General features: G+C 71.1%; 35 protein-coding genes and 1 pseudogene (1 of these 36 only partly in view). 20 read left to right on the top strand and 16 right to left on the bottom strand.

The window, feature by feature from the left end; all coding sequences use genetic code 11:
- Nucleotides 1-269: 269 nt before the first annotated feature.
- Entirely contained in the window at nucleotides 270-1,229 is a 960-nt protein-coding gene (locus IMZ11_RS19995; protein WP_228643639.1) for a quinone oxidoreductase, read from the bottom strand.
- 253 nt (nucleotides 1,230-1,482) lie between these two features.
- On the opposite strand from IMZ11_RS19995, the gene IMZ11_RS19990 reads away from it, so the two are divergent.
- A complete protein-coding gene (locus IMZ11_RS19990; RefSeq protein ID WP_228643637.1) occupies nucleotides 1,483-1,761 on the top strand; it encodes a hypothetical protein in 279 nt (92 codons plus the stop codon).
- Nucleotides 1,762-1,905: 144 nt separating this feature from the next.
- Here the strand turns inward: IMZ11_RS19990 and IMZ11_RS19985 are convergent, their stop codons facing one another.
- The 5 genes from IMZ11_RS19985 to IMZ11_RS19965 form a co-directional block, all read right to left on the bottom strand.
- Complete coding sequence (locus IMZ11_RS19985) at nucleotides 1,906-2,265, bottom strand: hypothetical protein (RefSeq protein WP_228643635.1); 360 nt, start codon at nucleotides 2,263-2,265, stop codon at nucleotides 1,906-1,908.
- A gap of 39 nt (nucleotides 2,266-2,304) precedes the next feature.
- Nucleotides 2,305-3,405, bottom strand: a complete 1,101-nt coding sequence (locus tag IMZ11_RS19980) for an ABC transporter ATP-binding protein (protein WP_228643633.1) — start codon at nucleotides 3,403-3,405, stop codon at nucleotides 2,305-2,307.
- Complete coding sequence (locus tag IMZ11_RS19975; protein WP_228643631.1) at nucleotides 3,402-4,259, bottom strand: ABC transporter permease; 858 nt, start codon at nucleotides 4,257-4,259, stop codon at nucleotides 3,402-3,404. Before IMZ11_RS19975 ends, IMZ11_RS19980 begins: the two co-directional genes overlap by 4 nt.
- A complete protein-coding gene (locus IMZ11_RS19970; protein ID WP_228643628.1) occupies nucleotides 4,247-5,032 on the bottom strand; it encodes an ABC transporter permease subunit in 786 nt (261 codons plus the stop codon). The genes IMZ11_RS19975 and IMZ11_RS19970 overlap by 13 nt, the downstream gene beginning before the upstream one ends.
- A gap of 74 nt (nucleotides 5,033-5,106) precedes the next feature.
- Nucleotides 5,107-6,252, bottom strand: a complete 1,146-nt coding sequence (locus IMZ11_RS19965) for an ABC transporter substrate-binding protein (protein WP_228643627.1) — start codon at nucleotides 6,250-6,252, stop codon at nucleotides 5,107-5,109.
- A gap of 244 nt (nucleotides 6,253-6,496) precedes the next feature.
- Between IMZ11_RS19965 and IMZ11_RS19960 the strand changes: the two genes are divergently transcribed.
- Together IMZ11_RS19960 and IMZ11_RS19955 are read left to right on the top strand one after the other, a co-directional pair.
- On the top strand, nucleotides 6,497-6,763 hold the full coding sequence (locus tag IMZ11_RS19960; RefSeq protein ID WP_061260560.1) for a DUF6504 family protein: 267 nt from the start codon (nucleotides 6,497-6,499) through the stop codon (nucleotides 6,761-6,763).
- Nucleotides 6,763-10,374, top strand: coding sequence for a DNA polymerase III subunit alpha (locus IMZ11_RS19955; protein WP_228643625.1), 3,612 nt, complete (start codon nucleotides 6,763-6,765; stop codon nucleotides 10,372-10,374). Before IMZ11_RS19960 ends, IMZ11_RS19955 begins: the two co-directional genes overlap by 1 nt.
- 56 nt (nucleotides 10,375-10,430) lie before the next feature.
- Here the strand turns inward: IMZ11_RS19955 and IMZ11_RS19950 are convergent.
- From IMZ11_RS19950 to IMZ11_RS19940, 3 genes and pseudogenes are all read right to left on the bottom strand, one after another.
- Nucleotides 10,431-10,922: pseudogene (locus tag IMZ11_RS19950) on the bottom strand (DUF4328 domain-containing protein); the annotation flags it as partial.
- 262 nt (nucleotides 10,923-11,184) lie between these two features.
- Nucleotides 11,185-12,198: an LLM class F420-dependent oxidoreductase gene (locus IMZ11_RS19945; RefSeq protein ID WP_228643623.1), complete on the bottom strand. Its 1,014-nt coding sequence runs from the start codon at nucleotides 12,196-12,198 to the stop codon at nucleotides 11,185-11,187.
- Between the two features lie 49 nt (nucleotides 12,199-12,247).
- Nucleotides 12,248-12,961: a FadR/GntR family transcriptional regulator gene (locus IMZ11_RS19940; protein ID WP_228643621.1), complete on the bottom strand. Its 714-nt coding sequence runs from the start codon at nucleotides 12,959-12,961 to the stop codon at nucleotides 12,248-12,250.
- 85 nt (nucleotides 12,962-13,046) lie between these two features.
- Here IMZ11_RS19940 and IMZ11_RS19935 point away from each other — a divergent pair, with 85 nt between their 5' ends.
- From IMZ11_RS19935 to IMZ11_RS19925, 3 genes are read left to right on the top strand one after another with little or no spacing between them, the layout of a single operon-like run.
- Entirely contained in the window at nucleotides 13,047-13,763 is a 717-nt protein-coding gene (locus IMZ11_RS19935; protein ID WP_061260595.1) for a (Fe-S)-binding protein, read from the top strand.
- Nucleotides 13,760-15,184 (top strand): lactate utilization protein B, encoded by a 1,425-nt coding sequence (locus IMZ11_RS19930; RefSeq protein WP_228643619.1) that lies wholly within the window; start codon nucleotides 13,760-13,762, stop codon nucleotides 15,182-15,184. Before IMZ11_RS19935 ends, IMZ11_RS19930 begins: the two co-directional genes overlap by 4 nt.
- A complete protein-coding gene (locus tag IMZ11_RS19925; RefSeq protein ID WP_228643617.1) occupies nucleotides 15,181-15,825 on the top strand; it encodes a lactate utilization protein C in 645 nt (214 codons plus the stop codon). Before IMZ11_RS19930 ends, IMZ11_RS19925 begins: the two co-directional genes overlap by 4 nt.
- A 44-nt stretch (nucleotides 15,826-15,869) precedes the next feature.
- Here IMZ11_RS19925 and IMZ11_RS19920 read toward each other — a convergent pair whose 3' ends face one another.
- The gene (locus IMZ11_RS19920) at nucleotides 15,870-16,937 is read right to left on the bottom strand and encodes a Vms1/Ankzf1 family peptidyl-tRNA hydrolase (protein WP_228643614.1); all 1,068 of its coding nucleotides are present in this window, start codon (nucleotides 16,935-16,937) and stop codon (nucleotides 15,870-15,872) included.
- A gap of 11 nt (nucleotides 16,938-16,948) precedes the next feature.
- Nucleotides 16,949-17,365, bottom strand: coding sequence for a DUF2795 domain-containing protein (locus tag IMZ11_RS19915; protein ID WP_228643612.1), 417 nt, complete (start codon nucleotides 17,363-17,365; stop codon nucleotides 16,949-16,951).
- A gap of 79 nt (nucleotides 17,366-17,444) precedes the next feature.
- Here IMZ11_RS19915 and IMZ11_RS19910 point away from each other — a divergent pair, with 79 nt between their 5' ends.
- The 10 genes from IMZ11_RS19910 to IMZ11_RS19865 all read left to right on the top strand — a co-directional run bounded on the left by IMZ11_RS19910 (nucleotide 17,445) and on the right by IMZ11_RS19865 (nucleotide 32,086).
- Nucleotides 17,445-18,524: a GNAT family N-acetyltransferase gene (locus tag IMZ11_RS19910; protein ID WP_228643610.1), complete on the top strand. Its 1,080-nt coding sequence runs from the start codon at nucleotides 17,445-17,447 to the stop codon at nucleotides 18,522-18,524.
- 153 nt (nucleotides 18,525-18,677) lie between these two features.
- Complete coding sequence (locus IMZ11_RS19905; RefSeq protein WP_082777533.1) at nucleotides 18,678-19,577, top strand: sirohydrochlorin chelatase; 900 nt, start codon at nucleotides 18,678-18,680, stop codon at nucleotides 19,575-19,577.
- 15 nt (nucleotides 19,578-19,592) lie between these two features.
- Entirely contained in the window at nucleotides 19,593-20,681 is a 1,089-nt protein-coding gene (gene cobT, locus IMZ11_RS19900; protein ID WP_228643608.1) for a nicotinate-nucleotide--dimethylbenzimidazole phosphoribosyltransferase, read from the top strand.
- A 143-nt stretch (nucleotides 20,682-20,824) separates the two neighbouring features.
- Nucleotides 20,825-22,057: a uroporphyrinogen-III C-methyltransferase gene (gene cobA / locus IMZ11_RS19895; protein ID WP_228643606.1), complete on the top strand. Its 1,233-nt coding sequence runs from the start codon at nucleotides 20,825-20,827 to the stop codon at nucleotides 22,055-22,057.
- The gene (locus IMZ11_RS46265) at nucleotides 22,054-25,794 is read left to right on the top strand and encodes a dynamin family protein (RefSeq protein ID WP_228643604.1); all 3,741 of its coding nucleotides are present in this window, start codon (nucleotides 22,054-22,056) and stop codon (nucleotides 25,792-25,794) included. The genes cobA and IMZ11_RS46265 overlap by 4 nt, the downstream gene beginning before the upstream one ends.
- A complete protein-coding gene (locus tag IMZ11_RS19885; protein WP_228643602.1) occupies nucleotides 25,791-27,422 on the top strand; it encodes an ABC transporter in 1,632 nt (543 codons plus the stop codon). The genes IMZ11_RS46265 and IMZ11_RS19885 overlap by 4 nt, the downstream gene beginning before the upstream one ends.
- A 135-nt stretch (nucleotides 27,423-27,557) precedes the next feature.
- Nucleotides 27,558-28,244: a single-stranded DNA-binding protein gene (gene ssb, locus IMZ11_RS19880; RefSeq protein WP_228643601.1), complete on the top strand. Its 687-nt coding sequence runs from the start codon at nucleotides 27,558-27,560 to the stop codon at nucleotides 28,242-28,244.
- A gap of 321 nt (nucleotides 28,245-28,565) precedes the next feature.
- Nucleotides 28,566-29,861, top strand: a complete 1,296-nt coding sequence (locus IMZ11_RS19875; protein ID WP_228643599.1) for a GGDEF domain-containing protein — start codon at nucleotides 28,566-28,568, stop codon at nucleotides 29,859-29,861.
- Between the two features lie 31 nt (nucleotides 29,862-29,892).
- Nucleotides 29,893-31,557, top strand: a complete 1,665-nt coding sequence (gene ettA, locus IMZ11_RS19870) for an energy-dependent translational throttle protein EttA (RefSeq protein WP_228643597.1) — start codon at nucleotides 29,893-29,895, stop codon at nucleotides 31,555-31,557.
- A 70-nt stretch (nucleotides 31,558-31,627) separates the two neighbouring features.
- Nucleotides 31,628-32,086 (top strand): thioesterase family protein, encoded by a 459-nt coding sequence (locus tag IMZ11_RS19865; protein ID WP_228643596.1) that lies wholly within the window; start codon nucleotides 31,628-31,630, stop codon nucleotides 32,084-32,086.
- A gap of 2 nt (nucleotides 32,087-32,088) precedes the next feature.
- On the opposite strand, the gene IMZ11_RS19860 is transcribed toward IMZ11_RS19865, so the two are convergent.
- The 4 genes from IMZ11_RS19860 to IMZ11_RS19845 all read right to left on the bottom strand — a co-directional run bounded on the left by IMZ11_RS19860 (nucleotide 32,089) and on the right by IMZ11_RS19845 (nucleotide 35,735).
- Complete coding sequence (locus tag IMZ11_RS19860; RefSeq protein ID WP_228643593.1) at nucleotides 32,089-33,627, bottom strand: glycoside hydrolase family 13 protein; 1,539 nt, start codon at nucleotides 33,625-33,627, stop codon at nucleotides 32,089-32,091.
- Nucleotides 33,628-33,656: 29 nt separating this feature from the next.
- Nucleotides 33,657-34,025 carry a globin gene (locus tag IMZ11_RS19855; protein WP_061260533.1) on the bottom strand — a complete coding sequence of 123 codons (369 nt, stop codon included), beginning with the start codon at nucleotides 34,023-34,025 and terminating at the stop codon, nucleotides 33,657-33,659.
- A gap of 34 nt (nucleotides 34,026-34,059) precedes the next feature.
- Complete coding sequence (locus tag IMZ11_RS19850) at nucleotides 34,060-35,070, bottom strand: mechanosensitive ion channel family protein (RefSeq protein WP_228643591.1); 1,011 nt, start codon at nucleotides 35,068-35,070, stop codon at nucleotides 34,060-34,062.
- A 404-nt stretch (nucleotides 35,071-35,474) separates the two neighbouring features.
- Complete coding sequence (locus tag IMZ11_RS19845) at nucleotides 35,475-35,735, bottom strand: hypothetical protein (protein ID WP_061260529.1); 261 nt, start codon at nucleotides 35,733-35,735, stop codon at nucleotides 35,475-35,477.
- Nucleotides 35,736-36,074: 339 nt separating this feature from the next.
- Between IMZ11_RS19845 and IMZ11_RS19840 the strand changes: the two genes are divergently transcribed.
- The 4 genes from IMZ11_RS19840 (at nucleotide 36,075) to purU (ending at nucleotide 41,222) form a co-directional block, all read left to right on the top strand.
- Entirely contained in the window at nucleotides 36,075-37,670 is a 1,596-nt protein-coding gene (locus IMZ11_RS19840) for an XRE family transcriptional regulator (RefSeq protein WP_228643589.1), read from the top strand.
- Nucleotides 37,667-38,170, top strand: coding sequence for a GNAT family N-acetyltransferase (locus tag IMZ11_RS19835; protein WP_061260526.1), 504 nt, complete (start codon nucleotides 37,667-37,669; stop codon nucleotides 38,168-38,170). Before IMZ11_RS19840 ends, IMZ11_RS19835 begins: the two co-directional genes overlap by 4 nt.
- A 244-nt stretch (nucleotides 38,171-38,414) precedes the next feature.
- Nucleotides 38,415-40,304 carry a tetratricopeptide repeat protein gene (locus tag IMZ11_RS19830; protein WP_228643587.1) on the top strand — a complete coding sequence of 630 codons (1,890 nt, stop codon included), beginning with the start codon at nucleotides 38,415-38,417 and terminating at the stop codon, nucleotides 40,302-40,304.
- Between the two features lie 69 nt (nucleotides 40,305-40,373).
- Complete coding sequence (gene purU / locus IMZ11_RS19825) at nucleotides 40,374-41,222, top strand: formyltetrahydrofolate deformylase (RefSeq protein ID WP_061260523.1); 849 nt, start codon at nucleotides 40,374-40,376, stop codon at nucleotides 41,220-41,222.
- A gap of 10 nt (nucleotides 41,223-41,232) precedes the next feature.
- Here the strand turns inward: purU and IMZ11_RS19820 are convergent, their stop codons facing one another.
- Nucleotides 41,233-41,650, bottom strand: partial view of a prolyl oligopeptidase family protein gene (locus IMZ11_RS19820; protein WP_228643584.1) — the final stretch only. Its footprint extends 1,640 nt past the window's final position; 418 of the gene's 2,058 nt are visible here — the last part of the coding sequence; its start codon lies off the right edge, out of view — the gene reads right to left on this strand; the stop codon is at nucleotides 41,233-41,235.

Raw genomic sequence — 41,650 nt, 5'->3', positions numbered from 1 at the left:
AGGGCGGCCAGCCGCTCCGCCCGCCGCGAACGATCTGGTCGGCGAGCTGGAGCGGCTGGCCGCCCTCCACCAGGCCGGTCGGCTCGACGACGCCGAGTACGCCCAAGCGAAGAAGCACCTGCTGAACGGAACCACCTCTTGAACCCCACCGCGGTGCGCGTCCTGTCGATCGTTTTGCACGTGGTCGCGATCGCGGGGGGCGTCTCCCTCGGCATCCTGATCTTCCACGCGGCGACGGGCTGACCGGCCCGCCGCCGGGGAGATCAGAGCTACGGAACGAGCAGGAGCTTGCCGGTCGTACGGCGGGCCTCCAGGTCGTCGTGCGCCCGGCGGGCCTCGGCCAGCGGGTAGCGCTCGGAGATGTGCACCTTGAGCGCGCCGGAGGCGACCCAGCCGAGCAGCTCGCCGGCCCGGCCGAGCAGCTCCTCGCGTGTCGCGATGTAGTGGGCGAGCGAGGGCCGGGTCAGGAACAGCGAGCCGCCCTGGTTCAGCCGCTGCGGGTCGAAGGGCGGGACGGGGCCGCTGGCCGCGCCGTACAACGCCATCATGCCGCGGGGGCGCAGCGCCGCCAGCGAGCCGTCGAACGTGGCGGCTCCGACGCCGTCGTAGACCACGTGGACCCCCGCTCCGGTGATCTCGCGGACCGCCTCGCTGAAGTTCGCGTAGCGGAGCACCTCGTCGGCGCCCGCCTTCCTGGCGAGCTTCTCCTTCGCCTCTGTGGAGACCGTGCCGATCACGCGGGCGCCGAGCAGCTTGGCGATCTGGACGAGGAGCAGCCCCACGCCGCCCGCCGCCGCGTGGACCAGCACGTCGTCCCCCGGTCGGATGGCGTACGTCGAGTGGGTCAGGTAGTGGGCGGTGAGCCCCTGGAGCAGTACGGCGGCCGCGAGCTCGGGCGACAGGCCGCGCGGGAGCGGCACGGCCATGCTCGCCGGGATGACCGCACGTGTGGCGTAGCTGCCGAGCACGCTCGCCCAGCCGACGGCGTCTCCCACGACCAGGTCCGTCACGCCGTCCCCGGTCGCGATGACGGTGCCCGCGCCCTCGGAGCCGGGGACGAAGGGGAGGGGAAGCGGATAGCGCCCCTGCCGGTGGTAGACGTCGATGAAGTTGACGCCGCTCGCCGCGACCTGGACCAGCACCTCACCCGGACCGGGCACCGGGTCCGGCCGCTCGGCGTACTCCAGAGCGGAGGAATCACCGGGGGTGGAGACGACTATGGCACGCATGAAAACTCCCGTTGCGAGACTTCCTTGCTCGTGCCCAACCCCCGCACGGTCACCCCTTGTTCCCGGGATGGCCGGCCGTCCCGAAGTCCGGAGCCGATTCGGCGATCTTCCGGTCCACCGCGAGCGTCGACGTCGGAGCAGGTTCAAGTGGTCTGTACCTACGGTCGCCGCTGTGATTATGATCATGATTCCCGTGCGGGCGGTCCCTCGTCCCGCCGGGAACGGCCGATTCCTACCCCCGAAAGGACCGCTCATGTCGAACAAGCTCACCAGATTGGCCGCGACGTCGTTCGCGGCGATTACCCTGGCAACGGCCGGGTCCGCGCTGGCGGCACCCGCCGAGGCCGCGGTCACCGGCTTCGGCACGTCGAGCACCCCGGCCATCGCCGCGTCCACATGGATCGAGTACGGCAACTACTCGTCCGAGGCGAAGTGCAAGGCGAAGGGCGAGGAACTGCGGAAGAAGGGGACGTACCTGTCGTACTACTGCACGTACACCGGCTTCTTCACGCTGATGGTCCTGACCAGGTGACCGGCTGAACGCCCGCGGCCCGGGAATCGGCGATCTCCGGGCCGCGTCGGCGGCCGCGGACCGGCGCACCCTGGCGTGACATCCCCGAACGGCACGGTCCCCGGCAGATTCGAACCACTGCACCGACAGGAGCGCCTGCTCCTCTCAGCGCAGCCACCGCAGAGCCGCGTCGGCACAGTCCTCGGGGCTGCTGTTGAAGGCGATGGCCGCGTCGGGCGCGTGCTGCCGGACCAGGTTGACCACTCTCTCGAAGAGTTCGAGCAACGGCTCGTGCGTGCGGATGCCGCCCCCGATCACCACGCAGACGTGGTCTTCGCGGGTCAGCGCCTCCACGATCGCCGCTTCGGGGTTCTCGTCGAGTGCCACCAGGCACCAGTCGGCCTGGATGCCATGATCGTCGAAGCGGGCCCGACCCCGTGCCAACGCCGCCTGGACCGGCTCCGGGTCCCAGCCCTGGATCTTGGCGGGATCGAGACCGACCACCAGTACTCGTGCCACTGTCACGCGTCCTCCCTCTCGCAGAACGTTTCCACGCACTAACGTTCATATCGCGTTCGCGGCGCCCGCGATGGATACCAGGACGGGGCGGTCGACGAGGGTGACGGTCACCTGTACGCCGGGCGCGAGCCGTACCGAGTCGTGGCCGGGGACGTCGGCCAGCAGTTCGGAGCCGTCGGCGAGCCGCACGCGCAGGCGGGCGGTCGAGCCCCGGAAGGAGGAGGCGACGACCGTGGCCGTGCCCTCGGAGTCCGGAGCGGGGATCACGGCCTCCGGCCTGACCAGCACGTCGACACCTCCCTGTACGGCGGGGCCGTCCACGGGCAGCGTCTGGCCGAGCACCGTGACCCGGTCGCCCGAGGCGGTGCCGGGGATGTGGTTCATCGTCCCGACGAACTCCGCGACGAACGGCGTGGCAGGCCGGTCGTACAGCGTGGCGGGGGCGGCGACCTGCTCCAGCCGGCCCGCGCGGAGCACGGCCACCCGGTCGGCGATCGACAGCGCCTCCTCCTGGTCGTGCGTCACGAAGATCGTTGTGATGCCGAGGGAGAGCTGGAGCCGCCGGATCTCCTCGCGGAGCGCGACGCGGACCTTGGCGTCCAGGGCGGACAGCGGCTCGTCGAGCAGCAGTACCCGGGGTTCGAGCGCGAGCGCCCGGGCCAGCGCGACGCGCTGCTGCTGCCCGCCGGAGAGCTGGTGCGGGTATCGCTCGCCCACCGCGGGGAGGCCGACCAGCTCCAGCAGCTCCCGCGCCCGCGCGTGCCGCCGGGCCGCCGGCACCTTGCGCACCCGGAGGCCGAAGGCGACGTTGTCCCGGGCGTTGAGGTTCGGGAAGAGGCTGTAGGACTGGAAGACCATGCCGGCGTCGCGCCGGTTGGCGGGGACGCCGGTGATGTCCCGGCCGTCCACGAGGACCGCGCCCTCGTCGGGCCGCTCGAAACCGGCCACGCAGCGGAGCGCGGTGGTCTTGCCGCATCCCGACGGGCCGAGCAGGGCGAGCAGTTCGCCGGGCTCGACGGACAGGTCCAGCCCGTCGAGGGCGACGGTGCCGCCGAAGCGCCGGTACAGCCCGCGGAACTCCACCCTGGCTCCGGTGGCGGCCTCCGCGACGGCTTCGCCGGCGGTCCCGGTGGTGGGCGCGGTCATGAACGTTTCCTTCCTGCGACGGAGACGGCGAGCAGGACCAGCCAGGTGAGCAGCAGGCTGAACAGCGAGACGGCCACGGACACCTGGGCCTGCGAGCCGGAGATGTAGACGATCCACACCGGGAACGGCTGGAAGCTGAGCAGGCGCGCGACGGTGAACTCCCCGAGCACCAGCGCCAGCGTGAGGAACGACGCGCTGGCCAGGGCGGAGCGCAGGTTCGGGACGATCACCCGGAACACGACGTGCGGCCACGAGGCGCCGCAGTTCCGCGCGGCCTCCACCAGCGTGGGCGCGTCCATCGCGCGCAGCCCGGCGTCCAGGGACCGGTGGACGAACGGCAGCGTCAGCACCACGTACGCGAGCACGAGCACCACCGGGAAGGAGGGGTTCTGCATGGCGATGATCGTCTGGTAGAAGGGCGTCCTGGCCAGGTATTCCGGCCCGAACCGCAGCACGGTGCCGATCCCCGCGACGAACGTGATCGGCGGGACCACCAGAGGCAGCGTGCAGACCACCTCCAGGACCGGTCCCAGCCGCGGCGCGCCCAGCCGTACGGCCAGCATGGCGGGCAGGGTGAGCAGCAGGACGAGCACGATGGTCGCCACCGCCAGCCCCAGGGACAGCAGCAGGCTGGAGCCGAACCCGGGAGCGGAGAAGATCTGGCCGTAGGCGTCGACGCTGAACCCCTGGGGATCGTCCACCGTGAACCAGAACGAGGCGGCCATCGGCACCAGGAAGTACAGCGCCGCCAGCGTCAGCACGGCCACGCGCCAGGCCCGCGGGCGTCCCCTGCGCCCGCGCCCGGCGGAGGCGGGCGGTTCCCCGGCGATCGGGGCGGGTGTCAGCGCAGCCATCGAGCGCTCCTGCGTTGCAGCGGCAGGTAGACCGCCATGACCAGCCCGGCCACCACGATCATGTCGAGGCTCAGCGCGAGCGCCACGTTCTCGTGGCCGATCAGCACGTTGCCGGTCAGCGCGTTGGCGATCTGGAGGGTGACCAGCGGCACCGTGGTCCCGACCATCGCGGCGGCGGTGGCGTAGGCGGCGAAGGCGCTGCCGAACAGCAGCACCACCCCGCCGAGCAGCGACGGCGTGAGCACGGGGACGCCCACGTACCGCCAGAACTGCCAGGCGGACGCGCCGTTGTTCAGCGCGGCCTCGCGCCACTGCGGCCGCAGCCCGTCCAGTGCCGGGGTGATGACGAGGACCATCAGCGGTACGGAGAAGTACAGGTAGACCAGGGTGAGCCCCCAGAAGTTGTAGAGGCTCCACCCGTGCTCGCCGAGTCCGAGGAGGCGGGTGACGACGCCGGAGTTGCCCAGCGTGGCGATCCAGGCGAACGCCAGCGGCACGCCGCCGAAGTTCGCCAGCACGCCCGACGCCGTGAGGACGGCCTCGCGCAGCCGCGAGGTGACGACGGCCTGGGCGAGGAAGGTGCCGAGGATCGTGCCGAGCACCGCGACCGTCGCCGACAGCTTCACGCTGCCGATCAGCGCGGTGAGGTAGGCGCCCTGCAGCGATTCGGCCAGGTTCTCCCCGGTGATCCGCCCCTGGCGGACGAACGTGCCGCCGAGCAGTACGACCAGTGGGGCGCCGAAGACGATCGCGACGAACGCCAGCAGCGGCACCGTCGCGATCCATCCTCTCGATCTCCTGCGGCTCCGGCCCGGCGCCGGGGCGGAAGCCGTACCCGCGGGAAGGCTCATCCGGAGACCGCGGCGCCCCAGCCGGTGGCGAGGGTCTCCTTGGCCTTGTTGATCTGAGCCTCGGTCGGGAAGGTGGGTGTGCCCTCGACCGCGGGGAGCTTGGCCACCACGGCGGCGTCGGCGGTGCCGTCGGCCTGCATCGCGGGCAGCAGGACCGCGCGGGCGTAGCCCTTGAGCCAGAGGTTCTGGCCCTCGGTGCTGTAGAGGAACTCCTGCCACAGGCGGGCGGTCGCGGGGTGCGGCGCGTCCTTGTTGATCGCCTGGGCGTAGAACTGGGCGTACTTGCCGTCGCTCGGGACGGCGACCTTCCACTCCACGCCCTTGGCCGCGAACTGGTCGGCGTACCCGGCGTTGAGGTAGTCCCAGTCGATGCTGATCGGCGTCTCGCCGTTCTGGACGGTCGCGGGGGTGGACTCGACGGGGTTGAAGTTGCCGGCGGCCTTGAGCTTCTTGAAGAACTCCAGCCCGGGCTGGATGTCGTCGAACGACCCGCCGTTGGCCAGGGACGCGGCGTAGACGCCGGCGAAGGCCGCGCCCGCCTTGGTCGGGTCGCCGTTCAGGGCGACCTTGCCCTTGTACTCCGGCTTGAGCAGGTCGGCGTACGTCTGCGGGCAGTTCGCCACCTTCTTGGCGTCGCAGCCGATCGACACGTAGCCGCCGTAGTCGTTGTACCAGGTGCCGTTCGGGTCCTTCTGCCCGTCGGGGATCTTGTCCCACGCCGCGACCTTGTACGGCGCGAACAGGCCCTCCTGCGAACCGCTGAGGGCGAAGGACTGGCCGAGGTCCAGCACGTCGGGGGCGCGGTCCTGGCCCTTGAGCGTCTTCACCGCGTTGATCTCGTCGGAACTGGAGCCGTCGGGGTTGTCGCTGGTGATCGTGATGCCGTACTTCTTCGAGAAGGCGTCGAGCAGCTCCCCGTAGTTCGCCCAGTCGCGGGGGAGCGCGATGACGTTGAGCTTGCCTTCCTTCTTGGCGGCTTCGGCCAGCTTGTCCAGCCCGCCGAAGTCGGCGGCAGAGGTGGCGGCCTTCGCGTCGGTCCCTCCGGAGCCGGCCGCGCTCTCGGTGGGTGCGGCGCCGCAGGCCGCGCTCAATGGGATGGCGATGGTCAGGGCGGCCACGAGGCCGGCGATGCGCGCAGACACGCTTTTGTCTCCCACTGTCGTACGTGGATCGAACGTAGGCGAACTCAATGCAACAAACCAGACCCAGTTAGCCCTGGGCAGATTGCGCTTTGGTGAACGGAAGGGCCCGGGACGGTGGCGCTTTGTGAACGGATCTCGGCGCGGTTCCGGCCCGAGTTGCGGTCGATCTTCTGAGAACATATGTTCGAAGTAGCACGTTGCGCCCGCCTTCCCCCGGGCGCCGACCATGGGGGGAAGATCCGTCTTGAGCAGACTTTATGGTGATCCGATCGAGGTGTGGATCCGGGACGACCGGCCCGCCCAGTTCGTCTGGCGTGACCGGCTCTACGCGATCCGCCAGGTGCAGGATCACTGGGTGGTGGCCCGCGAGTGGTGGAAGACCTCCGACACCGACCCGGGCGAGCGGCGGTTCTGGCGGGTCGAGGCCGGCGCGACCACCGGCGTCGGCACCTACGAGCTGCGCTTCGACACCGCGAGCGGCGGCTGGCTGCTGCTGAGGGCGTGGGACTGATGGGCTCCTTCGTCCACCTCCACGTGGCCTCCGCCTACTCCCTCCGGTACGGCACGGCGTTCCCGCCCGCCCTGGTCGCCCGCGCGGCCGCCCACGGCATGGACGCGCTCGCGCTGACCGACCGCGACGGCCTCTACGGCGCGATCAAGCACATCCGGGCGTGTCATGCCGAGGGCCTCGCCCCCATCGCCGGGGTAGACCTGGTCCTCGGCCCCAAGGAGCACTCCCGGGGCAAGGGCTCCCACGGCGGCGGCTCCCAGGGGGACGGTTCCCCGGGCAAGGACGAGTGGCGGATCGTCGTCCTGGCCCGCGCGGACGGCTGGGGCCACCTGTGCCGCCTCGTCACCGCCGCCCACCACGTGGGAGAGCGCGGCGAGCCGTATGTGACGCGCGAGATGGTGGCCGAGCACGCGTGCGGCCCCCCGGGCGACGCCCGGCTGACGGTGCTGCTCGGGCCCAGGTCCGATGTCGGGCACGCGGCGGCCGGACAGCGCGACGACGAGGCCAGGACGCTGCTGGCCGCCTGGCGCGCGGCGGTGCCCGACGTCGTGGTCGAGGTGACCGACCACTACGGCTACCGCGACGCGAACATCGCCGCCCGGATGATCGGCCTGGCCGACTCGGCGGGCGTCCCCGCCGTGCTGACCAACGCGGTGCGCCACCTCGACACCGCAGGCCACCAGGTGGGCAACGTGCTGGACGCCGCGCGCAGGCTCGCCCCGCTGCACGTCCGGCACCTGGAGCCCTCCACGCAGGCGTACCTCAAGAGCGGCGAGGAGATGGGCCCGGTGGCGGCCCGGGTCTGCGGCGGCGACCGGAACCGGATGGTCCGCCTCCTGGCGGAGACGCGTCACGTCGCGGAGAGGTGCGCGCTCGATCCGGTCGAGATCGTCCCGCTCCTGTCCGACCCGCCGGGCGCGCTGCACCTGCCGGAGATCGGCGGCGATCCGGTCCCGATGCTGCGGAACCGCTGCGACGACGGCCTGCGCCGCCGGGGAATGGAACGTTCGAAAGAGGCCAGGGACCGGCTCGCCGCCGAGCTGGACATCATCGAGAGGAAGCGGCTGTCCGGCTACTTCGTCGCGGTGGCCGGCATCACCGACATGATCCGCGACATGGGTGTGCGCTGCGCGATCCGCGGCTCCGGCGCGGGCAGCCTGGTCACCTACCTCACCGGCATCGGAGAGGTGAACCCGCTCGAACACGGCCTGCTGATGGAGCGCTTCCTGTCCGAGGGCCGCCACGGACTGCCGGACATCGACGTGGACGTCGAGTCCGCGCGCCGGCTCGACTGCTACCGCGCGATCCTCGGCCGGTACGGCGAGGCGCGGGTGGCCTGCGTCTCCATGATGGAGACCTACCGCGCCCGCAGCGCGATCAGGGAGGTCGGCGCGGCCATGGGGCTGCCCCCGCACGAGGTCGACGCCGTCGCCAAGGCGTTCCCGCACATCCGCGCCAAGCAGATCAGGGCCGCCCTGACCGACCTGCCCGAGCTGCGCGACAGCGGGCTGAACGACCGGTCGCTGGAGACGGTGTTCCGGCTGGCCGAGAAGCTCGACGGGCTGCCCCGGCACATCGCGCTGCACCCCTGCGGCGTGCTGGTCGGCAACGCCACGCTGCGCGACCGCACCCCGGTGGAGCGCAGCCTGCTCGACTTCCCGATGTCGCAGTTCGACAAGGACGACGTCGAGGAGGCGGGCCTGCTCAAGCTGGACGTGCTCGGCGTGCGCATGCAGTCCGCGATGGCCCACGCGCTCGATGAGATCGAGCGGGTCGACGACCTGCGGATCGAGCTGGACGGGGTTCCTCGCGACGACACCGACACCTACGACATGATCTGCTCCGGCCGCACGATCGGCTGCTTCCAGATCGAGTCGCCCGGCCAGCGGGAGCTGGTCGCCAAGCTGGAGCCCCGCACGATGCACGACCTGATCGTGGACATCTCGCTGTTCCGGCCGGGCCCGGTCAACTCCGACATGGTCACGCCGTACCTCGAGGCCAGGCACGGCTTCCGGCGGCCGTCGTACGCCCACGAGGAGCTGCGCGAGCCGCTGCGGGAGACCCACGGCGTGGTCGTCTTCCACGAGCAGGTCCTGAAGGTCATCGACGTCATGACCGGATGCGGGCTCTCCGAGGCCGAGAAGGCCCGCCGTGCCCTCGACACCCCGCAGGGCAGGGAGGCGGTCCGCGACTGGTTCGTGCCGCTGGCCGGGGAGCGGGGCTTCGATCCCGCCACGGTGGAGAAGGCGTGGAAGATCCTCGACGCGTTCGGCGCGTTCGGGTTCTGCAAGGCGCACGCCGCGGCGTTCGCGCTGCCCACCTACCAGTCGGCGTGGCTCAAGCGGCACCACGCGGCCGCCTTCTTCGCGGGCGTGCTCACCCACGAGCCCGGCATGTATCCCAGCCGCGTGATCCTCGACGAGGCCCGCCGGTGCGGCGTCGACATCCTGGCCCTGGACGTCAACCACTCCGGCAGGGACTGGCGGATCGAGAAGACCGGGGAGCCGCTGGCCCTCCGCGTCCGGCCCGGTGACCTGGAACCCGGCGGCGGACCCGCCACGGAACCCGACGGCGAACGGGACCCGGAGATCGGCAGGGGATACGGCCTGCGCGTGCCGTTCTCCGCGGTGCGCGGGGTCAGCGAGGCCGAGGTCGCCCGGATGGTCGCCGGCCAGCCGTACACCTCGATGGCCGACTTCTGGGAGCGGGCCCGCCCGTCACGGCCCGTCGCCGAGCGGATCGTGGAGGTCGGCGGCCTCGACGCCATGTACGGCCTGCGCCCCGGCGGCCCCCGGTGGCGGCCGGGCAGCTTGACCAGGAGGGACCTGATCGCCCAGGTCGGAGCGCTCGACCGGTCCTCGTCGGCCGGAGTGGCGGCCAGGCGGGACGCGACGGCCGTGCAGCTTCCGATGGGGTTCACCGAGCAGGTCATCCCCGGCGAGCTGCCGGAGATGACCGAGGCGGAGGTGGTCGAGGCGGAGCTCGCCGTCCTCGGCATGGACGTCAGCCGGCATGTGATCGGCTTCCACGAGGAACTGCTCGACGCGATCGGCGTGGTCCGGTCGAGAGACCTGCTGAGGCAGCGGAACGGCGCGGAGATCCTGGTCGCCGGGGTCAAGGTGGCCACCCAGACGCCCGCCGTGCGCTCGGGCCAGCGGGTCATCTTCCTCACCCTCGACGACTCCACCGGTCCGATCGACCTGACGTTCTTCGAGTCGGTGCAGGCGCACACGGCGGCGACCGTGTTCGGGTCCTGGCTGCTGGTCGCGAGGGGGGTGGTCCGGCGTACCGGCGCGCGGGCCGTCTCGCTGCGCGCCCTGCACTGCTGGAACCTCGTCGACCTCGACGAGCTGTGGCGTGCCCCGGAGCCCCATGGCGGCATCGCCGCCGTACGCGCCCGCCTGGACGAGAGGCCGGAGTCCGGCGGCGGCGTGGGCGGGCGCCGCATCGAGTACGACAACGGCTACCGGCTCTCGCCCTACTCCGACATCGGCCCGACTCCGGGGGCGCGCGACGCCGCGGCGTTCCTGGCCCATCCCACCGAGCCCCAGCGCCGGCTCTGGCATGCGAGTTCCGGCAGCTCGGGCCCCACCCGTACGCGCAGGCGATGACGTCCGGCGTCGGCCTGCGCGGCCGGCGTCCTGACGGTCCTGAGCCGGGTGATCCGGTGGACGGTGACGGCGCACAGCGCGGCGGCGACCGCCGCGGTCACCAGTTCGAGCAGCCCCGCTCCCGTCAGGTCGGCCTGGCTGTGGGTCCGCGGGAGCCTGATCAGGACCAGCCAGATCAGCGCCAGCCAGCTCACCCACCAGCCGATGAGGAGCGGCAGCCAGCGAGACCGGTTCTCCCGGCCGTGCGCCGCCTCCCGCCAGGCGCGGTCGGCGATGATCGGCGGCGCCACGAGGTTGACCCCCGGCAGCAGCCAGGCGCCGACCGCGTAGAGCCCGGAGCCGCTCCGCCGCACCCGGTGCAGCCAGCTCAGGTACGCCACCGCGGCGGTGATCGTGGCCGCGGCGAGCAGCAGCATGAGAAGCGCGAACACGGTCACCGCCCCGACCACCTCGTGGGCGGCCGGATCATGCGGATCGCCACCGAACGCGGCGATCTCCCGGGTCAGCCGCCGCCCGCGTACGTGCTCGAAGACGACGAGGGCGGCCATCGAGGCGACCTGGGCGCCGAGGCTCGCGTAGACCGCCACGGCCGACCGGCTCACTTCTGACGACGCGGACCGCATGTGTTTCTCCCCCCGGCCTCCGTGTCACTTGCCTCTCTCGTATCCCATTGGTACCTGGGCTAATCGGGGCCGATTCGGTGCCTGCCGCAGGCCATAGAAAGGTTTGGCACGTACTTCCCGGCATTTGGCCGGGCGATCGATCCCCGCTGGTGAAAGAGCCACTGCGCCGGCCGGTCGGGCGCGGGGGTCATCCGAGGACGAGGTCGCGGACGGTCCGCAGCGTCTCCTCGTCGCGCGGCCCCATGACCAGCAGGTTCGTCACCGGGCTCGCGCGCCACGGTGCCAGGCGCTCGCGGATCCGGCCGGGAGGCCCGACGAGGGAGATGCCGTCGGCCAGTTCGTCCGGTATCGCGGCGAACGCCGCGTCCTTGCGCCCCGCCAGATAGAGCGCCTGGATGCGTTCCGCCGCCTCGGCGTATCCCATGCGGCCGATGATGTCCGCGTGGAAGTTGCGCGCCTTCGCGCCCATGCCCCCGATGTACAGCGTGAGCATCATCTTGACGCCGTCCAGGGCGGCTCTGACGTCGTCGGTGACCAGCACCATGACCATGGCGGCGACGTCGAATCCCGGCCGGGCCCCCTCCAGCGCCTCGCCGTACATCGCGGCGATCTTCTCGGGGAAGGCGAACAGCGGCAGCCATCCCTGCGCGATCTCGGCGGCCAGCGCGACGTTCTTCGGGCCCTCCGCGCCGAGGTAGACCGGGATGTCGTCGCGGAGCGGGCGGGTGATCAGCTTCAGCGGCTTGCCCAGGCCGCCGGGCAGCGGCAGCGGGTAGTGCGGTCCCTCGTTGGTAACAGGTTCTTCCCGCCGCCAGATCTTCCGCATGATCTCGACGTACTCGCGGGTCCTGGCCAGCGGCCGGGCGAACGGCCGGCCGTACCAGCCTTCGACGACCTGCGGACCGGACGCGCCGATGCCGAGGAGCAGCCGGCCGCCGGTGAGGTGGTCCAGCGTCATCGCGGTCATCGCGGTCGCCGCCGGGGTGCGCGCGGAGAGCTGCGCCACGCTCGTGCCGAGCTTGATCCTGCTGGTTCGCGCGCCGTACCAGGCGAGCGGGGTGAAGGCGTCGCTGCCGTACGCCTCGGCCGTCCAGACCGACTCGTAGCCCAGGCGTTCGGCGGCCTGGACGAGCTCGGTCGCGTCGTCGGCGGTCCGCTGCCAGTAACCAAGATTCAGTCCCAGTCTCAGGTCCTCGGCCACTGATCCTCCTCGATCACATCGCGCGCATGGAACCTGATTAGAACACGTTCTACCCTGGATAGGCACGGGCCAGATGCTCGGTGACCGCGACGACGGAGGCGGCGGCGTCGCCGTCCCTGACGGCGTCGTGGATGCGCCGGTGGTCCGCCTGGAGATCCACGGTGTCGCCGAGGCGCAGCACCGCCTCGATCGCGTACCGCCGTACCGCGTCGCGCAGCGCCCGCATGATCGCGGAGGTGAGCCGGTTGCCCGACGCCGCCGCGATCGCCATGTGGAAGGCGATGTCGTGCTCGACGAACTCCTCGGGCGTGGTGGCGGCGTCCATCGCGGCGATGGCGCGGGCCATGTCGTCCAGCGCGGCTCCGCCGTCGCGCGCCGCGTGGGCGGCCGCCCACTGCTCGATCATGAGGCGGGTGTCCACGACCTCGCGCATGGAGAGCGTGGACAGGCCGAGGTTGAGGCGGAGCAGGTCGGTGAGCGCACTGTCCGGCCGGGAGGTCAGTACGGCTCCCGCGTCCGGGCCCCGGCCGACCTGGGACGACACCACGCCGAGCGTCGCGAGGGCGCGGAGGGCCTCGCGAACCGACGACCGGCTCACCCGGAGTTGCTCGGCGAGCTGACGCTCACCCGGCAGCCGGTCGCCCACGGTGAGCCCGTCGGTGGCGATCCGCTCCTCGATCCGGTCCAGGACCTCTTCGAAGGCCCGCGCCCGGGGGCCCGCCGGTCCGCGCCCGGCTTCCTGCGAACGATCGCCGTCGCTCAACGTCCTGTCCTCCTCGAATGGAGCCCGCCATGCCGGGTGTATGGTCTGACCATATTTGGTCCGACCATACATGCGGGAGCCGTACGTGCGGGTCGCCTTGTTCATCACCTGCGTCAACGACACGCTCTTCCCCGGCACGGGGAAGGCGACGGTGACGCTGCTCCGCCGCCTCGGCGTCGACGTCGCGTTCCCCCGGGCGCAGACCTGCTGCGGGCAGATGCACGTCAACACCGGCTACCGCGAGGAGGGCGTACGGCTCGCGCGCCACTTCGCGGACGTCTTCGGCGGCTACGACGCCGTGGTCGTGCCCTCGGGCTCGTGCGGCGCCATGGTGCGCGAGCAGTATCCGAAACTGGCGCCCGCCGCCACCGGCGCGGTGGTGCCGAAGGTGTACGAGCTCTCCGAGTTCCTGATCGACGTGCTCGGCGTGACCGACGTGGGGGCGTACTTCCCGCACCGGGTGACCTACCACCCCACCTGCCACTCCCTGCGCGGGCTGCACCTGGGGGACCGGCCGCTGCGACTGCTGCGGAACGTCCGGGGCCTGGACCTCGTGCCGCTGCCCGGCGCCGAGGAATGTTGCGGCTTCGGCGGCACCTTTGCTGTGAAAAATCCTGATATCTCCGCCGCGATGTGTGCCGACAAGGTGGGAAATGTCATGACCACGGGGGCGGAAGTCCTGTGCGCCGCCGACAATTCCTGCCTGATGCACATCGGGGGAACGCTCACCCGTCAGAAGACCGGAGTCAAGATCATGCATCTGGCCGAGATCCTCGCCGCGACGGAGGTGACGGAGCCGTGACCCGCACCTTCCTCGGCATGCCCGCCAGAGCGCTCCAGCGGAGCTTTCCCTCCAACGCCGCGAAGGCCGTACGCGACTCGCAGTTGCGGTTCAACCTGCGCAAGGCGACGCACACCATCCGCGACAAGCGGGCGAGCGTGGTCGGCGAGCTGCCCGACTGGGAGGAGCTCCGCCAGGCCGGCAAGGCGATCAAGGACCACACCCTGCGCAACCTGGACCGCTACCTCGTCCAGATCGAGGAGGCGGTCACCGCCGCGGGCGGCCACGTCCACTGGGCCAGGGACGCCGACGAGGCCAACCGGATCGTCGCCGGCCTGGTCAAGGCCACCGGCGAGACCGAGGTGGTCAAGGTCAAGTCGATGGCCACCCAGGAGATCGGGCTGAACGAGGCCCTCGCCGCCGAGGGCGTCACCGCGTACGAGACCGACCTGGCCGAGCTGATCGTCCAGCTCGGCGACGACTGGCCCTCGCACATCCTGGTCCCGGCGATCCACCGGAACCGCGCGGAGATCCGCGAGATCTTCCAGGAGCGGATGGGCGAGTGGGGCCGCCCGGCGCCGGAGGGCCTGACCGACGAGCCCCGCGCGCTCGCCGAGGCGGCCCGGCTGCACCTGCGGGAACGCTTCCTCTCCACCAAGGTCGCGATCTCCGGGGCCAACTTCATGATCGCCGAGACCGGGACCCTGGTCGTCCTGGAGTCCGAGGGCAACGGCCGGATGTGCCTCACCCTGCCCCGGACGCTGATCAGCGTCGTCGGCATCGAGAAGCTCCTGCCGTCCTGGCGCGACCTGGAGGTCTTCCTCCAGCTCCTGCCCAGGAGCTCGACGGGGGAGCGGATGAACCCCTACACCTCCACCTGGACCGGCGCCGCCGAGGGCCAGGAGTTCCACCTCGTGCTCCTCGACAACGGCCGCACCGACGTCCTCGCCGACGAGGTCGGACGCCAGGCGCTGCGCTGCATCCGCTGCTCCGCCTGCCTCAACGTCTGCCCGGTGTACGAGCGCGCGGGCGGCCACGCGTACGGATCCGTCTATCCCGGGCCGATCGGGGCGATCCTCACCCCCCAGCTCCGCGGCCTGGATTCCGAGCTGGACCGGTCGCTCCCGTACGCGTCGTCGTTGTGCGGAGCCTGCTACGAGGTGTGCCCGGTGGCCATCGACATCCCGCAGGTGCTGGTCGATCTGCGGGCCAAGGCCCGCCACCCGCGCGCCGAGCGTCTCGGCATGGCCGCCGCCGGGTGGATATTCAACCGGCCGGAACGGCTGGCGCGGGCGCAGCGGGCAGGCGGGAGGTTGCGCCGGTTCGTGCCCAAGCGCCTGCCCGGTCCGATGTCCGCCTGGACCGATACCCGCGACATACCGGATATCCCTCGTGAATCGTTCCGCGACTGGTGGGACCGTACCGGTGGAGGCGACCGATGAACTCGCGCGACCTGATCCTCGCCCGCGTCCGCAGCGCCGTCGCGGGCGCCCCCGACGTCGAGGTGCCGCGCGCCTACCGTGGCGTGACCGGCGACGTGACCCCGGCAGGCGGTGACCGCCTGATCGACCTGCTCGCCGAGCGGCTCCGCGACTACCGCGCGATCGTCCACGTGGTGCCCGAGGCCGAGATCGCCTCCGTGGTCGAGGAGGCGCTCACCCGCAGGAAGATCGGGCGCCTCGTCGTGCCGGACGGCCTCCCACCGGCCTGGTTGGAGCGTGAGTCGCGCGACCGTGAGCCGTACGCCACGGTGGGGGACGATCCCGAGCTGAGCGCGGCCGACCTCGACGGCGTGGACGGTGCGATCACCGGATGCGCCGTGGCGATCGCGGAGACCGGGACGATCGTCCTCGACGCCGGGCCCGGCCAGGGACGGCGGGCGCTGACGCTGCTCCCGGACTACCACCTGTGCGTGGTCGGCGCCGGGCAGATCGTGGCCGGAGTGCCGGACGCCGTCGCCCGCCTGTCCCCCGAAAGGCCGCTGACCTGGATCAGCGGCCCGTCGGCGACCAGCGACATCGAGCTCAACCGGGTCGAAGGCGTGCACGGCCCGCGGACCCTCGAAGTCGTGATCGCCCGCTGACGACCACGGCTGACGACCACGGCTGACGACCACGACGCCCGTGATCAGAACCTGAGCACCGCGCCGACACCGTCGGGAGAGTCGAGCTCCGGCACGAACCAGAGCTCGGCGCCGGTCACGGCGACGGCGCGGGCCAGCGCGGCGTCGGCCCGCTCCTCCATCGGCAGCTCGACGCCCAGGTCGCTCAGCTCGCCGGGATCGGCCGCGAGCTGGTTCCCCTCCGGGCCGATCCACAGCGTGGCGTCGGCCGACGGGTCGTCCCGCAGCAGCAGCGTCCGCACCCGCCCCTCGCGCAGCGCCCGCGCGGTCTCGGCCAGCCCGGTCGCGTACGGCCCCGCCTGGTAGGCGGCGAGCAGCGCGGCTCCGCCCTTGCGCACCCACGCGGCGAGGGCGCGATCCACCTCCGCCTGGAACGGTTCACTCGCGGATCCGGGAGCGCGGCTGCCGCGCTCGGCGACCACGACGCGCCCGGCCGTGTCCTTGCCGAGAGCCTCCATGATCATGTGACGGGTCTGCGGTTCGCCCGCCAGCACGATGACCTCCGCGCCGATGCCGTGTGACTCCTTGTCGATCACCTCGGCGGTCGCGACCGCGTTGAGCCGCCAGGTCTCCTCGGCGTCCCGCTCGTACCGGGTCTGTGACCGTCCCCCCTGGCCGGTCTTCTGGATGGGCCAGTCGGCGGCCTCGACCGACAGCTCACGTTTCGGCCCGCCACAGGAGACGATCACGTCGGCGCCCGCGTGGTCGGCGAGCACCTGGAGGTGCGGCACGGCCTCCCCGCGCTGGGCCAGCATCGGCACCACGTGGGGCAGCGGCGACCAGCGGGCGATCTCGCGCCGGGGCGGCGCGGCCAGGGGCTCGGTCAGCGCGACGGACGAACCCTCGGCGAACACGGCCCGTCCGGGCGCGGCCTCCAGCGGGTCCGCGACCAGCTCGCCGACGGCCCCGCGCAACTCGGCGGGGGCTCCGGCCCTGGCCAATTCCTCGTCGATCCGTCGCCAGCGCAGTTCGAGCGCGTTCGCCACCTCCTCGGTCGTACGGGCCGTTTCGAGGTAGACCGAGGCGAACGGCCCCGGGCGCTCGTAAAGATGACGGAGTGAGTCCAGCCTCACGGGGCCTCCCCTCAGCAGCGGTGGCGTTCGACCCCGAGTCCGAGAGCCTCGGCCACCTCGCCGACGTTGTGGAACTTGAGTTCCGGAAGCTGGCGCACGGCTTCGATCACCGCGTCGGGAGCGCTTTTCGTCTCGGCGTGGGCCAGCAGGTTCTCGCGGTTCGCGGGGTACTCGGCGTCGCTCAGCCACTGCGCCAGATGGCTCCGGCGCTCGACATCCGCGGGGGTGATGCGGGAGTGCGTTCCCGGCTCGGATCCAGGAGGCCGCCGACCCGGTGGCACGTCCTCCGCGGCGTGCCGCGTCGGCTCCGGTTCCTTCGACTCCTCCGCGTGAGCCGTGCCGCCGCCGCGTGTGAGACCCTCCGTCTCATGCTTCTGCTCGTCGTCCATGCGGGGGCCGTGCTCGTCGCTGCCGCGTCGGATACTCATGACCTCACCTCCCGAATCGGGTCATGTGGAGGCCCGTACCCGTCCCGTCTCCCCCAAACATCGCGTCCGGAGGGAATCCGTGTTTGACGAGCGCCTCACGATCACGACGGAGAGGCTCGTGCTGCGGCCCTTCGGCCCCGGCGACGCCGGGCAGGTGAGCGAGATCATCAAGGAGCGCGGGCACACCACCGGGTTGCCGCCCGGCGCCCCCGGCCACCCCCTCGGCATCGCTCCCTGGCTCTCCCAGGGGGTGCACGAACTGTGGCGCTCCGGCCAGGGCATCCACCTCGCGATGGAGGCGAGGGGTGTGATCGTCGGGGCCATCAGCCTGTTCAAGACCCAGTGGGGCGCCGGCACCACCGAGGTCGGGTACGGCGTGCGCCCCAACTACCGGGGGCGGGGATTCGCCCCCGAGGCGGTCCGGGGTCTCACCGACCGGGTGCTCGGCGCGGGGGCGATCCGCCGGGTCGAACTGCGCGCCAACCTCGACAACACCGCCTCCATCCGGGTCGCGGAGAAGTCCGGCTTCATCCGGGAGGGCGTGCTGCGCGGCGCCGGGTTCGAGGACGACGGCCCGCACGACCTGGTGGTCTTCGGCCTGCTGCGCGGCGACGGCCGTACCGTCTTCGACAGCCGGCTCGGCGGCGAGCGCGTGCTCCTGCGGCCGTTCGCCAAGCGGGACGCCTTCGACGTGCTCGCCGCGGTCACGGAGGACCCCGAGATCGGCCGCTGGATGCCCTGGGCCGCCGGCTACACCCTCGAACGAGCCGTGGAGTGGTGCACCCGCCTGGCCCACACGAACGGCATATCCGGCGCCAACTTCGCGATCGAGCCCCGGGACGGCGGGCGGCTCGCGGGGGCGATCGGCGTACAGCGGGCCGACCGCGAGCGCGGCGACGTGGAGGTGGGGTACTGGACGTCGCCGTGGGCGCGGAGGCTGGGCTACGCCACCGAGGCCACGCGGATCGTCACCCAGCACCTCCTGACCCTCGGATTCCATCGTGTCCAGCTGGTCGTCGCGACCGGCAACCACGCCAGCCGGGCGGTGGCCAAGAAGGCCGGATTCGTCCAGGAAGGCGTCCTCAGACAGGCCGTTCCGGTGCCCGGAGGGCGGTCCGATGCCGTAATGTTCAGTGTGCTCAAAGGGGAAATGCAATGAAATTTCCTACGTTCGGAGCGGCTACCGGCCGACTGATCGTCTCGCCCTCCTGACCTCTGCCTACGGCGCGAGCAGTGCCCGCCGTCGGCACCGTCGGCTATCCTCGCGAGCCGGATTACAAATCCGCAGGTCAAGGCATAGGAGATCAGGCAGATGAAACCGCCGCTGCTGCTCGTCGGGCACGGGACCCACGATGAGACCGGCGTCGCCGAGTTCGGCAGGTTCGTCCATCGGCTCCGCTGCCGGCTCGACCGGCGCGTCGCCGAGGTCACCGGAGGCTTCATCACGAAGGCCAGGCCCCAGCTCAGCGACTCCGTCTCCTCGTTGATCGCGCACGGTCACCACCACGTCATCGCGCTGCCGCTCAGCCTCACGGGCGACCGCGAGGCCCTGGGCGACATCCCCGGCACGATGGCGCTGGAGCAGGAGCGCCACCCGACGCTGGAGTTCGACCTCGCCCGGCCGCTCGGCCCCGACCCCCGCGTGCTCGAACTGCTCGCCGAGCGGCTCGCCGACGCCCAGGCCGACATGCCGAGACTCGTCACCGACGAGACCCCCGAAGACATCGACCCCGCCGAGACCGCCGTGGTCCTGGTCGGCCACGGCGCCGCCGACCCCGCCGTCAACGCCGAGGTGCACCGGGTCTCCCGGCTGTTCTGGGAAGAGCACGCGGCCGACATGCTGACCGTCGAGACCGCCTACGTCTCGCACAACAGGCCCGGAGTCCCCGGTGGCCTGGAGCGTTGCCGCAGACTCGGCGCCAAGCGCGTGATCGTCCTGCCGTACCTGCTGTTCGCCGGTGGTGTCCTGGAGCGCATCTGGGCCCAGGCCCTGGCGTACGGCGCGAACCACGAGGGCCTGGACATCCGCTGCGCCGAGGTCATCGGCGACTGCGAGGGCCTGGCCGACGTCGTCATCGACCGGTACGAGGAGGCCCTGTCCGGCGCCGCCGACCCGGAAGCCTGGACCGCCCGCCGACGGTTCACGCAGGCACTGGCCGTCGAGCGGATGACCAGGGACGAGCCCGAGTCGGAGATCCCCACCCCCGTCTGACATTGGAGTACACGCGTGACACCGCTTGATGAGACGATCTCGGCGATCCGCCCGGCCGACCAGGACGCCATGGCACGGGCCAGGGAGCACCAGGACCGGCTCACCAAGCCGCGCGGCGCGCTCGGCGCGCTCGAGGATGTCGCCGTACGGCTCGCCGGAGCCGCGGGCGTCTGCCCGCCGCCGATGCCGGTGCCCGCCGCACTCGCGATCTTCGCCGCCGACCACGGCGTCCACGCCCAGGGCGTCTCCCCGTGGCCGCAGGAGGTCACCACCCAGATGGTGGCCAACTTCCTGGCCGGAGGGGCCGTCGCCAACGCCTTCGCCGCCTCGGTCGGCGCCTCCGTGACCGTGGTGGACGTCGGCGTCGCCGCCGACCTGCCCGCCGCGTCCGGCCTGCGCGCCCACAAGATCGCGTACGGCACGGCCGACCTGTCCGCCGGCCCCGCCATGACCACGGAGCAGGCCGCCGCCGCCCTGCGGGTGGGCGTCGACGTGGCCGGGGAACTGATCGAGGCCGGCGCCCGCTGCCTGATCACCGGGGACATGGGCATCGCCAACACCACCGCGTCCGCCGCGCTCATCTGCGCCTACACCGGCCGTGACGCCGCCGAGGTGACCGGCCGCGGCACCGGCATCGACGACGCCACCCACCAGCACAAGATCGGCATCGTGCGCCGGGCGCTGGAGGTCAACCGGCTGCGGGCGGCCGACGGGTTCACGCCGGAGCGGCCCGAGGACGCGCTCCGGGCGCTCGCCGCCGTCGGAGGGCTGGAGCACGCCGCCATCGCCGGGTTCATCCTCGGCGCCGCCGCGGCGCGGGTGCCGGTCATCCTCGACGGCGTGATCGCCGGATCCGCCGCGCTCGCCGCCGTGGCCCTCGCTCCCGCCGTCGCGGGCTACTGCGTCGCGGGACACCGCTCGGCCGAGCCCGGCCACGCGGCCACGCTCGACCACCTCGGCCTGCGGCCGCTCGTGGACCTCGAACTCCGCCTCGGCGAGGGTACCGGCGGCCTGCTCGCCCACCCGATCGTCAGCGCCGCCGTACGCGTGATGCACGAGGTCGCCACCTTCGACTCCGCCGGTGTGACGGAAAAAGAGGGATGACGGCTCTGCCGTAGGATCTACCGCGCGGACGTCGGCGTCCGCCCCGTTCGACGAAGCCTGATCCGCTGAGCCGCCGGTCACCGGTCAACCGGTAAATTTGCCTCCTAACAGAGCACGCTTGACGCATTAGGGAGATAGGGGTCATGGCGCCCTACCTGCTTGGCCTTCGCCTGGACGGACGGCGGGTCCTGGTCGTGGGCGGCGGCCGCGTCGCCCAGCGGAGGATCCCCGCGCTGCTCGACGCCGGGGCGTCGGTCACCCTGGTCTCGCCCAGCGCCACCCCGGCCCTCGACGACCTGATCGCCGACGGCCGGATCATCTGGGAGCGCCGGCCGTACCAGGTCGGCGACTGCGACGCGGCATGGCTCGTGCACGTCTGCACCGACCGGCGCGAGGTGAACACGGCGGTCGCCGCCGAGGCCGAGGCCAAGCGCATCTGGTGCGTACGCGCCGACGACAAGGAGGCGTCCGCCGCCTGGACGCCCGCGAGCGGCCGGGTCGGCGAGATCGGTGTCGCGGTCACCGCCGGGGGTGACCCCCGCAGGGCAGCCGGCATCCGCGACGCGGTCGTCAACGCGCTCAGGGACGGCACGGTCGACGCGCGGCGACACCGCGGCAAGCCCGTCGGCGTCGCGCTCGTCGGCGGAGGACCGGGCGATCCCGGCCTGATCACCGTCCGCGGCCGCCAGCTCCTCGCCCAGGCGGACGTCGTCGTGGCCGACCGGCTCGCCCCGCGCGGCCTGCTCGACGAGCTGTCGCCCGACGTCGAGCTCATCGACGCGGCCAAGATCCCGTACGGTCGCTACCTGGCCCAGGAGCGGATCAACGAGCTGCTGGTCGAACACGCCAGACAGGGCAAGTTCGTCGTCCGGCTCAAGGGCGGCGACCCGTTCGTCTTCGGGCGCGGCGGCGAGGAGATGATCGCCTGCGCCCGCGCGGGCATCCCGGTCACCGTGGTTCCCGGCGTCACCAGCGCGGTCGCGGTGCCCGCCGCCGCCGGCGTGCCCGTCACGCACAGAGGGGTCAGCCAGGAGTTCCACGTGATCTCCGTCCACGTGGCGCCCGGCGACCCGAGATCGACGGTCGACTGGGCGGGTCTGGCGAGATCCCAGGGAACGCTGATACTGCTGATGGGCGTCGAGCGGATCGCGGAGATCGCCGACGCGCTCGTACGAGACGGACGTTCGCCGGAAACTCCCGTGATGGTGGTGCAGGACGGTACTCTTCCCACCCAAAGAGCTCTCGCCGCCACGCTCTCCACGGTGGCGGAGCGCGCGACCGCGACCGGGATACGGCCCCCGGCGATCGTGATCGTCGGCGAGGTCGTCAGAGTCGGCCAGGAGATCGAGATGGTGCGAGCGGAGCGGATCCCGTGAAATCGGCTGCCAGGAAGACGCCCGACAACGGGCCCGTCGACCGGTCCGGCCACGCCGAGAAGAACGAGGAGCAGGCCATCGATCACACCGATGAGCATCCGGAGACGCCGGGGGAGCAGACCATCGCGTTCCGCCCCATCCGGGACACCGACCCTTCCGACGGGGGACGGTCCGGAGGGGGACAGGGGGGCGCGACCGGCTCCGCCGTACCGGCCGCCGGCGATACCCGTCCGGAATGGGACACCGGTGACAGCTGGGATGGCTTCGCGGTGCGACCGGCCACCCCCGCCGGCGGTTCCGCCGCGGACACGGGCGACCGCTGGGACGCCTTCGCGGCCAGGGACACCAGCGGCTCCGAGACGACCGGCGCGGGCGAGCCCGACCGCCCCGGCGGCATCGGCGACCGCACCGCGTGGGCCACGCCGGGATGGGACGCCTTCGCCGCGCAGCAGCCCCGGCGGACGTCGCCGCTCGGCGGTCACCCCGGCACGCCGAGAACCGCCGGCCCACCGGAGCCGCCCAGAGCTCCCGCCCCGTCCGCTCCCGAGAGCGCAGAGCCGAAGAGCCCTGGATCTGAGCGCCCCGTGCCTGGGAGCCCCGTGCCTGGGAGCTCCGCGGCGGGGGCCCCGGCGGGGGAGTCGTCCGTCTGGGACGCGTCCGCGCGCGAGATCCTCATCCGGCAGACCCCGGGGGGCGAGCCGTCCGTCTGGGACACACCCGCGAGGAACACCTCTGCCACGGACGGCTTCGCCCAGGAGGCCTCAGAACGAGGGGGCTCGCTCTGGGATGCCGCCTCCACGCGCAAGCGGCCGGAGGATTCGGCGGAATGGGACGCCTTCGCCCCCAGACCCGCTTCGAGCGCCGTGCGGGACGACATCGTCGCGCCCGGAGCCGCCGACGTTCCGGACCCGGCCGAGGTGGTGAGCGCCGGATTCGCCGCCGTGGCCGAGGACATTCCCGGCTGGGACGCCTTCGGCGCGGTCAGGTCGTCCGACCCGGCCAGGGCGTCCGCCCCCGCCGACGCGCCTCACGCGATCGACGAGAGCGTCGCCGAGGAACCCGCGAGCGGTGAAGAGGCCGCGAGCGGCGAGAACACCGGTTCCGAGATCGTCGGGATGTCGGACACTCCCGCCGAGCCCGATGCGCCGGCCGACTCCGGTGTGGCCGCCGTACCCACGGACCCGGAAGGCGACCACGGTGACGGGGTGGAAGGTGCGCTCATCGAGAGCACGTCCGCGGCGACCATCGGGGACGACGCCGAACCCGCGGTGAGCACGGTCGACGGCGCCCCGCACGACCCGGGCACCGAGCCGCCCGCGCGTGCCGATCACCCGCAGGACGCCGAACGGCCGGACGACGCCGCGCAGGCGAGCGCGGTCGAGGAGATCGGGTACGCGGCTGGCGCCGAACATGTGGCGGGCGCCGGCGGCGACGCCGTACACGAGGGAAGCCCGCACGAAGGCGCCGAGCCTGCGCCCGTCGGCTCCATCGACTCCATCGACTCCGACGAGCCCGGCGCTACCGGCACTACCGGCACGGATCTGACCGGCATCGACGTGTCCGGTACCGACGCGATCGGCGCCGACACCCGCGAACCGGACGCGGAGGGCGTCGAGCCCCACGATTTCGGCAGTGCCGACGTCTTCGACGCCCCGGATGTCCTCCGCGATGTCGAGCGGTCCGAAGAGGGCGGGCGGTTCGGGACCGACGGGTGGACCGGACAGGTCGAGGACACCGAAGTCCCCCCGGACACCGAAGCCGTCCAGGAGATCGAAGCCGTTCAGGAGATCGACGTCGCCCTGGTCGCGGCCGAGCCCGGGAACGTCGACGACGCGGGGGACGTCGAGTGGCGCGAGGCGATCGAGGAGCCTGGAGCACCCACAGACCTCCAGGAGACCGCTGAAGGGCCGGACGACCTTTCGGACGACGAGCGGGCCGGACACACGGAGCGCACCGGGTCCACCGAGTCCACCGAGTCCACCGAGAACAGCGGGCACGACCCGCACACCGAGTACACCGAGGACGAGCTCGAGGAGGCTCCGGAGGGCCGGGTACGCGCGGTTCCGCTGCCGGATCCGGTGTCCACGGCGCTGACGGAGTCGCTCGACCAGCTCCGCGTGGCGGTCGAGGACCTGCACTTCGGCCTGGACGTGCCGGGGGCGGAGGAGGCCCGTAAGGCGCAGGCCGCGGTGCTCGCCCAACTCGAGGACTACGTCATCCCGCGCGTGCACATGAGCACCGCCCCCGCGTTGATCGTCATCGCGGGCTCCACCGGGGCGGGCAAGTCCACGCTGGTCAACACGCTCGCCGCACAGCGGGTGAGCGCGACGGGGGTACGCCGCCCCACCACCGGAACGCCGGTGCTCGTCTGCCACCCCGACGACCACGAGTGGTTCGCCGAGGGCGACCTGCTCGGCGGGCTGACCCGGCTGGACCGGCCCGCCAAGGGCGCGGGCGTGGACAGCATCGTGCTGTCCTCCACCGAACGGCTTCCGCCGGGCGTGGCGCTGCTCGACACGCCGGACATCGACTCGGTCGTCGAGGAGCACCACGAGATCGCCCACCGCATGCTCGACGCGGCCGACCTGTGGGTCTTCGTGACCACCGCGTCCCGGTACGCCGACGCGCCCTCGTGGAACCTGCTGCGGCTGGCCAAGGAACGCGGCGCGCGCCTGGTCATCGTGCTCTCCCGGGTGCCGGCGAAGTCCCGTGACGTCATCGTGAAGCACTTCGGCCGGATGCTCGACGAGTACGGCCTTGCCGACGCCGTGCGGTTCGTGATCAACGAGACGGCGGTCACCGACGGGCGGCTTCCCGACAAGGAGGTCACCGAGCTGCGCATGTGGCTCGCCGACCTCTCCGTGGACGACGGGCGGCGGGCGGCGGCCGTCAAGGCGACCCTGAACGGCGTCCTGGACAGCTTCAGGACCCGGGTGCCCGCCCTGGCCAGGCATCTGGAAACGCAGGTGGCGCTGCGCGCCGATCTGCGCTCCGACGTGGACGCCGCCTACATGGGCGCGCTGGCCGACATCGACGAGGCCACCAGGAACGGCTCGCTGCTCCGTGGCGAGGTGCTGGCCCGCTGGCAGGACTTCGCGGGATCCGGCGACCTGATCCGCACCCTGCAGCTCCGCAGGGGCGGCAAGGGCAACCCGCGGGGGCCGCAGCGGCTGCGCGCGCTCAGAGAGGCGATCAGGACCGCGCTCGAAAGCATGATCAACTCTGCTGGTCAGCGGGCCGCGGAGGAGGTCGTCGCGCGCTGGCGGCAGCGCGCGGGCGCGGGCGACCGGCTGGCCCTGACCCCGGGCCTCGGCCGCTCCTCCGACGACGCCGTACAGCGCACCTTGCACGCGATCGGCGCCTGGCAGGACCACGTGACCGAGCTGATCAGAACCGAGGGCGTGACCAAGCGGTCGGTGGCGCGGCTCGTCTCCTTCGACGTCGAGTCGCTCGCCCTGATCTTCACGGTGGGTCTCCTCGGATACGGCACCACGGATGTGTCGTCCGGGCCGGGGACCGGCGCGCTGCCGCAGCGGCTGCTGCGCGGGCTCCTCGGCGCGGAGTCGTTGCGGAGCATCAGCGCGAAGGCCCGGAGCGACCTGCGCGCGCGGATCGGCATGGTCTTCGACGAGGAGACCCTGCGGTACGTGGACGCGCTCGACGGCGCGGGAATCCCGGACGAGGCAGCAGCCACCCGCCTGTACCAGGCGACGTACAACCTCGAGGTCGCACGATGACTGCCAGCATCACCGACGTCCAGCACGCCCTGGGGGCCCGGCTCGCCGCCCTCGCGCGGATCGTGGAGCTGGGCACGGGCCGGGCCGACCAGGCGTCGCTCACCGAGAGCGCCCAACTGCTCGTACGCGCGGGCGACCGGCTCAGGCTCTCCCCGGACCACACGGTGGTCGCGCTCGCCGGAGGCACGGGCAGCGGCAAGTCGTCCCTGTTCAACTCCGTCTCCGGTCTGGAGTTGTCACCCACCGGAGTGCGCAGGCCGACCACCGCGCGCACCCACGCCTGCGTGTGGGGCCTGGACGGCGCCGGGCCGCTCCTGGACTGGCTGCAGATCCAGTGGCGCCACCGCTTCGCCCGCGCCAGCGCGCTCGACAAGGGCGAGAGCCCGCTGCACGGGCTCATCCTGCTCGACCTGCCCGACCACGACTCGATCCGGGCGCTCACCGACACCGAGGCAGACCGTCTGATCAAGGTCTCCGACCTGGTGGTGTGGGTGCTCGACCCGCAGAAGTACGCGGACGCCTCCGTGCACCGGCGCTACGTCACCGAACTCGCCGGGCACGACGCGGTGACGGTCTTCGTGCTGAACCAGTCCGACCGGCTGACTCCCGAGGAACGGGAGATCTGCGTGGCCGACCTGCGTGAGCTGCTCGCCGACGAAGGCGTCGGCGGCCCGCGGGTGGTCGTGACCTCCGCCCTCACGGGGGACGGCGTCGACGACCTCAAGGCTGTACTCGCCGAGTCGGTCGCCGCCCGCCGCGCGGCCTTCCAGCGGCTGGAGGCGGATCTCGACCGGCTCATGGTGCCCCTGGCCAAGGACGTCTCCGACATTCCGCGCGTCGAGCCCGTCGTCGACGACGCCCGCCGCGCGGGGCTGATCGACGCCCTGTGCGACGCGGTCGGCGTCTCCGCCCTCGGCGAGGCCATGGAGAACGTGTACGGCGTCCGCTCCGTCGACTGGGTCGGCTGGCCGTACGGGCGATGGGCGGCCAGGCTGCGGCCCGACCCGCTGAGCAGCCTGCGGCTCGGCGACGTGAAGGAGGAGATCCGCAGCCTGGTGGGCAGCGCCGTCAGCGCGCAGCCCGCCGAGGTGGACAACGCCGTGCAGGCTCTGGCGGACGGGCTCACCCCGGGCATGCCGGAGGTCTGGCAGGCGGGCGTGCGCGACGCGGCGCGGTCGCGTTCCGCCCAGTTACCCGCGACCCTTTCCGATGAACTGTCCCAGATCGCCCCGCCTCTTGACCGGGTGCCCGGCTGGTGGTGGCTGCTCAAGATCTGGCAGTACCTCCTCGTCGTGCTGTTCGTCGCGGGAGTCGCCTGGGCCGGGTCGATCCTCGCGTACGGCGTGCTCGACATGGGCAAGGCGCCGGCGGAGATCCTCGGTGACGTCGGAGTGCTGCCGTGGCTCGCGCTGATGATGGCCAGCGTCCTCGGCCTGGGCGCGCTCTCCGGCATGGCGAGCAGGAACTTCGTCGTCCTGGGGGCCGCGAACGAGCGGGACCGCCTGGAGAAGGACATGCGCCGCCGAGTGTCCACCGTGGCCGAGGAGATGGTGATCGCGCCCGTCGAGACCGAGCTGCGGCGTTACAACGACTACTTCGGAGCCGTGGCCGCCGCGTCCCGGAAGTAGCCGGACGCGTCCGCGGCGAGCCGTCCCCAGGCCGCCGGTTGTCCACAGAACCAAATTCGGCGGCGGGGGATCGGGCGGGGGCCGGTCAGAGTGAGTCCCGGTGTCCGGCGAGGGTCCGGACCTGGGAGGCACCTGATGAGCGACATCTACGTCACGCTGAGCGGCAACGTCGCCGCCGACCCCCGGCAGTACCAATTCCCCGACGGCTCACGGGCGACGACGCTGCGGCTCGCGGTCAACCGCCGGGTGCTCGATCGGCAGACCCAGACGTGGACCACCGAGGACACGACCTACTACATGGTCCGCTGCTATCGCGCGCTCGCCGACAACGTCGCCCAGTCGGTGCGCAAGGGCCACCCGCTGGTCGTGTACGGCAAGCTCCGCATCAAGCAGTTCGAGGACCGGCAGGGCGAGCAGCGATTCTGGGCGGAGATCGAGGCCACCTCGGTCGGGCATGACCTCAAATGGGGCATCGCGACTTTCGAGAAACCCGCTCGATCCTTCGCGGCGATGCCCAGCGCCGTCGAACGCCGCGGCATGGAGGAAACCACCCGCGAGTGGGAGCTCAGAGCCGTCCAGCACTTGAGCGAGCAGGCGTCGCACGCGGACGAAGCCGGATCCCGCTCGGGTGAGGAGGCCCCGCGGCCGGACGACGCCGCGGCGCACGCGGAGGACCGCTCGCCGTCGGATGAGAAGGCGCCAGGGGACATGGTGCCGGGTGAGAAGGCTTTGGGTGACATGGCGCCGGGTGACATGGCGCCGGGTTCGGGGGAGTACGCGCCGTGGCCGGTGGAGACCGTGTCCGAGACGCTGGCCGCGTGACGCGGAGAGTCAACTGGTGGGGAGGGCATCGGCCGTACAGGGCCGGTGCCCCAACAAGGAACGTCCGGGGATCGGCCGATGGCGACATCCGCGTCGCTGCAAGAGCACCCTCGTCAGGTCCAGGTCACACCCCGCACCATGGCTGCTCCCTTCCCACACGGCCCCCTCGTGAAGGAGCGGTTACCTCGTGAGCACGTCCGGACACCCGGACAGCCCGACTGCCCAAGGTAGCGGTTCCCGTCGCGTGACGCACACTCCGCAACTATTGTGTTACACATCGTGAGACGCTGGAGACAGTGCAGGGATGCGTGGGGAGACGGGATGACGGCGCCCAGCCAGACCTCGGCCACACCGCGGGACGGATCGCCCTCGCGGCGCGGTCGGTGGCCCCTGCTGGGTCAGCGCCGTCCCCTCGTGGCCTACTTCTGCGGCATCGTCGCGCTGGACCTGGCCGCGATCGCGTATCTCCTGTCGGTCACGACCTTCCACATCTCCGACGTCGCCGCGTTCGCCGCCCTGACGGGGTGCGGTGCCGTCTGCATCGAGGCCACACGCCGGCTGGGCATGCCGGCCGGCGTGTCCCGTGACCTGCTGTCGGCCTGGTGGCTTCCGGTCGTGCTGCTGCTCCCGCCGCTGTACGCGCTGCTCGCCCCCATCCCGCTGCAGATCCTTTTGCAGGTGCGCGTCCGCGCCACGGTGGCCTACCGCAGGGTCTTCAGCGCCGCGGCGATCGGCGTGGCGGCCTGCGCCGCCTCGGTGGCGTTCCACGCGTGGATACCCGTGCCCGCCGAGCTGTCCAGCGGCCGGGCGCTGCCCATCGTGGCGGCGGTGGCCTGCGCCGCGATGTTCACGATCCTCAACACGGCTCTCATCGTCGTCGCCGTGCGGACCGCCGATCCCGACACCCGGTGGCGCGAGTTCCTCTGGAACCGCGAGAGCGCGCTGCTCGACACGGTGGAGCTCTGCCTGGGCGTCACGGTCGCCATCGCGTGCGGACTCAACCTGGCCCTGCTTCTGCTCGCCCTGCCGCCGGTCGTGCTGCTGCAGCGCAGCCTGCTCCACGCCCAGTTGCAGGCCGCCGCGCGCACCGACCCCAAGACCGGGCTGCTCAACGCCGCGGCCTGGCAGCGCGAGGCCGACACCGAGATCGTCCGCGCCCGGCGCACCGGTGAGACGCTCGCGCTGCTCATCGTCGACATCGATCACTTCAAGCGGGTCAACGACACCTACGGCCACCTCGTCGGCGACCAGGTGCTGATCGGGGTCGCCGCCACGCTGCGCAGCCAGTTGCGCGACTACGACGTCGTGGGCCGGTTCGGCGGCGAGGAGTTCGTGATCCTGCTGCCGCGGGCCGACGTCACCGAGGCCAGGCGGGTGGCCGAGCGGCTGCGCTCCCGAGTGGGTCGCATGGCGGTCCCCGCCGACCATGCCATGGTCACCGTGACGATCTCGGCCGGGGTGGCGATCATGAACATGCACGGCCACGACCTGATCGAGCTACTCGCCGCCGCCGACCTCGCCCTCTACCGGGCCAAGGAGCTCGGCCGGGACCGCATCTGCCTGCCCGCGCGCCCGACGGCGCCTCCGCCCCGCTCAGGGGACGAAATCACCGGCTGAAGCTGCCGTGGGTGCCACTACCCTTGGAGACATGCCGGAGTACATCTACACGATGCAGCGCGTGCGCAAGGCGCACGGTGACAAGGTGATCCTCGACGACGTCACGCTGTCTTTCCTGCCCGGAGCCAAGATCGGTGTTCTGGGCCCGAACGGCACTGGCAAGTCGACGCTGCTCAAGATGATGGCGGGGTTGGAGCAGCCGTCCAACGGAGACGCGCGGCTGATGCCCGGTTTCACGGTCGGCATGTTGCAGCAGGAGCCCCCGCTCAACGAGTCCAAGACCGTCCTTGGCAACGTCGAGGAGGGCGTCGCCGAGACCAAGGCGATGCTCGACCGCTTCAACCAGATCGCCGAGCAGATGGCCACCGACTACAGCGACGAGCTGCTGGCGGAGATGGGCAAGCTGCAGGACGCGCTGGACCATCGCAACGCCTGGGATCTGGAGAGCCAGCTCGAGCAGGCCATGGACGCGCTCCGCTGCCCGCCCGGTGACGCGGACGTCACCCAGCTGTCCGGAGGCGAGCGCCGCCGGGTCGCGCTGTGCAAGCTGCTGCTCGAGCAGCCCGACCTGCTGCTGCTCGACGAGCCCACCAACCACCTCGACGCCGAGAGCGTGCAGTGGCTGGAGCAGCACCTGGAGAAGTATCCCGGGACCGTTCTCGCCGTCACCCACGACCGTTACTTCCTGGACAACGTGGCGGGCTGGATCCTGGAGCTGGACCGCGGGCGCTGCTACGCCTACGAGGGCAACTACTCCACCTACCTGGAGGCCAAGACCGCCCGTCTCAAGGTCGAGGGCCAGAAGGACGTCAAGCGCAAGAAGCGCCTGGAGGAGGAGCTCCAGTGGGTCCGCTCCAACGCCAAGGCCCGCCAGACCAAGAGCCGCGCCCGTCTCCAGCGCTATGAGGAGATGGCGGCCGAGGCCGACAAGTACCGCAAGCTCGACTTCGAGGAGATCCAGATCCCGCCGGGACCGCGCCTCGGCACGACGGTGATCCGGGCGGAGAAGCTCTCCAAGGGCTTCGACGACCGCATCCTCATCGACAACCTCTCGTTCGACCTGCCGCGCAACGGCATCGTCGGCGTCATCGGTCCGAACGGCGTCGGCAAGACGACCCTCTTCCGCATGATCACCAACGGTGAGACGCCGGACGACGGCTCGATCGTGGTCGGCGACACGGTCAAGATCTCGTACGCCGACCAGAGCCGGGCCGGCATCGACCCGAAGAAGAACGTCTGGGAGGTCGTCTCCGACGGGCTCGACCACATCAAGGTCGGCAACGTCGAGATGCCGTCCCGCGCGTACGTCGCGGCGTTCGGCTTCAAGGGCCCCGACCAGCAGAAGCCCTCGGGCATCCTGTCCGGCGGCGAGCGCAACCGCCTCAACCTCGCCCTGACCCTCAAGCAGGGCGGCAACGTGCTGCTGCTCGACGAGCCCACCAACGACCTCGACACCGAGACCCTGTCCAGCCTGGAGAACGCGCTGCTCGACTTCCCGGGCTGCGCGGTGATCACCTCGCACGACCGGTGGTTCCTCGACCGCATCGCCACGCACATCCTCGCGTGGGAGGGCGGCTCGAACTGGTTCTGGTTCGAGGGCAACTACGCCGACTACGAGAAGAACAAGGTCGAGCGGCTCGGCGCGGAGGCGGCCCGCCCGCACCGCGTCACCTACCGCAAGCTGACCCGGGACTAGAAGCGTCCGGCCGGCGCCGCCGCGACCCCCGCCCGCGGGTGGAGCTCGCGGGTGGAATACGGTTTCCGGTGTGTCCGGACAACCTCTCTCCGACGGCGCCGGTCGTGCTGTCCCTCCTGCCGATCGTCGACATGTCTTCCACCGCCAGGTCCGCTTCGCGGACATCGACAGCCTTGGCCATGTCAACAACGTGCGGTTCTTCGACTACCTCGAAGACGCCCGGCTGGGCATGCTGTTCGTGGACCCCGTCCGTGAGGGCGGCCGTTCCCATCAGGGTCTGGTGGTCGCCCGGCACGAGATCGACTACCGCCGTCCGCTGACGTTCCGGCCGGACCCGGTCCGGGTGGAGACCTGGGTGACCGAGATCAGGCCGGCGCGGTTCACCCTCGCCTACGAGATCAGGGACGACGAGGAGGTCTTCGTCCGGGCGCGGTCGGTGATGGTCGCCTACGACGTCGCGGGTGCCCGTCCCCGCAGGCTCACCGAGGACGAACTCGCCTACCTGAAGCGCTTCTCCGTCGAGGACTGACGTCAGTTCCGCAGCAGCCACGCCCCCGTATTCGGCGGCAGCAGGGCGCCGTCCAGCGGGCCGCTGGAGATCAGGACCCGGTCGTGGGGCGGGAGCCGTACCGGCTCGGTGCCGCAGTTGAGGGCGGAGATCAGCCGCCCTCGGGACAGGAACAGGGCGTCCGCGGGGGAGTCCAGCCAGGTGACCGTGTCCGGCAAGGTGCCGCGGAAGGTACGGCGGGCGGCCAGGGCCCTGCGATAGAACCACAGAGTGGAGCCGGGGTCGGCCGTCTGCCGCTCGGCGGTCAGTCCGGCCCAGTGCGCGGGTTGCGGCAGCCACGTCCCGCCCGGCCCGAACCCGTACGGCGGGGCCGTGCCCGACCAGGGAAGCGGGACGCGGCAGCCGTCCCTGCCGGGAATCGCCCCCTGTGTCCGGAAGAAGACGGGATCCTGGCGAACTTCGGGGGGAAGGTTTTTTATCTCAGTTAGCCCTAATTCCTCCCCTTGGTAGAGATATGCCGACCCGGGGAGGAAAAGCATCGTCAGGAGGGTGGCGCGTGCTCGGGCCAGTCCGGCCGACGGGTCCGCTCCCTCGGCGTAGCGCGTCGTGTGCCGTACGACGTCGTGGTTGGACAACACCCACGTCGGAGCCGGCATCGCGGTGAGCGTGGCGTCGATGACGGCGCGGAACGCGGCGGCCGACCAGGGCGCCTCCAGCCAGGCGAAGTTGAAGCTCTGGTGCAGCTCGTCCGGGCGTACGTAGAGGGCGAGGTCCTCGGCCGAATCCGTCCAGACCTCGCCCACCGCGGCGCGCTCGCCGGGATAGGAATCGAGGAGTTCGCGCCACTCGCGGTAGACCTGGTGCACCTCGGGACGGCTCCAGATCGGCGACCGGGCACCGAATCCGATCGTGGTGTCGGGCAGTCCCTCGGCCTTGTGCAGGCCCATCGCGACGTCGATGCGGAAGCCGTCCACGCCGCGGTCCAGCCAGAATCGCAGGGTGCTGAGGAAGTCCTCCCGCACCTCGGGGTTGTTCCAGTTGAAATCGGGCTGTTGCGGTGCGAAGAGGTGGAGATACCACTGGCCGTCCGGCAGGCGGGTCCACGCGGGTCCGCCGAACACCGAGAGCCAGTTGTTCGGCTCCGTGCCGGGGCGTCCGGCGGGGGAGGACCGGAAGATGTACCGATCCCGCTCCGGTGACCCCTCCGGCGCGTTGAGGGCCTTCTGGAACCATGGGTGGGCCGCCGAGCTGTGGTTGGGGACGATGTCCACCATCAGCCGCAGTCCGTGGTCGTGCGCGTCGGCCACCAGGTCGTCGAAATCGTCCAGCGAGCCGAAGAGCGGGTCGACGTCACGGTAGTCGGCGACGTCATAGCCGCCGTCGGCCATGGGGGAGCGGTAGAACGGCGTCAGCCAGATCGCGTCGACGCCCAGGTCGGCGAGGTAGGGCAGGCGGGCCCGGATGCCGGCCAGGTCGCCGATCCCGTCACCCGTGGAGTCGGCGAAGCTGCGGACGTAGATCTCGTAGACGACGGCGTCATGCCACCAGGGGGTTTCACGCATGCCTCATCGCTGCCCCGCGGCCGCGCGGGTTATGCGTTCATCATGCTGTGCGCGGCGTAGACGAGGTAGCGCAGCAGTTGCTCCTCGTGCTCGGGGGCGAGCTCCAGCGAGCGCACGGCGTCGTCCATGTGCTTCAGCCAGGCGTCACGTTCCGCCTCGCCGATCACGAACGGCACGTGCCGCATGCGCAGCCGCGGATGGCCGCGCTCCTGACTGTAGGTGTTGGGGCCGCCCCAGTACTGGATGAGGAACATGCGCAGCCGGTCCTCAGCCCCCGCGAGGTCGTCTTCGGGGTACATCGGGCGCAACACCGGGTCCTCGGCGACGCCTTCGTAGAACCGGTGGACGAGCCGCCGGAACGTGTCCTCGCCTCCGACGGCCTCGTAGAAGGTTGTCACCGCTTCAGCCTAGGCCAGTTACCGGCCAGTAGGTTCAGCCGGCGAAGACCATGCTCTTCTCGTCGAACGCCCGCTTGATCCGGATGCGCAGCTCGCGCGCCACGTCGGACTGCTGAGCGGGAGCGGTCTTGACGCTGATCCGGAAGATGACGGCCTTGTCGGAGATCTGCTCCAGGCCGTAGACCTGGGGCTCCTCCACCAGCAGGACGTCGCGGTACTCCGGGTCCTCCCACAGAATGGCGGCCACGTCCTTGAGCAGTTCGCGCACCACCGAGATGTCCGCCTCGTACGGCACGGGCACGTCGAGGACGGCCCGCGACCAGCCCTGGGACTCGTTGCCGACCCGGCTGATGGTGCCGTTGCGTACGTACCACACCTTGCCGTCGGCGTCGCGGATCCTGGTGATCCGGAGGGTGACGGCCTCCACGGTGCCGGTCGCGACGCCGGTGTCGATCACGTCGCCGACGCCGTACTGGTCCTCCAGCAGCATGAACATGCCGGCGATGAAGTCCTTGACCAGCTCCTGCGCGCCGAAGCCGACCGCGACGCCGATGATGCCGACGCTGGTGAGCAGAGGAGCGAGCTCGATGCCCAGATTGGAGAGGATCATCAGGGCGGCCGTGCCGAGGATCACGACCGAGGACAGGCTCCGCAGCACCGAGCCCATCGTCTCGGCGCGCTGTCTGCGGCGCTCGGTGAGGATCGCGGTGCTCGCCTCGCTCGAGTTGAGCGACTTGTTCCTGAGCCGCTCCGGCAGGACGCCCTCACTGGCCCGCAGGGTCACCCGGGTGATGAGCCGGTGCGCGATGCCCCGAACCACCAGAGCGATGGCGAGGATCATGCAGAGGGTGAGCAGGGCGTCGACGATCCCGGCCACGAGCGGAACCCAGGGATACACGCCGTCGGGGAAGGACGCGTTGAGGATCGAGCAGGTCAGGCCCTTGCCGCTCTTGCACGTCTCAGTTACCGCGGTGACCGCCTCACCCACCGTGTCAGAGATGTCCCCCTCTGGGGACGGTGTCGGAGTGGGCGCGTACAGGAACACGAGGTGGATCCCCCCGGATCGGTTCGGTCGGCAAGGAGCAGGTAAACCTAACTCATTGTGCAGACTGAACCGGCCGTCGTCACATCGCCGGGGAAGGCGGATCGCCCGCGCCCGAGGCCGCGACGGACGGGCGGGGTTTTCACTGCGACGTACGGCAGGGCCGGCGCGCGCACCCGGACGCGCGCGCCGTGCCGTTCTCCGGGAGGGGATCCCCCTCGATGGCCGTCCGGTCCGGCCTGCGTGGCCGGACCGGACGGCGGCATGTCGTGTACGGCCGCGCCTGCCGTACACGAGGATGTGGGGGCCGGGGGTGCACAGCGTCCCGGGCGAGCCGTGTCTCCACGGCCGGCCTCACGGGCCGCTCCGCACCGTGCACTCCACCGGCCCCGCGCAGCCGCGGTGTGCTATTCGCTCACCGCGGCGAGTACTCGGGCGACCTTGCGCGCCGCACCGGCCGGGTCGTCCGCCCGGTGCATCCGCTCTCCCCAGGACCACCAGTAGTCCGCGGCCCTGCACACGACGTTCTCGGCGAGGCTCGTGGCGTTCGGATTGATCACCCGTACGAAGGGGCGGCCGGACTGGGTGCGCACGACCCGGGCGAGAAGGCCGCGGGAGTCGAGTTCGGATACCAGGAGTTCCAGGCGCTGGAAATCGTCCTCCTCCACTTCGGTGTCCTCCTTGGGGTTCGACTGAGCCGATGCGCCGGGTGAGTGTCCCCGCACATTCGGTCCTGGTGGGGTCAAGATGACTCACCAAGCATGAACGGGTCAACGAGGCCGGTCGTCTCAGCGGATAGGCAAACCCCCAAGCAGGTTGAAGAAAACCACCTGCTGAGGGACGATCCTTAGTCAGCACGTTCAAGCGCTTGTCCTGGCCGCGCAAATTCTGGTCCATCATTCATGTGTAGTCGCAGCGCGACAGACACGTTACGCTGCGTCAGCAGATGAGGACCCTTCGGGACACGCGATCGGCAATGCGCGGCCGACCGCGAGAGAGGGGCCGGGATGTCCGGCAGGCAGCACAGGGAGACAGAGATCGCACGGCAGGTCCGGGCCCGAGGCCTGGCCACCGGGCGAGGCTTGGCTCTGATCGCCGACGAGATCCACGTTGCGTGTGGACCGAAGTTCGGCACGACCAAGATCAAAGCGCACCGCCTGTCGAACGGCATCGCACTCGCGGATGTGATCGAACAGGTACGGGCGCTCTTCGAGCGGGACGGAAAGTCCGTCCCCGGGATCGGCGAGACACTTCTGTCCGCCTACGAGTCGGGGCTGAAGAAGCCCGGCCCGGAGTACCTCCACTACCTGTGTTCCGTCTACCGGGTGGAACCGGCCGCTCTCGGCTACGAGGGCCCGTGCATCTGTGGCCACGGCCACGGCATGCCCGGCACGGTCCGCGGCTGCGACTTCGAAGAGGGAATACCTGACACTTCCCCCAATGTGCGTGAGCTGTGGATACAGCCGGACGGCGGCAGCCCTTCCGCGGACGGGGGCGAGGAGGACGAGAACGTGCTACGGAGGACGCTGCTGAAGCTCCTTGCCGGCACCGGCGGTGTGACGCTGAACGACCAGGTGCTCGGTGCGGTGGAGAACATACGACGACACATGGACGAGACGATGGCTTCGGCCTCCGTCTCGCCCGGCATGCTGGACCAGTGGGAGCAAACGACCACCGGCTTCGGCAGGCAGTACATGAACACGCCACCTTTACGCCTGCTCTGCGACGTGCTGCTGGAGTACTCCACAGTGCGCAAGGCGATGGAGCGGCGCCAGCCGGTGGATGTGCAGGAACGGCTGTGCCGCATGACGGCGCAGCTCTCCGGGCTCTGCGGCATGATCATGATCGACCTGGGCGACCACCGCATGGCCCGGTCTTTCTTCCGCACCGGCCGCACCGCCGCGGACGAGACGGGCGACCGCGCGCTGCGCGCCTGGGTGACCGCTCGCGAGGCGCTGGTCCCGCTCTACTACGGCGACCCGCGTGAGGCCCTCACGCTGGCGAAGAAGAGCCGGGACATGGCCGGGCAGACTCCCTGCGCGGCCAGGACGATGGCGCCGGTCGTCGAGGCCAGGGCACTGGCCATGATGGCCGGCAGCACCGGCGCGAAGAAGGACGTCGTCGACCAGGCCAAACGGGCGCTCACCCGGGCCAGGTCGGCGTTCGCGCAGATGAGCAGCAACGACCAGGAGGACCCGGCCTTCGGTTACACCGAGCGCCAGCTCTACTTCTACCAGGGCGACGTCCTGGTCAAGCTGGGGCAGACGCTGGAGGCCGACCTCATCCTGGAGCAGGCGCTCGGCAAATACTCCGGTGAGGACCTGCTCGACCAGACCCTGATCCGGTTCGACCGCGCCCAGTGCCGCCTGATCGAGGGCGAGGTCGAGGAGGCACTCGACATGGGCCGCAGTGCCATCGAGGCGATCGAGCGCGAATATCGCACCGAGCTGGTGATGCGCCCGGCGTACGACCTGCTCAAGGCGGTCCAGGCGAAGTACGGCGAGAGCCCCGCGCTGGCGTCGTTCCGCGAATGCCTCCTTCCCGCCCAGCTGGACATGAGCGAGGTCGCCACGATCGCCGAGCAGGACAGGCAGCAGACGTGACGGGGAAGCTCCGGATCCGGCGATACCGCTGGTCCGACCTGGACGAGGTCTGGGCGTTGCACCAGATCAGCCTCGCCCAGGTCGGCCTGGCGCCGGGTGACGGCGTCTACTACGACGACGACTTCCCACGGATCCACGCCGTGTACATCGTCGACCGGGGCGAGTTCCTGGTCGGCGAGGAGCCCGGCGGGCGGATCGTCGCGATGGGCGGCCTGCGCCGCATCGACGACGAGACCGTGGAGATGTGCCGGCTCCGGGTCCATCCGGAGTTCCAGCGCCGCGGATTCGGAGCGATGATCCTGGAACGGCTGGAGGAACGCGCCCGCGAGCTGGGCTACTCCCTCCTGCGTGGGGACACCACCCTGCAACAGGGCGCCGCCATCGAGCTCTACCGGAAGTACGGCTGGCGCGAGGTCCGGCGTGAGGATCGCGGCGGCAGCGTGGTGCTTTATGGAGAGAAATACCTTACTCCTGTTGTTTCGCCGCAACTAATCAGATAAACCACCCTGCCGGGCCTTGCGGATTACCGTTTTGTGCCAATACTTGTGCCTTGTCACGGAAAAGAGGCACGATGAAAAAGATCATTGTCCGCAAGCCCGGCACGGTGCGGCTCACCGGAACGTCGAGTGTGATTCACAAGGGGTGACGAGGAACCCCCGGCGGAATTCCCGCCATATCTGGGTTCGGGGGACACTTTCCCGCGATCGCCTGGCCGCCCTCCAGGCCCTGGAACTTCCTTCGCCCGTGGCGCCCGTGATCAACGGGCATCGACGGTTGCGCGGGCCGTACACCATCGGTGGCGCGGTGCTGCGCGCACTCGTCCCGGCCGCGCTGGAGCGTTCCCCGGACCTGGTGGCCGCGCACAGTGTCGAGATCCGGGCCGTCGCCCCCGATCTGCGGCGACTCGTGCGGGCCCGCGAGGAGTCCATCGGCGCGCGCCTGCACGAGGACGAGCGGATCCTGGTGCCCGCCCCCCGCCGGACGCTGCGCCTCGCCAACGGCATCGCCGAGTTCGTGAGGGACTGTCTGCAGGGGCCTGGCGCGCTGCGCGTCGACAACATGCATGAGGCCGACCCCACCGATCGTGAACTGCTGGCCGTCCTCATGCGCAGGGTCCCCGACCTCGTCGTGGCGCTCGGCGCTCCGGAGCCGCCCGTCAGGTGGAGCGAGGAGCTCGTCCTGAGCGGGGCGCCTCCGGTGGACGGGCCGCCCGAGGACTACATCGCCTCGGACGGCACCACGGACGATCCGGAGGCGTACGCGGCCTATCTGGCGCTGTCACCCGGCGACCGGGCCAGGGCACACGACCAGAGGGCGGCCGAACTCTCCGACGACCACCTGCTGGGTGCGGTGCCGTACCACCGTGAACGGGGCAGCGATCAGGGCGCAGCGGTGTCCGCGCTGTGGGCGGCGGTCGACCACTGCGTCGGCGAGGGGTTCCTGCATGCCGTGGCCGAGCTCGGCCCGCGCGGGCTCCGCCTGGCCGAGCCGGGTTCCGACCTCTGGTGGCGTTTCACCCACCGTACGGCCACCGCGCTGGCCGGGATCGGCCGCCGCGACGAAGCGTTCGAGCTCTACGAGTCCGCCCGGCGGACCAGCGTGGACCCCGCCGTCCACGCCGCGGCCGCGTACGGCACGGCCATGCTCGACGCGCGCGACCCTGACCCGGCACGGCGTGACCTCGGCAGGGCCACGGGGTGGATCAACGAGGCGATCGCGGTGTCGGCGCTGCTGCCCGATCGCCGGGAGAGGGCGTTCAAGCTCGGCTTCGACCGCAACGGTCGCGCGCTGATCGAGCTGCGGCAGGGCCGGATCGAGGAGGCCATGCGCCTGGTGGAGTCGGCGATCGAACTCGCCGAGCGGGATCTGCCCCCGGACGCGCATCCCCTGCACCGGATGGTCCTCTTCGCCAACCGGGCCCAGCTCCTGGCGCGGTCCGGCAGGAACGCCGACGCTCTACGGGACTTCGATCGGGCCATCGCGATCGATCGCGGCTTCCCCGACCACTACCTGGACCGCGGCAACCTGCTGCTCGCCATGGGCCGGCCGGACGACGCGCTCGCCGACTACGAGACCGCGATCAGAGTGAGCCCGCCTCTTCCGGAGGCGTACTACAACCGGGCCGAGCTGCACCTGTCCCGTGGCGACCTGGAGCGTGCCCGCGCCGACCTGGACCACGTGCTGGAGCTGGACCCCGTCTTCCTGGACGCCTTCGTGAACCGCGCGGGTGTCCTGGCGATGCTCGACGAGCACGAGGCGGCCCGGCGGGACGTCGAAGCCGGCCTGGAGATCGATCCCGGCAACCCGCATCTGCACGGCGTGCTCGGCCAGATCGAGACCGCCGCCGGGAGGTACGCCGAGGCGCGCGCGGCGTTCGACGCGGCGCTGGCGCGGGATCCGGCGATCGGCGGCGCCTGGGCGAACCGGGGGATCCTGCGCTACCAGACCGGTGACCTCGACGGCGCCGTGGCGGACCTGACGCGGGCCATCGAGCTGGAGGAGGACGCCGCGCTGTACGCCAACAGGGCCATCGCCCTGCGTGACCTGGGCCGGTTCGACGAGGCGAAGGCCGACCTGGCGCGGGCACATGAGCTCGACCCGACCACGGAACCCGCCGCCGGGGTGGAGAACTGAGCCGCCGCCAGACGAGCGGTATCATGCTCAGTTCGAGGCGAGAGCGCCAAAGAACCCAAGGATCAAGGCATGACTGCTGACTATGTGCTGACCCTCTCCTGCCCGGACCGCCCCGGAGTGGTCGCCGCCGTCTCCGGGTTGCTCGCGCGGCACGGGTGCAACATCACGGAGAGCCAGCAGTTCGGCGACCCCGTCGCCAACCGCTTCTTCATGCGCGTCCAGTTCACCGGTGGTCTTCCCCTCGACGACCTGCGTACGGCCTTCGCCGCGCTGACCCCGGAGTTCGGCATGGATCTCCAGCTGTTCGACCAGGCGGTCAAGCCGCGGGTGCTGGTGCTGGTCAGCAAGTTCGACCACTGCCTCAACGACCTGCTCTACCGGGCGCGCTCGGGGCTGCTGGACATCGAGATCGTCGCCGTCGCCTCCAACCATCCCGACCTGCGGCCGCTCACCCAGTCGTACGGGATCGACTACCACCACCTGCCGGTCACGCCGGAGACCAAGCCGCGGCAGGAGGCGGAGATCCTCGCCCTGGTCGATCACTATCAGGCCGACCTGGTGGTGCTCGCCCGCTACATGCAGGTGCTCTCGGAGGACCTGTGCGCCAAGCTGGCCGGACGAGTGATCAACATTCACCACTCATTCCTGCCGTCCTTCAAGGGCGCGAAGCCGTACCACCAGGCCTACGCGCGCGGCGTCAAGCTGATCGGCGCGACCGCGCACTATGTGACGCACGACCTGGACGAGGGGCCGATCATCGAGCAGGAGGTCGCGCGGGTCAACCACACCCACTCGCCCGACGACCTCGCCGCGATCGGCCGGGACCTCGAACGCCAGGCCCTGGCCCGGGCGGTCCGGTGGCACGCCGAGCATCGGGTGCTGCTCGACGGCCACAAGACCGTCATCTTCCCCAGGTAACCCCTCCCGGTCAGACCAGCCCGGTGTGCCGGGCCAGGAAGGCGAGCTGGTCCGCCGCCAGTTCGACGGATCGGCTCACCGCACGCGCGCCGTGCCCGACCTCGGTCTCGTTGCGGAGCAGGACCGGCCGATCGGCGGCCTGGGCGTGCTGCATCGCCGCCGCCATCTTCCAGGCGTGCAGCGGGTGGACCCGGGTGTCGGAGCCGAAGACCGTGAACAGCGTCGCGGGGTAGGCGACCCCCTCACGGACGTGGTGGTACGGCGAGTAGCCCCAGAGCCAGCCGAACTCCTCCGGCACGTCCGCGGAGCCGTACTCGACGTTCCAGGTCGCGCCGAGCCCGAACTTCTCGTAGCGGATCATGTCCAGCAGCGGTGCGGAGCAGGCCACGGCGGCGTACAGCTCGGGCCGCTGGGTGAGCGCGGCCCCG

It is taken from the genome of Microtetraspora sp. AC03309, from assembly GCF_020826795.1.
GTDB classification, from domain to species: Bacteria; Actinomycetota; Actinomycetes; order Streptosporangiales; family Streptosporangiaceae; genus Microtetraspora; species Microtetraspora glauca.
This window is presented reverse-complemented; position numbering and strand designations above follow the sequence as displayed.

Excerpts from the sequence above, each read along its gene's own strand:
- IMZ11_RS19980 (WP_228643633.1), bottom strand. The coding sequence starts at position 3,405 with ATGACCGCGCCCACCACCGGGACCGCCGGCGAAGCCGTCGCGGAGGCC.
- IMZ11_RS19860 (WP_228643593.1), bottom strand. The coding sequence starts at position 33,627 with ATGCGTGAAACCCCCTGGTGGCATGACGCCGTCGTCTACGAGATCTAC.
- purU (WP_061260523.1), top strand. The coding sequence starts at position 40,374 with ATGACTGCTGACTATGTGCTGACCCTCTCCTGCCCGGACCGCCCCGGA.
- ettA (WP_228643597.1), top strand. The coding sequence starts at position 29,893 with ATGCCGGAGTACATCTACACGATGCAGCGCGTGCGCAAGGCGCACGGT.
- IMZ11_RS19925 (WP_228643617.1), top strand. The coding sequence starts at position 15,181 with ATGAACTCGCGCGACCTGATCCTCGCCCGCGTCCGCAGCGCCGTCGCG.
- IMZ11_RS19875 (WP_228643599.1), top strand. The coding sequence starts at position 28,566 with ATGACGGCGCCCAGCCAGACCTCGGCCACACCGCGGGACGGATCGCCC.
- IMZ11_RS19905 (WP_082777533.1), top strand. The coding sequence starts at position 18,678 with ATGAAACCGCCGCTGCTGCTCGTCGGGCACGGGACCCACGATGAGACC.
- IMZ11_RS19885 (WP_228643602.1), top strand. The coding sequence starts at position 25,791 with ATGACTGCCAGCATCACCGACGTCCAGCACGCCCTGGGGGCCCGGCTC.
- IMZ11_RS19995 (WP_228643639.1), bottom strand. The coding sequence starts at position 1,229 with ATGCGTGCCATAGTCGTCTCCACCCCCGGTGATTCCTCCGCTCTGGAG.
- IMZ11_RS19840 (WP_228643589.1), top strand. The coding sequence starts at position 36,075 with ATGTCCGGCAGGCAGCACAGGGAGACAGAGATCGCACGGCAGGTCCGG.
- ssb (WP_228643601.1), top strand. The coding sequence starts at position 27,558 with ATGAGCGACATCTACGTCACGCTGAGCGGCAACGTCGCCGCCGACCCC.
- IMZ11_RS19975 (WP_228643631.1), bottom strand. The coding sequence starts at position 4,259 with ATGGCTGCGCTGACACCCGCCCCGATCGCCGGGGAACCGCCCGCCTCC.
- IMZ11_RS19990 (WP_228643637.1), top strand. The coding sequence starts at position 1,483 with ATGTCGAACAAGCTCACCAGATTGGCCGCGACGTCGTTCGCGGCGATT.
- cobA (WP_228643606.1), top strand. The coding sequence starts at position 20,825 with ATGGCGCCCTACCTGCTTGGCCTTCGCCTGGACGGACGGCGGGTCCTG.
- IMZ11_RS19915 (WP_228643612.1), bottom strand. The coding sequence starts at position 17,365 with ATGAGTATCCGACGCGGCAGCGACGAGCACGGCCCCCGCATGGACGAC.
- IMZ11_RS19955 (WP_228643625.1), top strand. The coding sequence starts at position 6,763 with ATGGGCTCCTTCGTCCACCTCCACGTGGCCTCCGCCTACTCCCTCCGG.